The sequence below is a fragment of the Herbaspirillum sp. 1173 genome (assembly GCF_031455335.1).
Taxonomy (GTDB): domain Bacteria; phylum Pseudomonadota; class Gammaproteobacteria; order Burkholderiales; family Burkholderiaceae_D; genus Herbaspirillum; species Herbaspirillum huttiense.
The window spans coordinates 566797-624467 of record NZ_JAVDSP010000002.1 but is presented as its reverse complement, the minus strand read 5'-3'; the positions used below and the strand labels follow the sequence as shown (position 1 = coordinate 624467).

Here is a 57671-nt window from a genome sequence, read left to right as displayed (position 1 = left end):
CGATGGACAGGGCGATGTAGAGAATCGGCTTGAGCGAGCGGAAGCTCAGCCACATCAGCAGCAGGATGCCCAGCAGCGAGCCGGCACCGATGGTGGCGCTTTCGCTGCCGGCCTGGGCGCTGGCAGCGGCCGCATGCAGGATCACGCCGCCGGTGATGACCTCGCCGGCCTCGCCGTGTGCCGCCTGGCGCGCCTGCGCCAGCAGCGGCACGATCTGCTCCTGCGCCTGCATGGAAAACGCCGGGGCCTTCAGTTCCAGCAGCAGCAGGGCGTAGTTCACGCCATCGCGCTCGACGAAGAGCTGGCCGTCGCGCGGGCGCACGGGCGTCTCCCTGGCGCGTTCCTGCACCCAGTCGCTGAAGAGTCCGAAAGGATCATCCTGCCAGGCACCCAGGCGGGGTCCGCCGAACGCGCCGTACAGGCCGCTCAAGGCGCGCTGGCTCCATGCCTGCGGCGTGCCGCTTGCCAGCTGGGCGCGCTGGGCCTCACTGAGCAGCAGGCTGCGGCTGCCCGCCAGGCTTTCGAGCCATTGGTTTTGCCATTGCGCGTTGTCGCCGCTGATCGGGGCGATCAGGCCGGAGTGCGCGCGCAAGACCGTGAGGTAAGCCTGCGCGCCGGCCTGGGCCCGGCTCCAGTCGCGGTCGCCCACCAGCACCACCAGCTTCTGCTGGGCCGCATCGACCATGTGCGAGAAGGCTTGCTGGCGTACCGCATCGCGGCCACTGGTGCCCGGCAGCAAGGCCAGGATGTCGGTATCGGGACTGGCGCGCTGGCCCAGCCACAGCCAGGCATTGTGGCAGGCCACCAGCAGCACCGCCAGCAGCCAGGCCAGCGCCAGCAGGCGCGGCAGGCGGCGCGCGGGCTTAGTCAAACAGGGCTCCTTCGTCGGCCGTCATCGCACCCTCGCCGGTCTTGATGGCCGAAAAACGGATCTCGGTGCGGTCGCCGCTGGCTTCCTTCATGTCGACCTTTTCCACATAGCCGGCACCGGCCAGGCTGATGTCGCCGATGGCCTTGGCCAGTGCCGGCTGGCGCGCCTTGAGCGCGACCTGCCAGTGGCCCTCGCGCAGGCTGCCATCGAGTTCGAAGAGCGTATCGAGCTGGCTCAGGTCGCCTGCCAGCAGGGAGAACAGCACGCTGTTGATCATCTTGACCACCGGCTCCTGTTGCGCATTGAGCTTCATGGCCACGCGGCCATCCTGGATCTGCACGATGGCTTCGCGCGTGATGCGCAGGGTGCTGGGGAAGGGCTGCAGTGTCTGCCACAGGATGCCCCGGCCCTTGAGCACGCAGAAGCGGCCCTGGGCCTGCAGCGGCTTCTTGATGCCGGTCAGTTGCTTGGTCTGGTCGAAGCGTCCGCACATCACGGCCGGCTTGGCCAGGGTGGCCTGGATCTGTTGCACCGGGGCGGCGGCGTGAGCGGGCAGCGCCGCCAGCCAGGCCAGGGAGACGAGGAAGGTTCTTGCGTTCATGGGGCAGGAGGCGTCAGTCCGAGCTTGTGCCACAGTACCGGGGGCGATACGAAGCACATCTCGTGGTTGTTCATCTGCACCGCCACCTGGACGGTGGAGGCGCGGGTCAGGCGTGCGCCGCTGGCGGCATCGCTGATGAGGTAGTCGATGCGCAGGCGGTTTTCCCACTCGACGATGGCGGCACTGACGCGGATGCGCTGGCCGAAGCGGGCCGGTGCGGCATAGCGCAGGTGCAGATCGATCACCGGCCAGCCATAGCCGGATTCCTTCATGGCCGGATAGTTGTAGCCGAGGCCATCGAGCAGGGCGCAGCGCGCGGCTTCCATGTATTCGACATAGCGGCCATGCCAGACGATTTCCATCGGATCCAGGTCATAGAACTGGATCTGCAATTCGACTTCGCCGCGCCACGGGGAATTGGCCAGGGTGACTTTGCCCGCCGGCAGGACGGTCTCACTCATACAGGCTCCAGGCCTGGGCGCGGATACGCTGCAGCAGCAGGCGCAGGTCGGGCTCCAGCATGCGGTCTTCATCGACCACGGCAATGTCTTCGGCCAGCGCGGCCTGCATGGTGGCCAGGCGGCCGGCGGGCAGATCCTGCAAGGGCGTGTCGCCGGCCTGCTGGCGCTGGCTGCGCAGCCAGACACCCTGGCGTACCGTGATCAGCAGGGCGGCGGCGACCTGTTCGGTCAGCTCCAGCACGCGCAGGCAATCGCGTGCGGCAATCGTGCCCATGCTGACCTTGTCCTGGTTGTGGCATTCGGTGGAACGCGAGAAGACCGAGGCCGGCATGGTCAGCTTGAGGGCTTCGGCGGTCCAGGCCGAGGCGCTGATCTGCAGCGCCTTCAGGCCATGGTTGATGGGGGCGCGCGGGCCTCGGGCACCGGACAGATTGGCCGGCAGGCCGTTGTTGTAGCGCTGGTCTACCATCAACGCCATCTGGCGGTCGAGCAGGTCGGCGATGTTGGCCACGGCGGTCTTCATGCTGTCCATGGCGAAGGCGATGTGGCCGCCATAGAAATGGCCGCCATGCAGCACGCGTTCGCCGTCGGGGTCGATCAGCGGGTTGTCGTTGGCACTGTTGAGTTCGTTCTCGATGAACTGGCGCAGCGACGGCAGGGCGTCATTGAGCACGCCGATCACGTGCGGCGCGCAGCGCACCGAATAGCGATCCTGCAGGCGCTTTTCGTTACGGTGCGCCTGGCCGCACGGCAGGTCGCGCTGCAGCCAGCCGGCCACCTGCTGCTGGCCCGGATGCGGCTTGGCCGAGAACAGGGTGGCATCGAAATGGTGGGCATTGCCGTCCAGCGTGAAGCTGCTCATGGCCGTGATGCGGGTGGCCAGCTGGCACAGGTAGCGGGCGCGGTCGAAGGCCAGGCAGGCCAGCGCGGTCATGACGGCCGTGCCGTTCATGATGGCCAGGCCCTCCTTGGGACGCAACCGCAGCGGCGTCATCCCCGCTCCCGCCAGTGCCTCGGCGGCCGGCACCGTGGCACCGTCGCGCCAGACCTGGCGTTCACCGCACAGCACCGCCGCCAGGTAGGACAACGGCGTCAGGTCGCCGCTGGCACCCACCGAGCCCTCGCAGGGAATCTGCGGCAGCAGATCATGGTGCAGGAGGCCGGTGATCTGTTCCAGCAGGGCCACGCTTACGCCCGAGAAACCCTGGCACAGCGAATTGAGGCGGGCGGCCAGGATGGCGCGCGATTGCTCCGGCGTGAACAGCGCGCCCAGGCCGCAGCCGTGGTAGGTGTAGAGGTGGTGCGGCAGTTCCGGGACCAGTTCGGGCGGGACGGTCACCGTGCAGGAATCGCCATAGCCGGTAGTGACGCCATAGATGGTGCCATCCTCGCGCAGCAGGCGGTCCAGGAAATCGGCGCCGCGCGCGATGCGCGCACGGAAGCTGTCGGCATCGTGCAATTGCGCCGTGCGCTCGCGCCGCGCCAGTGCCACGACATCCTCGATGGAGAGAGGCTGGGCACCGAAGCGGATGGGGCTGCTGCTGGCGGAAAAGGAAACGTCAGTGTGAGGCATGGTGTTCGTCCAGGGCCGAGTCGGCCCAGAAATCATAGAAATTGAACCACTGGTAGGGCGCTTGCAGGCAATGCGCTTCCAGTCGTGCGGCGTAGGCGCTCGCCAGTTCGGCCAGTACTTCGTCGCGCTGCTTGCGCGGCAGGACGATGCGGTCGCGGAAGGCTTCGAAGCTCACCTCCGCGCCCTCGGCGCTGCGGCGCGAGAACATCAGGTAGACCGGACATTGCAGCAGTGCCGCCATCACGTAGGGCCCGATCGGGAAAGGCGCGATCCGGCCCAGGAAGGATGCGCGAGCTACCCGAGGCTGCGGCGAGACCGGGACGCGGTCACCGGCGATGACCACGAACTCGCCCTGCGCCACTTTCTCGGCCAGCACCATGGCGGTGGCCGGGGACATGTCGGTGACCTGCATCAGGTTGAGCTGGCTGCCGGGATCGAGCTGGGCCAGCATCTGGTTGAAGGCCTGGGCATGCCGCGTGTGCACCAGCACCGTGAGCTTCAGAGCCGGATGCTGGCGGCCGATCACGCGGCACAATTCGAGGTTGCCCAGGTGGGTGCAGATGATGAGTCCGCCGCGTCCGGCGGCGATGGCATCGGTGATATGGGCGCTACCGGTCAAATGAACTTTATTGATCGGGAACAGGCCGCCCCACAGCAACATCTTGTCCAGCAGGCTTTCGCCGAATGCGGCGAAGTGAAGGAAAACGCCAAAAAGTCCGGACCGCAGCGGCAGTTGCGGACGGTAGCTGCGGACTTGCGCCAGGAAGCTGCGCGAGGCCTGGCGGGCGCGGCCATTGGCGGCGATGTACCAGCACAGCACCGGATAGAGCATGAGCCGGAAGGGCAGCCGGCCCAGCAGGCGATGGACCGCGAACAGCAAGCGCATGCCGGCCACGAAGCTGACTTCGTTGATCTGCGCCCAATGGCGCGCGCGGTGGGGCTGGCTCATGCGCTGCGTCCGCCCAGCCGACGCCAGCTGCCGCGCGCCAGCAGCACGGGCGCACGCAGCAGCATGCCGAAGAACAGGCGGGCATGCATGCGCGAGATCAGGACATTGTCCAGCCAGACCTGGAAATGCGACACGCCGTCGGCCGGATAGCGCACCCGCGTGGCGAGGTTCTGCACGCGCAGACCGCGCCAGTAGAGGCGTACCAGGATCTCGGTGTCGAAATCCATGCGCCGGCCGATGTGAGCCTGGTCCATCAGCTGCAGCGTCGGAGCCAGTGGATAGAGCCGGAAGCCGCACATCGAATCGGCAATCTCCAGTGAAAGCGTGTTGATCCACACCCAGACGTGGGTCAGGTAGCGCGCATAGAGCCGGCCCTTGGGTACGCTCTCGTCGTAGATCGGCTTGCCGTTGATGACGGCGGCCGGCGCTGCCTGCGAGGCCGCCAGAAAGCGCGGGATGTCGGCGCTGTCATGTTGGCCGTCGGCATCGATCTGCAAGGCGTGGGTGTAGCCGGCTGCGGCAGCATGGCGCAGGCCGGTCATGACGGCGCCGCCCTTGCCCTGGTTGTGCGGATGGACCAGCAGCGTGATGTGCTGCGGATCGGCTGCGGCCAGCTGCTGCAGCACGGTGGCGCAGGCGGGACTGCTGCCATCGTCAACCAGGATGCAGGGCAAGCCGTGGCCGCGCACGGCGGCGACCACCGCGCCGATGGCGTGTTCGTGGTCATAGACCGGGATCACCACGACGGTGCTGTGTGAGATGCCGGTCTTCATGCCGCCCCCAGCAGGAAGCGGCCGCTGGCATGCTGCCCGGCCTCCGAATGCAGACGGAAGGCCAATTGTGACTTGGCCGCATCGTGCTGCAGTTCCAGCACGACGCGCATGCCGGGCGTGATGACGCGCTGGAATTTCAAGGCCTGCAGGCCCAGGAACCTTGGCGGCAGGCTGAAATAGCGCCGGCCCAGGATCAGCGACCACTCGGTCTGCACCACGCCGGGCAGGATGGGCGAGCCGGGGAAGTGGCCCTGGAAGTAGAGCAGCTCGGCGGGGATCTCCAGCGCCAGTTGGACCTGCTCGGCGGTGCGTTCAAGTTCGGTCACCCTGGGCAGGGTCGGCGGGCTGGTATTTGCCGCGCCCGTGTTTTCCAGGAGTGCCGTCAGTGCCGAGAGCGTGACCTTGCCCTGCGGGTTCAACGGCAGCGCGGGCAGGTAACGCCACAGGCGAGGCAGGGCGATGGCTTCGACGGCATCGGCCAGGCTGGCCTTGAGGGCGGCATTGAGGGCCAGTTTGCCCTGGCCATCCAGCACGGCCTGGCCTTGCGCCGTCGGCACCACGAAGGCGGCGATGAACTGGCGCGCCCTGCGGCCCTGGTGCACGATCACGCGCACGTCTGCCACCAGCGGGCTGGCGGCCAGTCCTTGTTCGATGCGGGTCAGAGAGATGCGCTTTTCTTCGAGCTTGACGATGCGGTCGCTGCGTCCGCGCAGTTCGAAAGCCGCCGGCAGGCCATCCACCAGCACCGCGCGGTCAGCCATGCTGAACCACTGTTCATCGGGCAGATGCGGAGAACGGACTTGCAGCGCGCCTTCGGCACCGATGCGTACCGACACGCCGGGCATGGCCTGCCAGTGTTCGAGGCGTTGCAGCAGATCACTCTCCGGCTGCCGCCAGGCGATGCCACCGGTCTCTGAGCTGCCATAGATTTCCAGCGGACGGTGACCCAGCAGGCGGGCGGCATCGCGCGCGGCCTGTGCCGGCAGTGGACCGCCGGACGAGAAAATGGCGCGCAACTGCCGCGCGTCCGGCTGCGTGACCTGCTCGGGCAGACGCGTCAGATGCGCCGGGCTGGACAGCAGCAGCCAGGGACGCGGACCCGTCATGCGCTGCAGATCCTCCGGGAAGAAGGCGCTGCCGGCATGGATGGGACGTCCCGCACAGAGTGCCCAGAGCACTTTGAACAGCAAGCCGTAGATGTGCTGGTGCGAGATCGTGGCCACCACGTCGGCCTGGCCCGCGATGCTGCCGAAGAGCGCCTCCAGCGTGGCCACTTCATTGGCCATCTGGCCGAGCTGCTTGGGGATGGCCTGCGCCTGGCCGGTACTGCCGGAAGTGTAGACCACCAGTCCGGTGAAATCGGCGCGCAGGGCAGGCCAAGGTGCGAGAGCATCGTCAGGGATGGTATCCGCAGCCGGCCACAGGGCCGGCCAGTGGGCACCGAAGTCTCCCGCGAATGCATCGACCTCGGTACGCAGCTGGCGGCAGGTCTCGGGCAGGGTATCGCTGGGCAGGTAGGCTGTCTTGCCGGCCAGCCAGATACCAAACAAGGCGGCGGCGAAATGCAGTGTATCCGGATGGAACAGCGCAATACGCTCGCCGGGCGTGGCCATGATCAGATGCCGCCAGCGCAGCACCTCGGCGCGCCAGGCGGTGTGCGTGAGTGCGGCCCCATCGCGCCACCCGATCACGCGCTCACCGTCGAAGGCCTGGAAGGGGAGCTGCAGCAGGTCCAGCTGCGCGGTCGTGTTCATGGCGGCCACCTCACGCATGATGCTGGCGGCGTACATACAGACGCACCAGATATTCGCCGGCGAACAGCACGCCCATGGCGACGTAGGAAATGACTCCGGTGTACATCGACCACACCGCAGGGGAGGCCCACAGGGCGGTGCCCAGGGCGATGCTGCCGTTGACCGCGAAGAACAGGCACCAGACCTGGGTGACCCGGCGCGTGTAGGCGACGACGAACAGGGGCAGGTCCGGAGAACTCAGGCGCGCCATGCGTTCGATCACCGTGGGCGGCTTGTAGAGGCTGTAGCCGAACAGCGCCAGCATGCCGGCGCTGATGGCCACCGGATAGAGCTTCAGCGGCAGCAGCGCGTTCCAGAGTAAGGCCGGTGCGGCCAGTGCCAGCGCGGCCACGCCCATCCAGCGCAGGGGGCGGCCAGTGCGGCTGGTGAACAGGCGCACGGCGGCGATGAGCACCAGCAAGAGGGCCAGCAGGCGCGGTTCAAGCTTGCCGTGGGCATACCAGATCAGCAGGGGATACAGCAGGATCAACAGCGGGCCGGCCAGGCTGGCCAGCCGCGACATCGCAGGAGGCTTCATGCCTTATGCGTGCGCTTGTTCGCGCATCAGGTTCGCCAGGATCTCGACCACATCCTGCACGGTACGCACGCTACGGAAGACGTCGGGCTGGATGCGCTTGCCGGTAGTCTGGTTGAGTTTGACGACGATGTCGACGGCATCAATGCTGTCGATGTCGAGGTCGGTGTAGAGGTTGGACTGGGGCGTGATGGCGGCTTTGTCAAGCTCGAACATCTCGTGCAGCATATCGACGATCCACACGGTGATTTCGTCCTTGGTCATGTCAGGTGTGAGAGTGGTCATGATCTGCTTCTCTTGCAAGTGGCTTGGCGGGGTCGTTATTGAAATGTGCAGCGTGGAGGGCTGCTCAGGCGGTGGCCTGGTGGCTGGCTACCAGCGCAGCCAGCGCCTGAACCGAGGCGAAGTGCTTTCGGGTTTCTTCGGAGTTGGCCGAGAGCTTGATGCCGTAGCGTTTCTGCAGGCTCATGCCCAGTTCCAGCGCGTCGATCGAATCCAGCCCCAGGCCATCCCCGAACAAGGGCGCGGCGCTGTCGATATCGCCGGGAGTGAGGTCCTCCAGGTCGAGGGCCTCGATGATGAGTTGCTTGATGTCTTGTTCCAGATCGTGCATCGCCTAGTTCTCTTTCGTGAAGTACTGTTGCAGGTAAGTCGTCAACTGGCGCGCCGCCAGAGTCGGTTGGTCGGCGCCGGCTGCTTGCTCGCTGGCGATGATGTGGTCGAGATGGAGGTCTTCGCCGATATGCAGCCGGAAATGTGCGCGCGTAGCAGGTACCTTCCACCATTTCTCGCCCTTGGCGAGGGTGCCGGGCGTGCAGCGGATGCGCACCGGGGTGATGGCCCATCCGCCGCGTACGGCCACATTGGCTGCGCCGCGCTTGAGGCTGATCCGGCCATCGCTGGGCGTGCGGGTGCCCTCCGGGAAAATGATCAGGTTGCCGCCGCTGCGCAGGGAGCGGATGCAGTCCTCGATCAGGTCAGGTCCCTGGGCATTGCTGATGTAACCCGCCGCACGGACCGGGCCGCGCGTAAAGGGATTGCGCCACAGTGCGCCCTTGACGATGCAGTCGGCATGGCGCACGAAGGCCATCAGCAGCACGGTATCGATGAGCGTGGGATGGTTGGCCAGGATCAGGAGACCATGGCGATCCAGACGTTCGAGTCCGGTAATTTCATAGCGGATCACGCCGCTCATGTGCATGACCTCGACGAAGGCGCGAAATGCCAGGCGGATGATGTGGCGTGCCCACTTGACGCGCTGCTGCGGATCGCGGACCAGGCACTGCAGGATGGGGAAAACCACCAGCCGCAACATCAGCCCGCCCAAGCCGAAGAGCGCAAAGCACATCCCCGTGGCCACGATGCGCCAGCCACGGTCGATCAATGCCAGGGCCCGTTCAAGCATGCCGCATCCAGTGCCAGCGGCGGCCATCGGCCTGGCGGTGCAGGGTGGACGTGGACGCGTCGAGGAAGAAGCGCAGCACCGCGGCCGCGCCAGCGGTGGCATTTTCAGAGGGGAGGGTGCCGTGGCCCGGCTGAATCTGTTGCCATTGCAGAGACACGGTCGGAAGCGCGCCGTGTTCGTCGGCGGCCTGCATCAGCCAGGACCAGCCGCAGGGCTCTTCGTGTTCATCGGCGAAATCGGAAAAGAGCGTGGGGAGCGGTGCATCGGCGACCACCAGCAGTACCTGCCGCGCGCCATCGGCCAGCAGGCCGCAGGCTTCGATGACGGCATGTTCGACCGTACTCTGGCCGGCTGCGATGGCCACCGTATTGGCCTGGCTGCCACGGGCGATGGAGAACAGGCCGGCGTTGGCGTTGTGTACCGAGAGACTGAAGGCGGTGGGTGACATGGGCGCAGCAGCGGCCAGGGCCATTTGCAATTCCACCGAACGGGCGCATTCGCCGTGGCGCGAGGCAAACACGACCGGCATGTCTTGCGCGTCCTTGCTTGCGTCGTCGGGGGGGCTGGATGCAATGGCAGGCGAGGCCGCACTCAGTGCGCCATAGGCCGCCTCGAGCGCCAGCTTGCCCACTGGGCTGGTCCGTCGACGCAGCATGGGCGGCATGGACTTGACTGCTGGTTCCCCCGAACCAGCGGCCTGGCGATCATCGCTGATCCAGCGTTGCCAATCGGCATGGGATTCGATACCCGGAACCCACTGCGCGTGCGACGCGATTGAAAAACTGACATCCCCTGAATACATATCTTGAAAAGCACTAGGCTTCTGCTTGGCGGTGTTATTTACCGGATCCCCCTACCAGTTCGGACCCCATTCATCGGTGCGGCCCGCGGTCAACACGCTGTTTTCTTGTTGATTTACAGCGTTTATCCGGTGTCTTGAAACGTTACAATTTGTAAGACCGGGTAATGGTACGACAAAACCTCATTGAAATAACACGAAATTTTCACGAAGAATCGCGGAAAGCCATGGCCCAAGGGCTTATGCACTGAGTGGACGTTGTCGTTTGGGTACGCGCTCTGTCGTCCTGCAGGGTAAAACTGTGCTGAATTTTGTGCCTGATTCTCTAACAATTTTTGACATACTCGATCCAAATTGGGCCGCTACAGTTCAAGAGATTGTTCATTCAGCAAGATCAGGAGGGGGTACCCGTCCGGGATTCGGCATCGTCAAGACGGCGAGTCCATGCAATCGCTGAGGACAGAAAGACAAAACCATCAGGAACCGGCGTGATGCCGATTGCTGATGGTCGTGATGTTGGTGGAGCCGGCGGGAATTGAACCCGCGTCCAGAAGCACTCTACAGACAGTTCTACATGCGTAGTGCAGTCAATTGGTTTTAACCCTGGCGACGCGGACGCACACGCTTCGACAGGACGAGTTACCTTGGATTTAATGACGTATGAAGTAACCCCATACGCCACGATTCCCTGTAAATGACTCTACCGCTGTTGCCAGCACACCCCAGGGAAGAAGTGCTGTAGAGCTAGAAGTTTCTTAGGTTTCTAGGTGCGATTTACGCTGCGAGAGCGTAAGATTCGTCGTTTGCATTTAAGCAGTTCCGGATGGATTAACGAGGTAACCAGTCCTCGGCATGCCCTGTTCCGCTTTGCAACCCCTGTCGAAACCAAGTCGGCCCCGTGGTGTTGAAGCTTCGCAAATCCCGCTGGGCGCGTGAACTTGCGTATTACGCTTGCCTCTCTCCGAGTCTCTTCAAGAGGCGCCCGCTTGTTCGGCGGGAGGTGAATTATAACCTACTCCCTACTCTATGGGCAGCGCATGGCTTTTCAAGAGCCGCGCCGCCCGCTGGCGCATCGCCTGCTCACTGGATGGTCAGCTCGACCCGCGCCTTCGGTTCCTTTTCAGGAATGCCCGCGCCATCCAGCTTGGGTGCGATCAGGAAGATGCGCGCCGGATCGATCACGCTCTGTTCCTGCAAATAATTTCGCACCTGGTCGGCCCGGCGCTGGGCCAGGTTGCGCAAGTCATCCTTGGTCACTTCGGTGTGCTCGAGGATCAGCTTTTCCATCTCGGCTTCGGGCAGGCTCTTGCTCAAGCCGATCATGTTGCGCGGCTTGTCGAACTTGGCATCCTTGTAGACGCGCTCCAGGTACTTGGCGCGCTCGGCCGCGCTCACGCGCACCGGGCCGTCCGGCTGGCCTTCCTTGGCGATCAGGTCGGCACGCTTGAGGCTGCGCATGGCACGTTCCAGCGCTTCGCGGCGCAGGCCCTGGTCATCGACCTGGGGATCGACGCGACCGGTGATGTCGAGCTTGATGCCCGGACGCTCATGCAGCGCGTAACCCAGCGCATCCAGTTTCTTGCGCACCTCGTCGGTGACTTCCGAGGAGCCCGGCGAGAACTCGATGTAGCGCAGCTCGCCAATATGCTCGTCCGCACGGAACATCGACCCGATCAGCGCGAAGGGCGAGGTGACGGCCTTGACGATCAGGTTCACGAACACCCGCACGATGATGCCGCCGACCGAAAACTCCGGATCCGACAGCGAGCCGGAGATCGGCAGGTTCAGGTTGATGTTGCCATCGCGGTCCTTCAGCAGCGACACCGCCAGCATCACCGGCAGATTGGTGGCATCCGGGCTGTCCACGCGTTCGCCGAAGCTCAGCTGTTCAATGCGCAAATCGTTTTGGGCCACCAGCTTGTCGTTCTCGATCTTGTATTGCACATCCATCGAGAGCTTGCCCTTGGTGATCGGATAACCGGCGTACTTGGCCGAGTAGGGCGTCAGGCGCGGCAGCTGCACACCGTTGGCGCTGGCCTTGAGATCCAGGTACATGGGCTTGAAGAGCGGATTGAGCGAGCCCGAGATCTGCAGGGGGGCATCATTGTCGATCTTGCCGCTGATGTTGACCGGGGCCGGTTGCGGTTTCTCCGAAGAGATCTGGCCGATGCTGCCGGACAGTCCCGTCATGTTGGCGGTGTAGTTGGGTTTGACGAAGTTGTCGGTGTAGTTGATGTTGCCGCCTGCCAGCACCACCTGGCCGACCTGCACGATGGGCGCATCGGCGGGCGCGGTCGCGGGCGTGACCGGGGTGGCGGACACGGTCTTGCGCGAGCTTCCCGTGTTGGCAGGCTTGTCGGTTTTCTTGCTGTCGTCCGTGATCGAGCCCTGTTCCTGCGCATCAGCCACCACGATGTCCTGCAAGTTCAGGCGGCCCTTGTCGGAGAGGATGGCGCGGGCGTAGAAGTTGGACAGCGTCACCTTCTCCAGCGCCACTTGCGGACGTCCGCCCAGCTTGGCCTGGATGCCGGCCAGTTCCAGCGTACGCCAGCGCAGGAAGTCGGTGGAGGTCTGCTTGTCCTGCATGCGCAGGTTGGTGATGGCGGCGCTGCCCTTGTAATCCAGCGCCAGCTTGCGATCGTCCAGCGGGGGCGTTAGCTCCAGCTTGCCCTTGGCGCTGGCCAGGCCGCTGCTGATGGTGACATTGAGCACATCGGTGAAATAGTGCTGGAAGGGCGTGATGGGCAGATCCTTCACCTCCAGATCCAGCGCCACGCTCCTGAAATGCGCTGCCGCCTGCCCGGCCAGATCGGCGCTGCCGTTCTTGTCGAAGCGCGCCTGCAGCTTGAAGGGGATGGCCTGGTCCAGCGTATCGGTGAGCGTGGGTGCCTGCAGCGAGAGCGATTCCAGCGCCAGCGGCTGTGCGCCCTTGCCCGGGGGCGTCAAGCGCAGGTCGGCCAGTTGTACCTTGCTGTCGTCGAGCTTGAGATGGCCGTCACGCAGCTGCAGTGTGGTCTGCCCGGAGAGTTTGCCGGCTACGCCGCTGATGGGGGCGCGTGACAGGTAATTCTGGTAGCCGGCGAGGTCGATGTTCTCCAGCGTGATCTTGCCTGCCACGCCGGGTTTGAGCGGCTGCAGCTGGCCGTCGAAGGCCAGCTTGCCATGGCCGTTTTCCACCGCCGACAGGGTCAGGTGCGCGGGCTTGGCATCAGCGGCGGTAGAGAGCTGGGTGGCGTTGATGTCGATCTTGCTCAGCTTGATCGCTTGGGCGGGCGTCGCATTGGCTTCGTCGCGCCAGTTCACTTCGCCGCCGCGCACGGTCAGTTGTTGCAGCACGATGGGGGCTGTCGGCTGGGGTGTGCTGGCCGCAGGAGCAGGTGCTTCTTTCTTTGCGGTACGGGCGTTGGTCTTGCCTCCCGCAGTACTGCCACCGGTCAGCGCGCGCTGCCAGTTGATCTCGCCGCGTGCATTCATGCTGGCCCAGACTTGCGGCTGCTCCAGCGTGAGCTGGGTCAGTTCGCCGCTGGCGGCCAATACGTCAAATTGCTTCACCTGCAGCGCTACCGACTTGGCTTTGAGCAGCGGTGCGCGGGTCTTGTCCTGCAGAGCGACGTCATCCAGGCGCACATCGCCTGCCAGGGTGACGGTCGGCTTGTCATCCTTGCGGGTAAAACCCAGATCCAGCTTGGTGCTCAGCTTGGCACTCTGGATGACGACCGGTAATTCGGCAGGGACGAAGGGCAGGTAGCCCACCAGGTCGAGCTGGTCGATGTCGATGGCGAAGGCCGATTCCTGCGTCGAAGCGAAGGGTTTGCTGCGGCCCTTCAGGTGCAGCGGCGTACCGTTGATGGTGGCCGACAGTTGTGGCTGCACGAAGCTGTCAATGTTGCCCGGCAGGTTGGAGATGAAGGGCAGGCCAACTTGCAGCGCGGCGATGTCGATGTTCTTGCCGCTGACCTTGTCCTCGAAGCGGATCTGTCCATCCTGCAGTTGCACGTTGGCCAGCGAGAAGCGCGCCTGGCCTTCGCTCTTGGGCTGCGCGGCCAGGCGATCAAGGATGTCGGAGAAGTTGTAATGGCCACTGCCCTCGGCATCTACCCGCACCACGTGCAATTGCGGCGTAGTCAGCCTGATCTCGTCCAGCACCGGTGCCAGGCGCAGCAGCGAGGCGGCCGAGAGGTCGGCCAGCAAGCCCTTGGCGCTGAAGAAGGGCTGCGTGCCATCGGCTTCATAGAGTGTGATGTCGGAGGCGCGCAGGGCCAGCTTGAAGGGGTTGAAGGCGATCTCGCCGATTTCCAGCTTGCGGCCGATCTGGGCCTGGGTCTGGTCGACGGCGATCTTGCGCACCAGCGCGGGCAGGGCGGCCCAGCTCAACGCAGCCAGGACCAGCAGGACGGCCAGCGTCCAGCTGGCCCAACGCAGCGGGCGTCTCATTCGTTGCCAGGCGAGGTGCTGGGTGAGTGAGGCGCGATCCGGCTTGCTCATGACGGTTTCCCTTGTCGGTGCCGGTCCGTCCTGGGGCGATGCCTGCGCAGGTGGCCGGTTCTGGTTGTGATGGTGTGTGGTGCTGCGGCGTGCGCCGGGTTGTCGCCATTCTAATGCGAGGCGACATGGCACTGCTAGGAGGGAAAAGGCGCGCTCAAGTTTCCTTGCGCGCGCCAGCAAAGGCGGGAAAGCGGATCAGTCCAGCAGGGTCAGGATGTCCAGCGGTGCATGCAGCAGCGCATCGGCCTGCCACGCAGCCGGTTCGGTATGGCCGCAATAGCCCCAGGCGGCGGCAATGGTCGGCATGTTGGCGGCGCGCCCGGCCTGGATGTCGCGCAGGTCGTCGCCGACGTACCAGCAATCCTCGGCTGGCAGCCCCAGGCGCTTGGCAGCTTCCAGCAGCGGCGCGGGATGCGGCTTGGGATGCGGGGTGGTGTCGCCGGAGACGATGCATCCGGCATGGCCCAGCCCGATCTGCGGGGCCAGCACGTCGGTGAAGCGTGCCGCCTTGTTGGTGACGATACCCCAGGCGATGCCGCGTGCTTCCAGTTGCGCCAGCAGTTCCGGGATGCCGTCGAAGAGGCCGCTGTGGGTCGTCATGTTGGCCTGGTAGCGGTCCAGGAAAAGTACGCGCAAGTCTTCATATTCCGCATCGCCCGGATGGATGCCCAGCGCTGCACCGATGAGCCCGCGGGCACCGGCCGAGGCGACCGGACGCAAACTTTCATAGGGGGCATTTTCCAGGCCCCTTTGCTGGCGCAGGTAGTTGGCGGCAGCCGCCAGGTCGGGGGCAGTGTCGGCGAGCGTGCCGTCGAGGTCGAACAGGATCGCGCGGGGAGGGCGGAGTGGCATGGGCTTCAGGATGGCAGGAAGAAAAGCGCCGCAGCGGACAGCTGCGGCGAGGGGAACGAACCGGCGAGGCGCGAGCGAGGCCGCTCAGCCCAGCTTGGTACAGGCCACCAGGTAGTTCACGCTGGTGTCGTCGTTGAGCGAATAGATCTTGGTCAGCGGGTTGTAGCCCATGCCCTTGAAACCATCGATCTGCAAACCGGCTTCGCGCGTGTAGTGCGCCAGCTCGGCCGGGGTGATGAACTTGGCATAGTCATGCGTGCCCTTGGGCAGCAGCCGCAGCACGTATTCGGCACCGATGATGGCCATGACGTAGGACTTCATGTTGCGGTTCAGCGTGGAGAAGAACAGCTTGCCGCCCGGCTTGGCCAGATTGGACGCAGCGCGCACGATGGCAGCCGGATCGGGGACGTGTTCCAGCATCTCCATGCAGGTCACGACGTCGTACAGGCCGGCTTCACGCGCGGCCATGTCTTCGGCGGCGATCTTTTCGTAGCGCACCTGCACGCCGGATTCCATGCTGTGCAGGTCGGCCACTTTCAGGGCCTTGTCGGAGAGGTCGATGCCGGTGACGTCGGCCCCTTTCTTGGCCATCGATTCCGCCAGGATGCCGCCACCGCAGCCGATGTCGATCACCTTCTTGCCGGCCAGCGGGGCGCGGGCGTTGATCCACTCCAGGCGCAGCGGGTTGATTTCGTGCAGGGGACGGAATTCAGAACCCGGGTCCCACCAGCGATGGGCCAGTTCACTGAATTTCTGGATCTCTTGGGGATCGGCGTTCATGGTCGCATTGGTCGTGTTCATGGGGCCTAATGATAGCCCAATCCGACGCAGCGGGTAGGCTGCGCCAGGTCAAGATGTGCCGCAATGAAGGGGCAAGTGCCGGCAAAAGCCTGCATGACCAGCAAATGAAACAGGAATAAAAAAACCCCGCCGAAGCGGGGTTTTCATAACAGCCTTGTAGCGGCAATCGATTACTTGCGGGTACCCACAACTTCGATTTCCACGCGACGGTTCTTGGCGCGGCCAGCAGCGGTCTTGTTGTCAGCGACCGGTTGCGACTTGCCCTTGCCTTCGGTGTAGACGCGGTTGGCTTCAACGCCCTTCGAGACCAGGTAGGCCTTGACGGACTCAGCACGGCGAACCGACAGCTTCTGGTTGTAGGCGACGGAGCCGATCGAGTCGGTGTGGCCGACGGCGATGATGACTTCCAGGTTGATCGCCTTCAGGTTGCCAACCAGTTCATCCAGCTTGGCCTTGCCAGCCGGCTTCAGGGTTGCCTTGTCGAAATCGAAGAAGGCGTCAGCAGCGTAGGTGACCTTTTCCGAGGTCGGGGCAGCGACAGGAGCAGGAGCCGGAGCAGGAGCAGCAGCGGCAACCGGAGCCGGTGCGGGCGGTTCTTCGCACGGACCGTTCACGTAAGCGGTTTGCCAGCACAGACCGTAACCGCTGCGGGTCACGACGTCACGGCCATCTTGCAGGTACAGGCTGCCGGGACGAACCTTGATGTCCTTGGTTTCCTGAGCGGTGGCAGACAGTGCGATGGCTGCGGACGCAGCAGCGAAGACGAGTTTTGCTAATTTGTTCATGTTTCTCCTCTCGGGTGAGATATCCGCAGATAAACTGCGCTACAAGATTACGACATCAAAAAAATGAATAATATCATGTGTTCAGGTCGTCACAGGCCCTTGTTCCATGGGGCTAGTAATGAACTTAGCCGCCATTCTGCCACACGGATTGACCTTCAGCGATGCTTGCCAATTGGTCCAGACAACGTTTTTGGGACTGTGTTGTTTCTTCGCAACGCGATATTTTCGGGCCGTTTTTGTTCCTTTAAGGCTGAAAAAAGCCGGATTTTTTAAAGAAAATCCTTATATTTCATACAGTTCGCGCATTTTCACTCGGGCAAGTAGTTGCCATTTTCTCCGCAGCATCGCTATTCCCGGGCCCTCCGAATTCTCCTGATGGCGTGCACCGGGAAAGTGAGTTTCGGAAAATTTTCCCAAATTGGTCATTTGACAGCAATCCACGGCGGAGAAACATTCGATGCCGGGCGGCAATGCCGGTCGCTGAGTTCGGGCGCTCTAATATATATAGGCGTTCGGACCTGGCATTTCGTCGCTCCCAGGCGCTGGGAGGAGCTTTGCGGCGCATGCGGTGATGGCCTGCACCGGGCCGGGTGTCCTCGCGAAGCATGCCGTTGCAGGGTCATTGAGGGCGTTTGACGGGCTTTTGACCCTCCTGGCGTGCTAGAATGCACTGTTCTGATCAGTCCAAGGGCCACGCCCGCCCGGCACGATTTTCTGGCCGGGAAACATCTTTCGACTCTCCAATGGATCAATTCGCTAAAGAAACCATCCCCATTTCCCTCGAAGAAGAGATGCGCAAGAGTTACCTCGATTACGCCATGAGCGTGATCGTGGGTCGGGCACTGCCGGATGTGCGCGATGGCTTGAAGCCGGTGCACCGCCGCGTGCTGTATGCGATGCACGAGATGAACAACGTCTGGAATCGCCCGTTCGTGAAGTGCGCGCGCGTGGTCGGTGAAGTCATGGGTAAATACCACCCGCACGGCGACGCCTCCATCTACGACACCCTGGTGCGTATGGCCCAGGACTTCTCGCTGCGCTACACCCTGGTCGACGGCCAGGGCAACTTCGGTTCCATCGACGGCGACGGCGCTGCGGCGATGCGTTACACCGAGTGCCGCCTGGACAAGATCTCCAACGAATTGCTGGCCGATATCGAGAAGGAAACCGTCGATTTCGTGCCCAACTACGACGGCAAGGAAAAGGAACCCTCGGTCCTGCCGACGCGAATCCCCAACCTGCTGGTCAACGGCTCCTCCGGCATCGCCGTGGGCATGGCCACCAACATCCCGCCGCACAACATCACCGAAGTGATCAACGGCGCGCTGCACCTGCTGGCCAATGAACACTGCACCATCGATGAACTGATCGAACTGGTCCCGGCACCGGACTTCCCGACCGGCGGCATCATCTATGGCGTCTCGGGCGTGCGCGATGGTTACCGCACCGGCCGTGGCCGCGTGGTCATGCGCGCCAAGACCCACTTCGAAGAGTATGGCCGCGAAGGCCGTATCGCCATCATCGTCGATGAGCTGCCCTACCAGGTCAACAAGAAGGCACTGCTGGAACGCATCGCCGAGCTGGTGCGCGACAAGAAGCTCGAAGGCATCTCCGACCTGCGCGACGAATCCGACAAGTCGGGCATGCGCGTGGTCATCGAACTCAAGCGCGGCGAAGTGCCTGAAGTGGTGCTCAACAACCTCTACAAGCAGACCCAGCTGCAAGACACCTTCGGCATGAACATGGTGGCGCTGGTCGATGGCCAGCCGCGCCTCTTGAACCTGAAGCAACTGCTGGAATGCTTCCTGTCGCACCGTCGCGAAGTGGTCACCCGCCGCACCGTGTTCGAACTGCGCAAGGCGCGCGAACGCGGCCACGTGCTTGAAGGCCTGGCCGTTGCACTGGCCAACATCGATGACTTCATCGCCATCATCCGCGCCGCACCGACCCCGCCGATCGCCAAGGCAGAACTGATGACGCGCGCCTGGGATTCGTCCATGGTGCGCGAGATGCTGGCCCGCACTGGCGAAGGCAATCCGGGCGGCATCGACGCCTTCCGTCCGGAAAGCCTGCCGGCCCATTACGGCATCCAGTCCGACGGCCTCTACAAGCTCTCCGACGAACAGGCGCAGGAAATCCTGCAGATGCGTCTGCAACGCCTGACCGGTCTGGAGCAGGACAAGATCGTCAATGAATACAAGGACGTGATGGCGCAGATCGCCGACCTGCTGGATATCCTCTCCAAGCCGGCCCGCGTCACCGCCATCATCACCGACGAACTCAACGCCGCCCGCAATGACTACGGCATCGGTGCCAAGGACGAGCGCCGCTCCACCATCGAGCACAACGCCACCGACCTGGCCACCGAAGACCTGATCACCCCGCAGGACATGGTGGTGACGCTGTCGCACACCGGCTACATGAAGTCGCAGCCGGTCTCCGAGTATCGCGCGCAGAAGCGCGGCGGCCGCGGCAAGCAGGCCATGGCGACCAAGGATGACGACTGGATCGACCAGCTCTTCATCGCCAATACGCACGACTACATCCTGTGCTTCTCCAACCGTGGCCGCCTGTACTGGCTGAAGGTCTGGGAAGTGCCGCAGGGATCGCGCAATTCGCGCGGCAAGCCCATCGTCAACATGTTCCCGCTGCAGGATGGCGAGAAGATCACGGTGATCCTGCCGGTGTCGGGTGCCAATCGCAGCTTCCCGGATGACCGCTATGTCTTCATGGCGACCAGCCTGGGCACGGTCAAGAAGACCCCGCTGTCGGACTTCTCCAACCCGCGCAAGGCCGGCATCATCGCCGTGGACCTGGACGAAGGCGACTTCCTGATTGGTGCCGCCCTGACCGATGGCGCGCATGACGTGATGCTGTTCTCCGACGGCGGCAAGGCCGTGCGTTTCGATGAAAACGATGTGCGCCCGATGGGCCGTACCGCCCGTGGCGTGCGCGGCATGAATCTGGAAGAAACCCAGCAAGTCATCGCCCTGCTGGTGGCCGAGAACGAACAGCAGTCCGTGCTCACCGCCACCGAAAACGGCTTCGGCAAGCGTACCCCGATCACCGAGTACACCCGTCACGGCCGTGGCACCAAGGGCATGATCGCCATCCAGACCAGCGAGCGCAACGGCAAAGTCGTGGCCGCCACGCTGGTCGATTCCAGCGATGAGATCATGCTCATCACCACCGGCGGCGTGCTGATCCGCACCCGTGTCTCGGAGATCCGCGAGATGGGCCGCGCGACCCAGGGTGTGACCCTGATCGCAGTGGAAGACGGCACCAAGCTGTCGGGCCTGCAGCGCGTGGTCGAGTCCGATGTGGAAGACGTGATCGAAGGCGAAGGCGCAGAGGCGGCCGGCGGCGAAGCACCAGCCGCAGGCGAGTAAAGCAAGTCCAGGGCGGCGGGCCGCATGCCTGCCGTCTTTTTTGATGGCGAACGCAGACATGGTTTATAACTTTTCCGCCGGTCCGGCGGTATTGCCCAAGGAAGTGCTGCAACAGGCAGCCGACGAGATGCTGGACTGGCATGGCAGTGGCATGTCGGTCATGGAGATGAGCCATCGCGGCAAGGAATACATGTCCATCATCGAAGCCGCGCTGGCTGATGTGCGCGCGCTGATGAACATCCCTTCCAACTACAAGGTGCTGTTCCTGCAGGGCGGGGCCATCGCCGAGAACGCCATCATCCCGATGAACCTGGCGGCGCTGCGTTCGCCGGCAGGCAAGCGTGAAGCCGGTGTGGCCGACTACATCAACACCGGCTCCTGGTCGACCAAGTCGATCAAGGAAGCGGGGCGCTACTGCAGCGTGAACGTGGCAGCCTCTTCGGCTGATCACAAGTTTTCCAGCATCCCGGCACGTGCCGACTGGAAGCTCTCGCGCAATGCCGCCTACGTGCACATCTGCAGCAACGAAACCATCGACGGCGTCGAATACCAATATACGCCCGAGGTCGCCGCCGATACCGATGGCGCACCGCTGGTGGCCGACATGTCCTCGCACATCCTCTCGCGCGAGGTGGATGTCTCGCAGTACGGCGTCATCTATGGTGGTGCCCAGAAGAACATCGGCCCGGCGGGCGTGACCATCGTCATCGTGCGCGAAGACTTGCTGGGTCACGCGCTGCCGTTCTGTCCCTCGGCCTTCGACTGGAAGATCGTGGCCGACAACGATTCCATGTACAACACCCCGCCGACCTACGCGATCTACATCGCCGGCCTGGTGTTCCAGTGGATCAAGCGCCAGGGTGGCGTGGCCGCGCTGGAAGCGCGCAACATCGCCAAGGCCGAGCTGCTCTACGGCTACCTGGACAGCACCGATTTCTACAGCAACCGGATCGCAGCGGACTGCCGTTCCCGCATGAACGTGCCGTTCTTCCTGCGCGACGATGCGCTCAATGATACTTTCCTGGCCGGCGCCAAAGAGCGCGGCCTGCTGCAGCTGAAAGGCCACAAGTCGGTCGGCGGCATGCGTGCATCGATTTACAACGCGATGCCGATCGAGGGCGTACAGGCTCTCGTCGATTATCTGAAAGACTTCGAACAGCAGCACGGCTGAGGCCGCATCTGGCCGGGCGTATCATCATCGCCCGCGCAGTGCTGGCCGTGGCCGTGCGCCAAGCCAACGCCATGCCCGGTGCGCCGCCGGCCGCTCGTAGCGCCCGTGCGCCGTGCAGAACCTGAAAGAGCAAGATGAGTGACGACAAGTTGCTGCCCCTGCGCCAGAAGATCGATGCCATCGATGCGCAGATCCTCGACCTGCTGAACCAGCGCGCCCGTGTCGCGCAGGAAGTGGGCCACGTCAAGGCCGAGACCAATGCTCCGGTGTTTCGTCCCGAGCGCGAAGCGCAGGTCCTGCGCCGCGCCGCCGACCGCAATCCCGGGCCCTTGCTGGGCACCGATATCCAGACCATTTTCCGTGAAGTGATGTCGGCCTGCCGCGCGCTGGAAAAGCGTGTGGTGGTGGCCTATCTCGGCCCCGAAGGCACCTTCAGCGAACAGGCCGTGTACCAGCAGTTCGGCCATGCCATCGAGGGCTTGCCCTGCGTGTCCATCGATGAAGTGTTCCGCGATGCCGAAGCCGGTACCGCCGATTTCGGTGTGGTGCCCATCGAGAATTCATCCGAAGGCGTGATCAACCGCACGCTCGATCTGCTGCTGCAGACCACGCTGACCATCAGCGGCGAAGTGGCGATCCCTGTGCATCACAGCCTGATGACCGCCAGCGGCAACATGGAAGGCATCACCCGCATCTGCGCGCATTCGCAGGCCCTCGCCCAGTGCAACGCGTGGCTCAATCAGAACTATCCTGCCATCGAACGCCAGGCGGTGGCCTCCAACGCCGAGGCCGCGCGCATGGCAGGTGAAGACAAGAGCGTGGCGGCCATTGCCGGTGAAATCGCGGGCCAGAAGTACAACCTGCAGACGGTCAACGCCCACATCCAGGACGATCCGCACAACCGCACTCGCTTTGCGGTGATCGGCCGCCTGCGCACGGCACCGTCGGGGCGCGACCAGACTTCCATCGTGCTGTCGGTGCCCAACAAGGCCGGTGCGGTCTACAACCTGCTGGCACCGCTGGCGCGGCACGGCGTGTCTATGACGCGCTTCGAGTCGCGCCCGGCCCGCATGGGGGCGTGGGAATATTATTTCTACGTCGACCTCGAAGGCCACGAGCAGGATGAGAAGGTCGCCAAGGCGCTCGAAGAGCTGCGCCAGAACGCCGCCTTCTTCAAGCTGCTGGGCTCCTATCCGCTGGGCCTGTGAGCGCCTGCCGTCCCGCCATTCTTCAAGGCTGAGTTCAACGTGTTCAAGAAAGTCGTCATCTTCGGTGTGGGCCTGATCGGCGGCTCGTTCGCCCTGGCGCTGCGCCGTGCCGGCCAGGCCGCGCACATCGTCGGCGTGGGCCGCTCGCTGGCCAGCCTGGAGCGTGCGCGCGAGCTGGGCATCATCGATGCCATTGCCACCGATGCGGCCGCCGCCGTTACCGGTGCCGATCTGATCCTGGTGGCCGCGCCAGTGGCGCAGACCGAAGCCATCCTCGCTTCCATCAAGCCGCATCTGGAGGCCCGGGCCATCGTCACCGATGCCGGCAGTACCAAGAGCGATGTGGTGGCCGCCGCCCGCAAGGCGATGGGGGAGCGCATTGCGCAGTTCGTCCCGGCGCATCCGATTGCGGGCCGTGAAAAACATGGTCCGGAAGCCGCGCTGGCCGAATTGTATGAAGGCAAGAAAGTGGTCATCACCGCCTTGCCCGAGAACAGCGAGTCCGATGTCGAAACCGTGGCCGCCGCCTGGCGCGCCTGTGGTGCGATCATCCATCGCCTATCCCCGCAGGAACATGATGCGGTGTTCGCTTCGGTGAGCCATTTGCCGCACGTGCTGGCCTTTGCGCTGGTGGATGACATCGCCGCCAAGCCGCATGCCGGGACCCTGTTTCAGTATGCCGCCAGCGGTTTCCGCGATTTCACCCGCATTGCTGCCTCCTCGCCCGAGATGTGGCGCGACATCACGCTGGCCAACCGTGATGCCTTGCTCACCGAGGTCGATGCCTATCTGGTGCAATTGCAGGGCATACGCGCGATGATTGCCGACAGCGACGGCGCGGGCCTCGAAAAGATCTATGCCAACGCCCAGCATGCCCGCCAGCAATGGGCGGCCGCCATCGAGGCGGCCGAGCGCAAGGCCAACTGAACATTCTTTCTTGGCCACATCGTCAAAGCCGCCTGGGCGGCCCGATTCCATCACCGCATCATCCACAGAAAAGCAAGCAAGATGAAACAGCCTTCCTACCCCCGCCATATCGACCTGAACCCGGTTCCGCACGTGCAAGGCACGGTCAAGCTGCCGGGCTCCAAGAGCATCTCCAACCGCATCCTGCTGCTGGCGGCGCTCTCGGGTGGCACCACCCGCATCTTCGACCTGCTGGCCTCCGACGATACGCTGGTCATGCTGATGGCCCTGCAGACCCTGGGCGTGAAGTGGGAGCAGATCGAAGGTACCCAGGATTACATCGTCCATGGCGTCAACGGCGTGCTGCCGGTGCACCAGGCTGATCTCTTCATGGGCAATGCCGGCACCGCCATCCGTCCGCTGACGGCGGCCCTGGCCGTGCTGGGGGGCGACTACACGCTGCATGGCGTGCCGCGCATGCACGAGCGGCCGATTGGCGACCTGGTGGATGCCTTGAATGCCGTGGGCATGCGCATCGAGTACACCGGCAATCCCGGCTACCCGCCGCTGCATATCCGCCGTGGCCAGCTGACATCGGCGCGCATGAAGGTGCGCGGCAACGTCTCCAGCCAGTTCCTGACGGCCTTGCTGATGGCCGCGCCCCTGATGGCGCGTGAGGAGGCCATGCAGATCGAGGTGGTCGGTGAACTCATCTCCAAGCCTTACATCGAGATCACCCTGAACCTGATGCGCCGCTTCGGCGTCGAGGTCGAGCGCGACGGCTGGCAACAGTTCACCGTCAAGCCGGGCCAGCATTACCGCAGCCCCGGCAGCATCCACGTCGAGGGCGATGCGTCGTCGGCCTCCTACTTCCTGGCCGCCGGTGCCATCACCGGCGGCCCGATCCGGGTCGAGGGCGTGGGCCGCGACAGCATCCAGGGCGACGTGCGCTTCGTCGAAGCGCTGGAGCAGATGGGCGCGACCATCACCATGGGCGAGAACTGGATCGAGGCCTCCTCCAATGGCCCGCTGAAGGCCATCGATGCCGACTTCAACCACATTCCGGATGCAGCGATGACCATCGCCGTGGCGGCGCTCTACGCCGACGGCCCCAGCACCCTGCGCAACATCGCCAGCTGGCGCGTCAAGGAAACCGACCGTCTTTCGGCCATGGCGACCGAGTTGCGCAAGCTGGGTGCGCAGGTGGAAGAGGGCGCTGATTACCTCACGGTGATCCCCCCGGCCGAGATCGGTACGGCCGCCATCGATACCTATGACGACCATCGCATGGCCATGTGCTTCTCGCTGGCGGCACTGGATGGTGCATTGCGGCGCGGCAACCGTATTCGTATCAACGACCCCAAGTGCGTGGCCAAGACCTTCCCCGATTATTTTGACGTTTTCAAAAAGATTGCCGAGCAAACCTTGATCTGATACACCCTGTCTCTGAAAGTAAAAGCACTAAATTATTCACAGATAAAGGGTTCAGGCCATGGAAAAAGCAAAGATACCGGTCATCACCATCGATGGCCCGACCGCCTCCGGCAAGGGCACCGTGGCGCAGAAGGTGGCGCGGCAACTGGGTTTCCATTACCTGGATTCGGGCGCGCTGTACCGCCTGACGGCGCTGTCCGTGCTGCGCCGCGGCGTAGCCCTGGATGACGAACACGCCCTGGCCAAGGCGGCCGAGCACCTGCACTGTCATTTCGATGGCGGCCACATCTTCCTGGCCAATGAAGACGTGACCCAGGCCATCCGCGCCGAAGAGGTCGGCAATACCGCCTCCAAGATCGCGGCACTGATCACAGTGCGCCAGGCCTTGTACGGCCTGCAGTTGTCATTCAGGAAACCTCCCGGCCTGGTGGCCGACGGCCGCGACATGGGCACCGTCATCTTCCCCGGTGCCCGTCTGAAGGTGTTTTTGACCGCCAGTGTGGAAGCACGCGCTACAAGACGCTATAAGCAATTGATTGACAAGGGTTTTTCTGCTAATATCGAAGACCTCTCCAGAGATTTGAAGGAGCGCGACGAACGCGACATGAATCGCTCGTCGGCCCCCTTGAAGGCTGCGGAGGGTGCATATCACCTGGATACATCCGACATGACCGCTGACGAAGCGGTGCAGCAGGTACTCAGCTGGTACGCTGCCCTGGGGCACTGAAATCCGTTGCAATCCGCTTGAAACGGCCCGTTCAGCACCCATCATGGGCAAGTCCTTGTTGTACCCGTAGTGCCATTGGTGCCCGGCAGATGCAAAGTCTGACGGGTGTTGATAAACCTAACCCAGTACCCATGTCGTCGGCGGCAACGAAGACGGCAGTGCAAGTCAGTCTGATTGCATCACACGGATACCGGCCAATCTTTCTTACTTTCTTTTATGTCTACCACTACCGTTATCGCTGCAGGTGTTGATACCTCCAGCGAATTTGCTGCTCTGTTCGAAGAATCGCTGTCGCGTCAGGACATGCGTTCGGGTGAAGTCATCTCGGCAGAAGTCGTGCGCCTGGATCACAACTTCGTGATCGTCAACGCCGGCCTGAAGTCCGAAGCATTCATCCCTGTTGAAGAATTCAAGAACGACAACGGCGAAGTCGAAGTCAACGTCGGCGACTTCATCTCCGTTGCGATCGAATCCCTGGAAAACGGTTTCGGCGACACCATCCTGTCGCGCGACAAGGCCAAGCGTCTGGCATCGTGGCTCTCGCTGGAAAAGGCGATGGAGTCCGGCGAGATCGTCACCGGTACCGTCAATGGCAAGGTCAAGGGCGGCCTGACCGTTCTGACCAACGGCATCCGTGCCTTCCTGCCGGGTTCGCTGGTCGACACCCGTCCGGTCAAGGACACCACCCCGTTCGAAGGCAAGACCCTGGAATTCAAGGTCATCAAGCTGGACCGCAAGCGCAACAACGTCGTTCTGTCGCGCCGTGCCGTGATCGAAGCCTCGATGGGCGAAGAGCGCGCCAAGCTGATGGAAACCCTGAAGGAAGGCACCGTCGTCACCGGTATCGTCAAGAACATCACCGACTACGGTGCGTTCGTTGACCTGGGTGGCATCGACGGCCTGCTGCACATCACCGACCTGGCATGGCGTCGCGTGCGTCACCCGTCGGAAGTGCTGTCGGTTGGCCAAGAGATCACCGCCAAGGTCCTCAAGTACGATCAAGAGAAGAACCGCGTCTCCCTGGGCGTCAAGCAGCTGGGCGACGATCCGTGGACCGGTCTGTCGCGTCGCTACCCGCAAGGCACCCGCCTGTTCGGCAAGGTCACCAACCTGACCGACTACGGTGCATTCGTGGAAGTCGAACAAGGCATCGAAGGCCTGGTGCACGTCTCCGAAATGGACTGGACCAACAAGAACGTGGCCCCGAACAAGGTTGTCCAGCTGGGCGACGAAGTCGAAGTCATGGTTCTGGAAATCGACGAAGAGCGTCGTCGTATCTCCCTGGGCATGAAGCAGTGCAAGCCGAACCCGTGGGACGACTTCGCCATGAGCCACAAGAAGGGCGACAAGGTCAAGGGTTCGATCAAGTCGATCACCGACTTCGGCGTGTTCATCGGCCTGCCGGGCAACATCGACGGCCTGGTGCACCTGTCCGACCTGTCCTGGACCGAAGCTGGCGAAGAAGCCGTGCGCAAGTTCAAGAAGGGCGACGAGCTGGAAGCCGTTGTGCTGGCCATCGACGTGGAACGCGAGCGCGTCTCCCTGGGCGTGAAGCAACTGGAAGGCGACCCGTTCAACAACTTCGCAGCCCTGAACGACAAGGGTGCGATCGTGACCGGTACCGTCAAGTCGGTTGAGCCCAAGGGCGCCGTGATCCAGCTGACCGACGAAGTCGAAGGCTACCTGCGCGCTTCCGAAATCTCCCGCGACCGCGTGGAAGATGCCGGTACCCACCTGAAGGTTGGCGACGCCGTCGAAGCCCTGGTCATCAACATCGACCGCAAGGCTCGCAGCATCCAGCTGTCGATCAAGGCCAAGGACAACGCCGAGACCCAGGAAGCCATGCAGAAGATGTCGGCTGACTCCAACGCTGCTTCGGGCACCACCAGCCTGGGCGCGCTGCTGAAGGCCAAGCTCGACAACAAGAACTGATCTTCCGGTCACGATGACAAAGTCGGAGCTGATCGCCCGTCTGGCTGAGCGTTATCCGCAACTTGTTGCCAAGGATGCGGATTACGCGGTCAAAACCATCCTCGATGCCATGGTCGACGCGCTCGCGACCGGCCAGCGCATCGAGATCCGTGGCTTTGGCAGCTTCGCGCTCAACCGCCGTCCGCCGCGTATCGGCCGCAATCCCAAGTCCGGCGACAAGGTGATGGTCCCTGAAAAACGGGTCCCCCACTTCAAGCCGGGCAAGGAATTGCGCGAACGCGTCGATGCGATGGTCGGCCAGCCAATCCGCGAGGATTGACCCGGCTGGGCCTGTGACCAGGCAGTTCTTGTGGTGCGCAGATGAAGTTTTCTGCGCCCGCGAGCAGTAACAATGGTTGAAAGCTGCACACTCGCGCACCGCTAGGTGAACGGGTGTAAAGGCTGATCAACAAAATGAACGGCATCTTTGGATGCCGTTTTTTTTCACGTACAATCCCGATTTACCCTGGATTGACCGGGAATGCGCGCGAAATCGGCGCGATTTTTCCGGCCAGCGCAATAATGCTGCGGACCGGCACCGTCCTCGCGCATCGCCTTTATCGTCATGGGGGTTGCGCATCGCTTGCCGGCGAGCTTGGCCTTCGGGCCTCCGGGCTAACCACGACCCGCCAGAAAGGATTACGCCATGAAAATACTGTCCCGATTGATCGCGGCCATCCTGTTCGTGTTCTTCTTTTTCTTCGCCCTGCGCAATACCCAGGAAGTGACCATGCACTTCTTCCTCGGTTATGAACGCACCGACCCGCTGGTACTGGTGCTGCTGGCCTTCTTCGTGATCGGCGCGATCCTGGGCGTGCTGGCCATGGTGCCGCTGGTGATGCGCCACCGCCGCGAAGCCTCGCGCTACCGGAAGGCCCTGTCGCAAGTCCAGAAGCAGCAGGAAGAGATCGCCCAGGTGCAGGCCCAGCCGCCGCAGCCTGACAGCGTGATCACCGCGCAGCACATCCTCTAATTGCCTCTCACTGTTTATGGAATTTGAATTTTGGTGGTTGCTCGGCATCCCGGTCTTCTTCGGCCTGGGGTGGATTGCCGCGCGGGTGGATATCAACCAGTTGCTGTCCGAGTCGCGCACACTGCCGCGCGGCTACTTCAAGGGGCTCAACTTCCTCCTGAACGAGCAACCCGACAAGGCCATCGACGCCTTCATCGAGATCGTCAAGCTGGATCCCGAGACGGTGGAATTGCACTTCGCCCTGGGCAACCTGTTCCGCCGCCGCGGCGAGACCGAGCGCGCCATCCGCGTGCACCAGAACCTGCTGGCGCGTCCCGACCTGCCGGCCGAGCACCAGGGCCATGCGCTCTATGAGCTGGGCCAGGATTACCTGAAGGCGGGCTTGCTGGACCGCGCTGAAGAAACCTTCAACAAGCTCATCGACACCCCTTACAGCGCCCAGGCCGGCCGCGCCCTGCTGGAGATTTACCAGCGCGAGAAGGAATGGGAGCGCGCCATCTCCGCCGCCGAAATCCTGCAAGCCACGGGTGCCGGCGGCCGCCAGCGCGAAATCGCCCAGTTCTACTGCGAGTTGGCCGCTGATGAACTGGTGCGCACCAACACCGATGCTGCCATGGCCCTGCTGGACAAGGCCCTGGCCGCCGACCGCAAGAGCGTGCGCGCCACCATGCTGATCGGCGATGCGCTGCGCGCGCGCGGCGACATCGAAGGCGCGCTGGAAACCTGGCGTCGGGTCGAGCACCAGAGCGTGCCGCACACCGCCCTGGTGGCGCAGCGCCTGATGGATGGCTACATCGCCGTCGGTCGCCCGCAGGAGGGCATCAACCTGCTGCGCGCCTACCTGGCGGAAGCCCCGTCGATCGATCTGCTGGAAGTGGTCTTCAAGGCCGTGCTGGACGCCGACGGCATCGATGCCGCCAACGTGCTGGTGAGCGACGAACTGCGCCGTACGCCGACGCTGCTGGGTCTGGACAAGTTCCTGGAAGCGCGCATGATGAGCGCGCCCCAGACCGTGCGCCCCGAGCTGGCCGTGGTCAAGACCCTGGTGCACGGCTATACGCAGAAGCTGGCGCGCTACCAGTGCAGCCATTGCGGCTTCAAGGCGCGCCAGTTCTACTGGCAATGCCCGGGCTGCAGCCAGTGGGAAACGTACCCGCCGCGCCGCACTGAAGAATTGAATGTCATGAATTGAGGCCCTCGCGGGCCGTACTTGAACTCTGGATCTACCATGAAAATCACCATCATCGGCACCGGCTACGTAGGCCTGGTGACCGGGGCCTGCCTGGCCGAACTGGGTAACGACGTCTTCTGCCTGGACGTTGACCAGCGCAAGGTCGACATCCTCAACAACGGCGGCATTCCCATCCACGAACCTGGCCTGGAAGAAGTGGTGGCCCGCAATCGCGCTGCCGGTCGTCTGCACTTCTCTACCGATGTGGCAGCCAGCGTGGCCCATGGTGACATTCAGTTCATCGCCGTCGGCACCCCGCCGGATGAAGATGGTTCGGCCGACCTGCAATACGTGCTGGCGGCGGCCCGCAACATCGGCCGCCATATGGAAGGTTTCAAGGTCGTGGTCGACAAGTCCACCGTGCCGGTCGGAACTGCCGACCGCGTCACGGCAGCAATCAGGGAGGAGCTGGCGGGGCGTGGCAAGACTGAACTGAGCTTCTCGGTCGTCTCCAATCCGGAATTCCTGAAGGAAGGGGCGGCCGTCGAAGACTTCATGCGTCCTGACCGCATCGTCATCGGCCATGACCAGACCGCCGAAGGCCTGCGTGCGCAGACCCTCATGAAGAAGCTCTACGCACCCTTCAACCGCAATCACGAACGCACCTACTGGATGGACGTCCGCTCGGCCGAGTTCACCAAGTATGCGGCCAATGCCATGCTGGCCACGCGCATTTCCTTCATGAATGAACTGGCCAACCTGGCCGATCGCGTCGGTGCCGATATCGAATCCGTGCGCCACGGCATCGGCTCCGATCCGCGCATCGGCCACAGTTTCCTGTACGCCGGCTGCGGCTATGGCGGCTCCTGCTTCCCCAAGGATGTGCAGGCGCTGGAACGCACTGCGCGGGACTATGACCAGTCGCTTCTGATCCTGCGGGCCGTGGAGCAGGTCAACGACCTGCAGAAACACGTGCTGGGCAAGAAGGTCGTGACGCGCTTCGGCGAAGACCTCGCCGGCAAGCATTTCGCCATCTGGGGGCTGGCCTTCAAGCCCAATACCGACGACATGCGCGAGGCCTCTTCGCGCGTGCTGATCGGCGAACTGGTGCGCCGTGGTGCCAGCGTGGCGGTCTATGATCCGGTCGCCATGAAGGAAGCTGCGCGCGTGCTGGAACTGGACTTCGCCGACGAGTCCGACCGTCTGCAGCAGATCCGCTTTGCGGCTTCCCCGATGGATACCCTGCAGGGTGCGGATGCACTGGCCATCGTCACCGAATGGAAGGCTTTCCGCAGCCCCGATCTTGAACGCGTCAAGGCAGCGCTGAAGCATCCGGTGATCTTTGACGGCCGCAACCTGTTCGATCCGCAGCTGATGGCCGACAGCGGCATCGAGTACTACGGCATCGGCCGTTCTCTCCAAGCCCGCGCGCAGTAAGCTGCCGCGCCCCTGAACCTGAAGACGGACAAGATCGTGGACAAGAACATCGCGGCAGCCTGGGATTCCGCCCGCATCCTCATCGTGGGCGACGTCATGCTGGACCGCTACTGGTTCGGCGAAGTCAATCGCATCTCGCCGGAAGCTCCGGTGCCGGTGGTGCGCGTGGAGCGCAAGGAAGAGCGCCTGGGCGGTGCCGCCAACGTGGCCCGCAATACCGCCAGCCTGGGTGCGCAGACGGCGCTGCTGGGCGTGACCGGCGACGATGAACCGGCGCGCGTGATGGAGAGCATGCTGGGCGAGATGGGCATTCGCAGCCATCTCAACCGCGATCCTGGCATTTCCACCATCGTCAAGCTGCGCGTGATCGGCCGCCAGCAGCAGCTGGTGCGCATCGATTTTGAAGAAGCGCCTACCGATACGGTGTTGCGCGACAAGCTCACGCAATTCAATTCACTGGTGGCCGATTACGATGTGATCATCTTTTCCGATTACGCCAAGGGCGGCCTGGTCAACGTTGCCGAGATGATCGCGACGGCCAGCAAGCTCGGCAAGCGTATCCTGGTCGATCCCAAGGGCGATGATTTCGCGCGCTATGCCGGGGCCTCCGTGCTCACGCCCAACAAGTCGGAACTGGTGCGCATCGTCGGCCAATGGAAGAACGAGGAAGACCTCACCGAGCGCGCCCAGAAGCTGCGCGCCGAGCTCAAACTGGAAGCCCTGCTGCTGACCCGCTCGGAAGAGGGCATGAGCCTGTATCGCGAGGGCGAGGTTACGCACTTCCCGACCATGGCGCGTGAAGTCTTTGACGTCTCCGGTGCCGGCGATACCGTCATCGGCACGCTGGCCGTGATGCTGGGTGCAGGGGCCTCGCTGGTCGATGCGGTGACCATGGCCAACCGGGCCGGCGGCATCGTGGTCGGCAAGCTGGGCACCGCCACCGTCACGCGCGAGGAGTTGCTGGCGGGCTGATTTGAGGACTGTTTCTAGCGGAATTTCGGTCAACAGGCGGGTTCGGTTTTCGTTGAGCAAGGGCAGTCCATCTTCCGGTGGACTGCCCTTTGTTTTTTCCTCCAACCGAACGTTGAAAGTCGAAAGGACACATCATGTTGAAGAAAACCCTGCTGTTCATCCTCAGCTTCTTCGCCGCCACCGCCCTGGCCTGGGCTGAGGTGGACGTCAACAAGGCCGACCAGGCCGCCCTGGATGGGGTGCGCGGCATCGGCCCCTCGATGTCCAAACGCATCCTGGAAGAGCGCCAGAAGGGCGGTGCCTTCAAGGACTGGGCCGATCTGGAGAAGCGCGTCAAGGGCATCAAGGACAAGGCGGCCGTGAAGTTGTCCGCCAATGGCCTGACCGTCAACGGCCAGGCCAAGGCGGGAGCCGCCGCACCGGCCGCCAAGGAAGGCAAAGCCTCACGCGCTGAGAACAAGGGCAAGGAGGGCGCGGCCAAGTCCGGCAAGAGCGACGACAAGACGGCAGAGAAGGGCGCTGACAAGAGCGCTGACAAGGCCCCGGACAAGGCCGGCGGCAAGTGATGCCAAGGCAGGCCAGGGAGCTGGGGAGCCTGCCGTTTCCGGCGGTGCAAGCGGCAACGAAAGTCGGTCCTCACGGTTCATATTGATATATGCAATTGTGAACAACTATTTCTTGTTTCTGCAAAAATTTGGGGTTAAAGTCATCCGAAGCCTGTCGTTAACGTCGGCAACCACGTCCATTCTGATTCTGCGCTGATGACCATGAGAATCGCCGAGCTACCCGCCAATGAAGCCGCCCGTATCGACGCCCTGCATTCGCTGCGCATCCTCGATACGCCCCGCGAAGAGCGATTCGACCGGCTGACGCGCCTGGCGCGGCGACTGTTCGACGTGCCGATGGCGGTGGTGACCCTGATCGATGTCAACCGGCAGTGGTTCAAATCCTGCGTGGGCATGGGCGACGCCTCGGAAACTTCGCGCGACATTTCTTTCTGCGCTCATGCCATCCTGCATGAAGGCATGACGGTCGTACCCGATGCCCGGCTGGATGAGCGTTTTGCCGAAAATCCACAGGTCACCGGCGAACCCTTCATCCGTTTCTACGCGGGCTGCCCCATCAAGAGTGAAAGCGGCTTCACTCTGGGTACCTTGTGCCTGGTCGATCTCAAGCCGCGCGACTTCGATGCGGATGAACAGGCCCTGCTCAAGGATCTGGCCGCCATGGTGGAACAGGAGCTGGCCGCGGTGAAACTGGCCACCATCGACGACCTGACCGGTGTGTCCAACCGGCGCGGCTTCGAGGCGCTGGCGCGGCACGCCATGGCCACCAGCAAGCGCACCGGGCGCCCGGCCTGCATGCTGGGATTCGACCTCAATCAGTTCAAGCAGATCAACGATCGCTTCGGCCATGCCGCCGGCGACCTGGCGCTGGCCGATTTTGCCGGCCTGCTGCTGACGACCTTGCGCGAGTCCGATGTCGTCGGCCGCCTGGGCGGGGATGAATTCGCGGTGTTCCTGACCAATACCGACGAGACCGATGTGCCGGTGGTCCTGTCACATCTGCAGAAGGCCGTACAGGCCTTCAACCAGAACGGTGGGCGCGAGTACCAGCTGGATTACTGCGTCGGCGTGGCCCAGTACGATGCGGCCAGCCATGCCGATCTGTCGGACCTGATGGGCAGCGCTGACCACGCCATGTATCAGCGCAAGAAAGCGCGCAGCGCCCCGGCTTGAAGGGACGGCAGCGCAGTGGATGCAGGCAAAGGCGTTGGCGGCGGCGAAATAGCTTAAAATGCCCCCCTGAGCCAAAAAGCCCACAGCAGCCACTCCATGTCCTATCAAGTTCTCGCCCGTAAATACCGTCCCCGCAGCTTCGACACCCTGGTCGGCCAGGAACACGTCGTGCGCGCGCTGACGCACGCGCTCGAACAGCAGCGGCTGCACCACGCCTATCTCTTCACCGGGACCCGCGGCGTGGGCAAGACCACGCTCTCGCGCATCCTGGCCAAGTCGCTCAACTGCGTCGGCCCTGATGGCACCGGCGGCATCACCGCTGCACCCTGCGGCGTATGCGAAGCCTGTGTGGCCATCGATGCCGGCCGCTTCGTCGACTACATCGAAATGGATGCCGCCTCCAACCGTGGCGTGGACGAGATGGCGCAGCTGCTGGAGCAGGCCATCTATGCACCGTCGAATGCACGCTTCAAGGTCTACATGATCGACGAAGTGCACATGCTCACCAACCACGCCTTCAACGCCATGTTGAAGACGCTGGAAGAGCCGCCGGAGCACATCAAGTTCATCCTGGCCACCACCGATCCGCAAAAGATTCCCGTGACCGTGCTGTCGCGCTGCCTGCAGTTCAACCTCAAGCAGATGCCGCCCGGCCACATCATCGGCCACCTCGACAACATCCTGAACCAGGAGGGCATCGAATTCGATCCGCCCGCGCTGCGCCTGCTGGCGCAAGGGGCTTCGGGTTCCATGCGCGATGCGCTGTCGCTGACCGACCAGGCCATCGCCTATGCCGCCGGCAAGGTCACCCTGGAAGCGGTGCAGGGCATGCTGGGTGCGCTGGACCAGTCGTACCTGATCCGCGTCCTCGATGCGCTGGCGGTGCAGGATGGTGCCGCCTTGCTGGGTGTGGCCGATGACATGGCCACCCGCAGCCTGTCGTACAACGCCGCCCTGCAGGACCTGGGCACGCTGCTGCACCAGATTGCACTGGCGCAGGCAGTGCCGGCGGCGCTGGCCGATGACCTGCCCAATCGCGAAGATATCCTGCGCCTGTCCGCTCAGTTCAGTCCGGAACATGTGCAGTTGTTCTACCAGATCGCCGTCCACGGCCGCAATGAACTGGGCCTGGCCCCCGATGAATATGCAGGTTTCAGCATGACGCTCGTGCGCATGCTGGCCTTCCGCCCGGTCAGTGCCAGCGCGAGCGGTCCGGTACCGGCAGCGCCCGCGCCGGGTGCTGCTCGTCCGGCCACGCCGCGCCAGGCTGCCCCGCTGCTGGCGCCGCAGGCGGCCGTGACCAGTGCGCCGGTCAGCCGCGCGCAACCGGCCGCTGTACCCGCTGCTGCGCCGGCCGCACCGGCCTCAGCGCCTGCCGCAAGCCCGACGGCCGCAGCGGCGCCCGCACCAGCAGCACCGATGCCTGCGGCACCTGCAGCACCCGCAGCCCCGACATCCGCCCGTGAAGCTGCACTGATGGCCTTGCGTGGTGGCAAGGGCGGCAAGGGCGCTGCCCGACCCGCCGCGGCTACGCCAGCCCCGGCACCCTCAGCGGTCCCGGCAGCAGCTGCGCCGATGGCCAGCGCGCCGGCCGCCGCTCCAGCTGCCGCAGCGGCACCGGCTCCCAAGGCTGTCCGTGCCGCCTCCGCCATGCCGCCGGACATGCCGGAACCGCCGCCCTTCGATTCCATCCCGCCCTGGGAAGATGACTCCGGTGCGTCCGCCATGCCGCCGTCCGCCCCCATGCCGGAGTTCGCGGAGCAACGCATGCAGGCTGCTCCCGCCGCTGCCCCAGCGCCAGCCGCACCGGCCTCCGCAGAACCCCCCGCGCCCCAGCGCCCGGCCGCCACGCCCGCACAGCAGCAGGAAACCGCGCGCATCGCCGCCGAACTGGGCTGGGATGGCCACTGGCCGACGCTGGCTGCCAGCCTCACCACGCTGCGCGGCGTGGCGCACCAGATGGCATTTCAGAGTGAACTGGTACGCTGTGAAGCGCTCAATGGAGGCAATGTGTGCTTCCATCTGCGTATCCCGCTGGAAACCTTGCGCTCCTCGGGCAGTATCGAAAAACTGATCGCCGCCCTGTCCGAGCGTTTCGGCAAGGAAATCCGCGTCGAGACCGAGATCGGTGCCGTCTCCGATACCGCCAACGCGGTGGCCGAGGCCGAACGGGCCGAGCGCCAGCGCAAGGCCGAACAGAAGATGAAGAGCGATCCCTTCGTGATGAGCATGATGCGCGAGTTCGGCGCCACCATCGTGCCGGGGTCGATCCAGGCGTTGTGAGACGTGCACGGCGCTGCTGGCGAGATTGCCGGCCGCCGAGCCAAACGCGATAGAATTCCGTGAATTGAAACAAGGAGCAATGAGCATGATGAAAGGTCAACTGGCAGGTCTGATGAAGCAAGCACAGGCCATGCAGGACAACATGAAGAAGGCCCAGGAACAGCTGGCCAGCATCGAAGTCGAGGGCCAGTCCGGTGCCGGCCTGGTGAAGGTGGTGATGACCTGTAAAAACGACGTCAAGCGCGTCTCCATCGACCCGTCGCTGCTGGCGGACGACAAGGACATGCTGGAAGACCTGGTCGCTGCAGCCTTCAACGACGCCGTCCGCAAGGCCGAAGCCACCGCCCAGGAAAAGATGTCCGGCGTGACCGCCGGCATGCCGCTGCCCCCGGGCTTCAAGATGCCGTTCTGATGCTGTGCCGGCCCGGTGGCTGCGACCGCCGGGCGCAGGCAGCATCGCGCAGGACAGTCTGATTCTGATGGAATGCAGGATTGCTTAGTGGAGGCACCATGTTCATCGTCTCGATCACGTACACCAAGCCGGCAAGCGAAATCGATTCCTTGCTGACCGCGCACAAGAAATTCCTCAACCAGCAATATGCCGAAGGCGTATTCCTGATGTCCGGCCGCAAGGTGCCGCGTACCGGCGGCATCATCATTGCCGACTGTGCCGACCGTGCCGAGATCGAAGCCATCATGGAATCCGATCCCTTCTTCATCGGCGGCGTGGCCGAATACGAGATCATCGAATTCGTCCCCTCCATGACGGCCGAGGCACTCGAAGCCTTCCGCTATTCCGTAGACCGCAATTGAAAACGCCCTCCAGTCTCACCCTTCTGACCGAATCGCTGCGCCGGCTGCCCGGCATCGGCCCCAAGACCGCGCAGCGCATGGCTTTCCACCTGCTGCAGCACGACCGCGACGCCGCCGCCGGCCTGAGCCAGTCGCTCACCAAGGCGCTGGAAACCATTCGTCACTGCGCCCTGTGCAATACCTTCACCGAGCAGGTGGTCTGCGAGACCTGCCAGGACAGCCAGCGCGACCACACCCAGCTGTGCGTAGTGGAGTCGCCCTCGGACCAGGTCATGATCGAGCAGACCCTGACCTTCAAAGGCCTCTATTTCGTGCTCATGGGCCGGCTCTCGCCGCTGGACGGCATCGGCCCGCGCGACATCCATCTTGAAAAACTCATCACCCGCGCTACCGATGGCGTAGTCAGCGAAGTGGTGCTGGCCACCAACTTCACCAACGAAGGCGAAGCCACCGCCCACTACATCAGCGAAACGCTCAAGGCCCGCGGCCTGAAGGTGAGCCGCCTGGCGCGCGGCGTACCGGTCGGGGGCGAACTGGAATACGTGGACGCCGGCACCATCGCCCGCGCCATGCTGGATCGCCGTTCGACCTGAACCCGAGGCGACCGCAAGATCCGCACGAATCGCGGACGAGATCGTTTTCAGATGAAAAACTTGCAGGCATGACGTCGCCCATGCAGGTCAAAATGCGCGACATCGCGCGCATGCTGCAATAGAATGTGGACTTGCCGGCGTGCACGTACGACGTCAGGCCAGGAGCCGCAAGGGGGTGACCCACCCACATACTGCGCACTGCTCTTCGCCCGCCGCGCAGCATCACCCGAATCCATCGCATTCCAGGACACTGGCCAATACCCCACAAGAGCCCGGTCCGCAGCATCGACCAAGAGGAGAACACCGGAGCGCCCGCGCAGGCCGCGCCTGCCAGGCATCCGGTGCAAGCACGATGAGCACAGCCACATCCAAGCCCGGCCCGCTGGCCGGCATCAAGGTTCTTGAACTGGGCACGCTGATTGCGGGTCCTTTCTGTTCGCGCATGCTGGCCGAGTTCGGGGCCGAGGTCATCAAGATCGAAGCGCCCGGTGATGGCGACCCCCTGCGTCACTGGCGCGTGCTCAAGGACGGCACCTCGCTGTGGTGGTCGGTCCAGGCGCGCAACAAGAAGAGCATCACCCTGAACATGAAGGATGAGCGCGCCCAGGAGATCGCCCGCCAGCTCGCGCTGGACGCCGATGTCATCATCGAGAACTACCGCCCCGGCGTGCTCGAGAAGTGGAAGCTTGGCTATGAGGACCTGAAGCAACTCAATCCCGCCACCATCATGGTGCGCCTGTCCGGCTACGGCCAGACCGGTCCGCTGCGCGACCTGCCGGGCTTCGGTGCCATCGGTGAATCGATGGGCGGCATCCGCTACGTTTCCGGCCATCCGGACCGCCCGCCGGTACGCATTGGCATTTCCATCGGTGACTCCATCGCCGCATTGCACGGTGTGATCGGCGCCATGATGGCGCTGCGCCATCGCGATGTCAGCGGTGGCCGCTGGAACGGCAAGTCCGGTGCGGACTGCGTGGCAGGGCAGGGCCAGATGGTCGATGTGGCCTTGTACGAAGCGGTCTTCAACATGATGGAATCGATGGTGCCCGAGTTCGATTTCGCCGGCGTGGTGCGGGAGCGCACCGGCGGTGCGTTGCCCGGCATCGTCCCTTCCAACACCTACACCACCGGCGAAGGCATGAACATCGTCATCGCTGGCAATGGCGATGCCATCTTCAAACGTCTCATGAGTGCCATCGGCCGCGACGACATGGCCAATGATCCGGGCCTGGCACGCAACGATGGCCGCGTGCCGCGCACCCAAGAAATCGATGCCGCCATCCAGCAGTGGTGCAGCACGCAGACCATCGATTCGGCCCTGGCCACGCTGCAGGCAGCTGACGTCCCGGTCGGCAAGATCTACTCCGTCAAGGACATGATGAACGATGCCCAATTCCTGGCGCGCGACATGTTCGAGCAGCACCAGTTCGCCGATGGCACGCCGGTCAAGCTGCCGGGCATCACGCCCAAGATGTCGGAAACGCCCGGCCAGACCCGATGGCTGGGCCCGGAGCTGGGTGCCCACAGCGATGAAATCCTGCAATCGCTGGGGTATGATGAGGCCCACATCAAGAAGCTGCGGGACGCAGGCGTGGTCTGAAGCAGCATGACAAAGGCAGGCACCGGCACGGGGTCGCCTGCAACAAGCTGGACAACAAGCAGCACCCCCCATCCACACACGGAGGAGACACAATGAAATTGAGCTGGAAGCAATTGCTGATCGCCGCTGGCCTGTTCCTGGCCGGCTATTTTTCATTCAACGGCAGCGCCGGCGCGCAGGCGCTGGAAAAACCCAAGGTCTCCATCGCCGTGGGTGGCAAGAACCTGTTCTACTACCTGCCGCTGACCATTGCCGAGCAGCTCGGCTATTTCAAGGATGAAGGCCTGCAGGTCGAGATCTCCGACTTCGCCGGCGGTGCCAAGGCGCTGCAGGCCATGGTGGGCGGTAGCGCCGACGTGGTCTCGGGCGCTTTTGAACACACCATCAACATGCAGGCCAAGAACCAGCCCATCGTCGCCTTCGTGCTGCAGGGCCGGGCGCCGCAGATCGTGCTGGCGGTCAACAACAAGACCATGCCCAACTACAAGACCGTGGCCGACCTGAAGGGCAAGAAGATCGGCGTCACCGCACCGGGTTCTTCCACCAGCATCATGGCCAGCTACGTGCTGGCCAAGGCGGGCCTGAAGCCCACCGATGTTTCCTTCATCGGCGTGGGGGCGGCAGCCGGTGCCATCTCTGCGATCCGCTCGGGCCAGATCGACGCGATCGCCAACCTCGATCCGGTCATCTCCATGCTGGAGCAGAACAACGAGATCAAGGTCATCGCCGACACCCGTACCCTGAAGGACACCAATGATGTCTTCGGTGGTCCCATGCCGGCGGCAACCCTGTATGCACCGGCGGCCTTCGTGCAGAAGTATCCCAATACCACGCAAGCCCTGACCAATGCCATGGTGCGCGCGCTGAAGTGGATCCAGAAGGCCGGTCCCTCCGACATCATCAAGGCCGTCCCGGAAAGCTATCTGCTGGGCGACCGTTCGCTCTACATCGATGCCTTCATGAAGGTGCGCCAGGCCATTTCGCCGGACGGCTACTTCCCGCCGGGCGGTCCGGATACGGCGCTGCGCACGCTGAAGGCCTTCGAGCCCTCGCTGGCGGACAAGCAGATCGATCTGTCCAAGACCTTCACCAATTCCTTCGTACAGAAGGCCAACGCCAAGTACAAGTAAGCACAGGCAAGGCGCTCCCGTCCCGTGCGAACGCACCGCAAATGCCCGGCAACGGGCATTTGCGCATCTTGGGCAGGGAGTGCTCAGCTTCTTTTCAGCTTCTTTCGTCTCCTCCAACCGGGCCGCAGCCGCCCGCACCACCATGACGCCAGCACTCCAGTTCGACAACATCACCTGCACCTTCGTCTCCAAGGACGACCGTTCCCAGCGCTACACCGCCGTGGCCAATACCGACCTCTCGATTGCGCCGGGCGAATTCGTTTCCGTGGTCGGCCCCACCGGCTGCGGCAAGTCCACCTTGCTCAATGTCGGGGCCGGATTGCTGCAACCGTCCTCGGGCAGCGTCAAGGTATTCGGTGAGGAACTCAAGGGCATCAACCGCCGCGCCGGCTACATGTTCCAGGCCGAGGCGCTGATGCCCTGGCGCAGCGCGCTGCAGAACGTGATCGCCGGCCTGCAGTATCGCGGCCATGAGGAAAAGGCGGCACAAGAACTGGGCGAACAATGGCTGGCGCGCGTGGGCCTGCAAGGCTTCGGCGACCGCTATCCGCACCAGCTCTCCGGCGGCATGCGCAAGCGCGTGGCGCTGGCGCAGACGCTGATCCTGGACCCGGACATCATCCTCATGGACGAACCTTTCTCCGCGCTCGATATCCAGACCCGCCAGCTGATGGAAAACGAAGTGCTGGACCTGTGGAACGCCAAGAAGAAAGCCGTGCTCTTCATCACCCACGATCTGGATGAAGCCATCGCCATGTCCGACCGCGTGATCGTATTGGCGGCCGGCCCCGGCACGCATCCCATCGGTGAATTCAGGATCGACCTGCCGCGCCCGCGCGACGTCGCCGAGATCCGCATGCATCCGCGTTTCGTCGAATTGCACCAGCAGATCTGGGATGTGCTGCGCGATGAAGTGCTCAAGGGCTATCAACAACAAAAGCGCGCAGCGTAAGCCGTACCGAACAGATCAGGGAAGAGAATCAGCATCATGTGGAAATTATTTAAACCGAATCACAAGAACATCCGTTTCTGGCAGCTGATGGTATTGGCCGTGGTGCTGCTGGTCTGGCACGTGGCCACGCGCAATCCGCAGACCGCCTTCTTCTTCGGCGAACCGCTGAAGGTGGCGCAGCGCATCTGGGAATGGTTCACCGTCGGCAGCGGCTCGCTGGAAGTGGGCATCGGCGACACCACCTTCTTCACGCTCAGCTTCCCGGCAGAAATCTATTCACATCTGTTGATCACGCTGACCGAAACCGTGCTGGCCTTCCTCATCGGCACCGTCTTCGGCCTGGCCATCGGCCTGTGGCTGGCGCTCTCGCCGACTGCCTCGGCCATCCTCGATCCCTATGTGAAGGCCGCCAACTCCATGCCGCGCGTGATCCTGGCGCCGATCTTCGCGATGTGGTTCGGCCTGGGCATCTGGTCCAAGGTGGCGCTGGCGGTGACGCTGGTGTTCTTCATCGTCTTCTTCAACGTCTACCAGGGCGTCAAGGAAGTCAGCCCGGTGGTGCTGGCCAATGCCCGCATGCTGGGCGCCAATGCACGTCAGCTGCTGCGTACGGTCTACCTGCCCTCGGCCACTTCATGGGTGTTTTCCAGTCTGCACACGTCCATCGGCCTGGCCTTCGTCGGGGCGGTGGTCGGTGAATACCTGGGCTCGGCGCGTGGCGTGGGCTACCTGATCCTGCAGGCCGAGGGCAGCTTCGACATCAACACCGTCTTTGCCGGCATCGTCGTGCTGACCATCTTTGCGCTGGTGCTGGACCTGGCCGTGGGGGGGATCGAGAAACGGCTCATGAAATGGCAGCCCAAGAGCGGGGAGACCGAAAAGCTCTGAGCTGGTTGCCATGAGGCACGGGTTTGAGGCGATATGAAGCTTCAGACGCGAGACCTGGCGCAAAAGGGCAGCGGGCGCGTACCCGCTGCCCTTTTTTCGTTGGTGTAGTGACGTTTTATGACAAAAAGCGGTAGAAAACCCGGCGATTGTCAGCATAGGGGAGTAGCATCACCGCCTATTGAAGGTTTCACGCACATAAAGGTCAGCGAAGTGGACGAACAACAGTCGGAATTCAGCTGGCTCTCCGGTGGTGGCGAGATGGGGAAACTGATTCGCGCGATGGACTGGTCGTCCACCCCGCTGGGTCCCCTCGACAGCTGGCCACAAAGCCTGCGCACGGCGGTCAGCCTGTGCCTGTCTTCCACCTTCCCCATCCTGATCGCCTGGGGGCCGCACGACATCCAGATCTACAACGACGCTTATCGCCCCATCTGCGGCGCCAAGCATCCCGAGTCGATGGGCCAGGATTTCCGCATCTGCTGGGCCACCGCCTTGCCGGTGGTGGGCGATGCCTTCGACCGCGCGCATCAGGGCGAGGGCACCTACATCCGCGACCAGCGCATGTTCCTGGATCGTTACGGCTATCTGGAAGAAGCCTTCATGACCTTCTCCTTCTCCCCGATCCGGGTCGAGTCGGGCGAGGTCGGCGGCGTGTTCCACCCGATCTCCGAATCCACCGACAAGGTGCTGGGCGCGCGCCGCACCGCCGCCTTGCGCGAACTGGCGACCGCACTCGGCAAATGCCTCTCCATCGACGATCTGTGCCAGGGACTGGAACAGCGCCACGCCGCCATGGAACTGGACTTGCCCTTCACGCTCTTCTACCAGCTCGAAGGCGATGTCCTGCAGCGCCGCGGCTTGGCCGGCATCGCGGCCGACAGTGCGCTGGCCCCGGCCAGCGTGCGTCTGGACGATGCGCAAGCCTGGCCTTTCGCTCAGGCTCTGGCCGAACAGCGCATGGTGCAGGTCGACGATCTGGCCGCGCGCTTCGGCCCCTTTGTGGCCGGGCCGTATGAAGAAGCCCCGGTGCAGGCCGTGATCCTGCCGGTCACCGTGGCCGGGATGGAGCAGCCCTTCGGTTTCGTGGTGGCAGGCGTGAGTGCGCGCCGTGCGCTGGACGCCGAGTACCAGGATTTCTATGCCCTGCTGGGTGGAGCACTCAGCACGGCTGTCTCCAACGTGCTGGTCTACCTGCATGAACAGCGCAAGGCCGAGGAGCTGGCCCAGATCGACCGCGCCAAGACCGCCTTCTTCTCCAACATCTCGCACGAATTCCGCACCCCGCTTACGCTGATGGTCGGCCCGCTTGATGATGCCCTGGCCGATCAGGCCGAGCCGCTGGGACCGGCGCAGCGCAAGCGGCTGGAGGTCACGCACCGCAATTCGCTGCGCCTGCTCAAGCTGGTCAATGCGCTGCTGGATTTCTCGCGCATCGAGGCCGGACGCGCCAAGGCCAGCTTCGTCGCCACCGATCTGGCCAGCCTCACGGAAGATCTGGCCAGCGTATTCCGCTCGACCCTGGAAAAGGCCGGACTGCACTACGAGGTCAAGACCACGCCGCTGCCCGAGCCGGTCTTCGTTGATCGCGACATGTGGGAAAAGATCGTCTTCAACCTGCTCTCCAATGCCTTCAAATTTACCTTCGAGGGCAGCATCACGGTGCTGCTGGAGCCGCTGGCGCACAGCGTGCGCCTGTCGGTTACCGACACCGGCTCCGGCATTGCGCTGGACCAGCAGGCGCGCGTCTTCGAGCGTTTCCATCGCATCGACAACGCGCACGGCCGCACCTATGAAGGCACCGGCATCGGCCTGGCCCTGATCCAGGAACTGGTCAAGCTGCATCACGGCCAGATCGGCGTGCACAGCGTGCCGGGCGCGGGCTCGACCTTCTTCGTCGAGATCCCGTTCGGCACCGCACACTTGCAGGCCGATGACGTGATCCGGGCCGACGCCGTGGCGATCAGCCAGGACCGCCAGCCCGGCCAGGCCTTTGTCGAGGAGGCGCAAGCCTGGCTGCCTGCAGCCACCTCAGCGCTGCTCTCCACGACGGCCGCCGAACCCGTCACCGCGGCGGCCCCGGCCTTGCCTCCGGCAGGCGGCGCGGCGCATCCGGTACGCATCGTCATTGCCGACGACAACCGCGACATGCGCGACTACCTGCAGCGCCTGCTCGGTGACTACGCCGACGTGCAAACCTGTCCCGACGGCGAGGCCGCCTGGGAAGCCGTATGCGCCGCGCCACCGGACCTGGTCCTGAGCGACGTGATGATGCCGGTGCTGGATGGCTTCGGCCTGCTGGCCCGCATCAAGCGTGATGCGCGTACGCGCGAGGTGCCAGTGATCTTGCTCTCGGCACGTGCCGGTGAAGAAGCGCGCATCGAGGGCATCGCCGCCGGTGCCGATGATTACCTGGTCAAGCCCTTCGCGGCCACCGAGCTGATGATACGCGTCAAGAGCCAGGTGGAAGCGGCACGCCGCCGGCAAGCTGCGCGCGAGGCGCTGCAGGCCAGCGAGCGCTATTTCCGCTCGCTGGTCGATGCCTCCACGGCCATCATCTGGACCACCAGCCCGGAGGGCCGCACCAACTATTTCAGCCGTCGCTGGCACGCCTTCACCGGTCTGCCGGCCAGCGCCATCGCCGATGGCGGCCATATCGCCTGCATCCATCCGGAGGACCGCGAGGCCGCCCTCGCCGAGTTCGTCCGCTGCCAGCAGACACGCAGCGCCTTCCACGCCGTCTATCGCTTGCGCCATGCTGATGGCGGCTATCGCTGGGTGATCGATTCAGGTACGCCCTTGCAGACAGAGGACGACCAGCCCGGTGGTTTCGTCGGTGCCATCGTGGACGTGCATGAGGAACGCCAAGCCAAGCGCAACCTGGAACTGCTGGCGCAGGACCTGACCACCATCAACCGCCGCCAGCGCGAATTCCTGGTGACGCTGGCGCACGAGTTGCGCAATCCGCTGGCCCCGATCCGCAACGGGCTGGAAGTGATGAAGCTGATGGGGGCCGGCAACGAGCGCCAGCACAACATCCACCAGATGATGGATCGCCAGATCCGCCATCTGGCGCACCTGATCGAAGACCTGCTCGATATCTCCCGCATCACCGAGGGCAAGATCAAGTTGAGGAAGCAGCACATGTCGGTCAAGTCCGCGCTGGCCAGCGCGGTCGAGATCAGCATGCCGCTGATCGAGAAGAATCGCCACAAGCTGGAACTGGAAGCCCCGGAAAGCGACCTCTTCCTGCAAGCCGATACCCATCGCGTGGTGCAGGTGGTCAGCAACATCCTCAACAATGCGGCGAAATACACGCCCCCGGGCGGCCTCATCCGCGTGATGGCGCGCATGGATGGCGACGATGTCCTCATCAGCATCAGTGACAATGGCGTGGGACTGGCCGCCGAGGATATCGGCACGGTATTCGACATGTTCACCCAGATCCAGTCCGAGGTGGATCGCGCTCAGGGCGGCCTGGGCATTGGCCTGCACCTGGTCAAGCGGCTGGTGGACCTGCATGAGGGCAGCGTCTCGGTCACCAGCCCCGGCCCCGGCCTGGGAGCCACCTTCGCGGTGCGCCTGCCGCAGACCACGGCGCAGGACCGCAGCGAGGCGGCCGGCGAGCTGCCCCAGGCGGAGAGCGGCAAGGGACTGGACATCCTGATCGTGGACGACAACTTCGACAATGCCGACATGCTGGCCATGCTGCTCAACTATCGCGGCCATGCCACCCATGTGGCCGGCAACGGGGCCGAGGCCTTGCGGCTGGCGCAGGAGGTCAGCCCTGATGTCGGCTTCATCGACATCGGACTGCCCGACATGTCGGGCTATGCACTGGCCACGCAGCTGCGCGCGACCGAGGCGGGCGCGCGCATGCAGCTCATCGCGCTCACCGGCCGTGGTGCCGATTCGGATCGCCAGGAAGCGGCCGCCGCCGGCTTCGATCACCACCTGACCAAACCGGCACCGCTGGAGCGGCTGGTAGCGCTGCTGGCAGAGGCGGGGCAGGGCAGCTGACCCAGGTCCGGAACGCGCTTCATCGAACCAAGCCGTGCAAGAAAAAATGCTCCTCATCGAGGAGCATTTTTTCTTGCACGGGCGCTGCAACTTTCAGGTTAACGCCGGCGCAGCGCGGTGACGAACTGATGCGCGGATGCATCGCCTGATCAAACGCCGATGCATCCTTGCATCATCACATCAACGCTTCAATGCAGGCTGCGAGCCCTTGCCCAGGATCAGGTTGGCGATGACGGCCACCACCACGTTCAGGGCCAGCGCAATGAGGCCGGTATAGAGCGTGTAGGTCTCGCCGCCGATCAGGAAGCTGTGGACCGGCTTGATGCCGTCACTGAAGGCCAGCCAGCTGCCGCCGACGATGCCCACGGCCCAGCCGCACAGCAGTGCGCGGGCACCGAACCAGCCGACAAACAGGCCGAACACCAGCGCCGGGAAGGTCTGCAGGATCCACACGCCGCCCAGCAATTGCAGGTCCAGCGCGAACTTGGTCGGCAGGAACAGGATGAACACCAGCGCCCCGAACTTGACCACCAGCGACACCACCTTGGCCACCTTGGCTTCGCCTTCATGGCTGATGCCAGGATTGACGTAAGGCTTCCAGAAGTTGCGGGTGAACAGGTTGGAGGCCCCGATGGACATCACCGCCGCCGGCACCAGCGCACCGATGGCAATGGCCGCAAACGCGAAGCCCGCGAACCAGCCCGGGAACAGTCCGTTGAACAGCGCCGGCACCACGTCGTTGTTGGCCTGCACCTTGATGCCCGCCGCATACGCCATGTAGCCCAGCAGCGCAATCAGACCCAGCAGCACCGTATAGGCCGGCAGGAACACGGCGTTCTTGCGGATGGTATTGGCATCCTTGGCCGCGAAGATGCCGGTCAGCGTGTGCGGATACATGAAGGCCGCCAGTGCCGAACCCAGTGCCAGTGAAGCGAAGGGCAGGAACTGCGTGGGTTTCAGGGTCAGGCCGGTAGCGCCGCCCTTGATTGCGAACGCCTCGCGCGCCGAGTTGAACACGGCACCATAGCCGCCCAGCTTGGCCGGCACCACCACCACCGCCACCAGCACCACGATGTAGATCATGATGTCCTTGACGAAGGCGATCAGCGCCGGTGCCCGCAGGCCGGCCGAGTAGGTGTACAGGGCCAGGATCACGAAGGCCGCCAGCAGCGGCAGTTCACCGGTCAGGCCCAGGGCCTTGATGACCACTTCCATGCCGATCAGCTGCAGGGCGATGTAGGGCATGGTGGCGACCACGCCGGTCAGCGCAATGGCGAACTCCAGCGGACGCGACTGATAGCGTCCCCACACCACATCGGCGGCGGTCACGTGGCCGGCCTTGTGCGCCGCATGCCACAACTTTGGCATGATCACGAACACGATCGGGTAGACCAGGATGGTATAGGGCAGGGCAAAGAAGCCATAGGCCCCGACCGCATACACCAGCGCCGGTACCGCGATGACGGTATAGGCGGTATAGAAATCGCCACCGACCAGGAACCAGGTGATCCAGGTGCCGAAGTTGCGGCCACCCAGGCCCCACTCATCGAGATGGGCGCCCTTGTTGCTGGGACCGGCCATCCATTTGGAGGCCAGGAAGCCCATCACGGTGACCAGGACAAAGAAGAACAGGAAGACCCAGAGCGCGGTCCAGTGGATGTTGGACGTCTCCATCATTCGACTCCCTTCTTCAGGCCATCACGATAGACCAGCCAGATGATGAGCGAGGTCAGCGGTACCCAGGCGAACTGGTACCAGTAGAAGAAGGGGAAGCCGAACAGGCTGGGCAATTCGGCGTTGTAGAAGGGGACCCAGAGCAGGCCGATGAAAGGCAGCAGAAGTAATAGCCGCATGATTGATGCTCCTCGAACTTTTGGCGGAAGAATTTTTATGTCGGCGCTGTCCCGGCCTTGCGAGCCGGGTGCGCCTTGAAAGTTGCACGGGAATTATAGGGAGAATCGGCAAATCGCGTCCGCCGCCCCCTGGCAGGAGCGGTCCTCGCGGCTGCAGGCTCGGCCGAATTCGCGTAGTCTGCCGTGTGTGATCCTCCCGCCAATCTTTGCCATGAGCCCGAGTCTGTCCGTTCCGCGTGATGCCGCTTTCCCTGGTGCAACTGACGTGAGCAGCAATGCCGATGCCGACCTGCTGCCCGCATTGGCGCAGCTGTTGCAGCGTCATCGCCAGGTGCTGGTCCTGACCGGGGCCGGCATCAGTACCGCGTCCGGCATTCCCGACTACCGCGACGACAGCGGTGTGCGGCGCGGCCGGCTGCCCATCCAGGGCACCGAGTTCCGGCAGTCGGAAGCGGCCCGCAAACGCTACTGGGCGCGCAGCATGCTGGGCTGGCCACGCCTGGCGCAGGCCGCGCCCAATGCGGCGCACCGCGCGCTGGCGCAATTGCAGCAGGCCGGCCATCTCGGCGGCATCCTGACCCAGAACGTCGATGGCCTGCACCAGCAGGCGGGCAGCCGCGACGTGATCGAACTGCATGGCAGCATCCATGCGGTGCGCTGCCTGGCCTGCGACACCGTCTATCCGCGCGCCGAGATCCAGCAGGAGCTGGCACGCTGCAATCCCTCCTTGGTCAACCTGCAGGCCGAGGCCTTGCCCGATGGCGATGCCCGCCTGGAACCGGAGGCCGATGCCGCCTTCCATGTGCCGTCCTGCGTAGCCTGTGGCGGCATGCTGCAACCGGACGTGGTGTTCTTCGGCGATGGCGTACCGCCCGCGCGCACGGCCCAGGCCGAAGCGGCGGCCCAGGCCTGTGATGCCATGCTGGTGATCGGCTCTTCGCTGATGGTGTTGTCGGGCTTCCGCTTCCCGCGCACGGTGGCTGCGGCCGGCAAGCCGGTGGTGGCGATCAACCGCGGCGTGACCCGTGCCGATGACTTGCTGGCCTTCAAGCTGCGCGAGGATGCCGAGTCGGTGCTGCCGCGCCTGGCCACACTGCTGGGTGCGGACCGGCCCTGAGCGACTCCTGTGCTTGCCCAGGCGAGCAACGATCAACTATCGACATGCGGATTGCTTCGTTCAGTTCCGCGCCGCGCATCCCTACACTGGCGGGCGACCCTTCTTCTCCCGGAAAGCGAACCTGCCATGTTGAAGTCCCTGCGGCCCCTGCTGCGCTTGTCGCACATCGTCCTCCTTGCCACCGTCCTGATCGGCAGCGCACAAGCGGCACCGCCCGTGCGCGAACTCAAGCTCGGCTTCGTGCCCGGCCCTTACATCGATGAATTCAAGCTGGGCGTGCAGCCCCAGCTGGAGCAGAAGGGCTACAAGATCCGCTACTACGAATTCTCCACCGGAATGGAAGCCAACAGCGCCGTCTTCAAGGGCGACATCGATGCCAACGTGATGCAGCACTCGGTGTTCCTGGCCTCCTACAACGAACGCAACAAGACCGACCTGGTCGGCATCGTGCAGGTGCCCACGCCGCCGATGGGGCTCTATTCGCGCAAGCACAAGAGCCTGGACAATCTCAAGAAGGGTTTTACGGTGGCCGTGCCCAATGACCCGGTCAACCTGCAGCGCGCACTTTGGATCCTGCAGCGCCTGGGATGGATCCGCATCCGCGAGAACAAGCCGGTGGACGTGACCGAACTGGATGTCGTGGAAAACAAGGTCGGCCTGAAACTGGTTCTGCTGGAAAACGCCCAAGGACCGCGCGCGCTGGATGATGCGGATTTCGCGGCGATCCAGGGCAACTTCGCGATCTTCGCCAAGTTGAAGCTCTCCGAAGCCTTCATCCTGGAAGACATGAAGCCGCCCTACATCAACGTGGTGGCCGTCAAGAAGACCAAACAGGACGACACCTATGCACAGGACATCGTGCAGGCTTATCGTTCCGAATTCTTCCAAAAGGCCATCCGTTCGGAACCCTTCTATGACGGCTTCACCTTGCCCGATTATTTCAGCGCCACCAGCACGCTCAAACTCGGCAAGAACTGACCCCTGCACCTGAGCCGGACCGCGCTGGAGTCAGCAGCGCGGTCCGGCTTTTTTGTCCATGTCTTCACAGTGGCGGGCTCATGCTGCCCGTACTGTTTGCTCCCCCCCTGCAGACGCCAGTGGACGCGGCAGTCCGAGGTGCTCGCGCAAGGTGCTGCCTTCATAGTCATATCGGAATAAACCCCGGCGCTGCAGCAGCGGTACCACGCCATCGACGAAGTCTTGCAAGCCGCCTGGCAGGGCATCGGGCATCAGGTTGAACCCATCGGCGGCACCCGCCTTGAACCAGCGTTCGATCTCATCGGCAATCTGCTCGGGCGTCCCGACCAGCACGCGATGTCCGCCGCCACCGCACAGCGCACGGATCACGTCGCGCACGGTATGCGTGCGTCCGCGCACCAGCGACAGCGTGGCCTGGAAGAAGGTGTGGTTGCCATTGCCGCCATTGGGCAGGGCGAGCTTGTCCGGCAGGGGACGGTCCAGGTCCAGGCTGGCGACCGGTACCCCCAGGATGCCGGCCAGGCGCTTGAGGCTGTAGCTCCAGGGAATCATGTCGATCAGTTCGTCACGCCGTTGCAGCGCCTGCGCCTCGGTGGCACCGATGATGGTGGCCAGTCCCGGCAGGATCTTCACCGCCTGCGGCCGACGTCCCAACGCGGCGGCGCGGGCGTGGATGGCCAGGCGGTAGGCGCGCGCTTCCTCGATGGTGTGGGCGGCCGAGAACACGGCCTCGGCATGGCGTGCGGCCAGTTCCCGGCCATCGCCGGAGCCGCCGGCCTGCACCAGCACCGGCTGGCCTTGCGGCGTGCGCGGCAGGTTCAACGGCCCCTGCACCTGGAAGTGGGTGCCGCGATGGGCAATCGGATGCACGCGCGTATCGTCGATGAAGCGGCCGCTGGCAGCATCGCCGACGACGGCATCGTCTTCCCAGCTGTTCCACAAGGCCTTGACCACCTGCGTGAATTCGTCGGCGCGGGCATAGCGGGCCGCATGGTCGGGGACTTGCTCCAGCCCGAAATTGCGCGCCGAGGGCAGGTCAGCCGTGGTGACGATGTTCCAGCCGGCGCGGCCGCCGCTGACGTGATCCAGCGAGGCGAAGCGGCGCGCGATGTTGTAGGGCTCGTTGTAGCTGGTGGAGGCCGTGCCGATCACGCCGATGCGGGTGGTGGCGGCAGCGATGGCGGCCAGCAGCACGGTCGGCTCCAGCGCCGTGATCGGGCGGAAATCGATCTGCTCGATGATGGCCGCATTGTCGGCCAGAAAGACCGCATCGAACTTGGCCGCCTCGGCGATGCGCGCCACCTCGACGTAATGCGAGGCCTTCACGAAAGCATGCGGATCGGCCCCCGGCAGACGCCAGGCGGAGGGGATGAAACCGGAATGCAGGATGTTGACGTTCAGGTGCAGTTGCTGCGGCGGCTTGGGCGGCTGTGACATGCGGATTCCTCGGAGAAGACAAAGCGGGTCGTCGATTGTGGAACGCGCCCGCCGTGACGGCCACGAATGCTTTCGCATGAACTTATGCGGACAAGGCCGCTACAATTCGGCTGGACCGAACCGAGACAAGTTGAGGATGTTGCCGATGGCTGTTGTGCATGCTGCGATGATGATGGTGCTGGGCCTGCTGGCACTGGGCCTGGCCGTATGGGGCGGGTTTGCGCTGTGGTTCCAGCTGCCGGGCGCCGCCTGGCTGCGCATCGCCGCCATCGTGCTGTGGAGCTTGCCGCCTGCAGCGACGCTGGCGCTGGTGGCCGGGGTGCCGGGCCTGCCCGGCCTGCCTCACTCCTGGCGCTGGGGCCCGGTGGCCCTGGTGCTGGCCGGTATTGCCATGGCCGGCTGGTGGAGCAGCATCCGCCCCAGCCACGCGCGCGACTGGGCCGATGATGTGGCGCGCATGCTGGTGTCGCAGGTGCAAGGCGATACCGTCACGCTGGACAACGTGCGCAACTTCAACTGGCGCACCGAGACTGATGTGGACATCCGTTGGGAATCGCGCCAATATGATCTCGCGCAACTGGTCTCGGCCGACTTGCTGCTGTCTTACTGGATGGGGCCGGCGATTGCGCACACGCTGGTGTCCTTCGGTTTTGCCGATGGACGGCGTCTGGTGTTCTCGCTGGAGATCCGGCGAGAACGCGATGAAGCCTTCTCGGCCCTGGGCGGCTTCTTCCGCAAGTTCGAGACCGTCATCGTTGCCGCCGACGAAGCCGACATCATCCGTACCCGTACCAATGCACGCGGGGAGGATGTGTATCTGTATCGTCTGCAATTGCGCCCGGACCAATTGCGCCGCGTCTTCCTCGGCTACCTCGAACGCGCGGCGCAATTGCGGGAGCGTCCGCGTTTCTACAACACCCTCACCAGCAACTGCACCACCATCGTCTTTGAACTGGCGCGCCGTCTCTCGCCCTCTCTGCCGCTGGACTATCGCCTGCTGCTCTCCGGCTACTTCGCCGATTACGTGTTTGACCATGGCGTGCTGACACCGGGATACAGCTTCGCGCAATTGCGCGAGGCCGGGCGCATCACCGAACGCGCCCTGCAAAGCGGGCCGGAACCGGACTACAGCAAGCGCATCCGGCAGGGTGTACCGGGCGTGTCCACGGCCGAGCTGCGCTGAGTCACAGGGCCTGTTCATACTCAATCTCGCAGATGAAGCGTGAACAGGCCCTAATCCGTTTACCGGATATCAAAACACAAAATCATTCGTATTCCCTCGCCGCGAAGCTGATTACGATTTCCTTCTTTGCACGACCCGGCGGCCTGCCGGGTGCGTCCTCGCTACCACCGAGAAGGAAACGCCATGCCCGAAGCGGTCAATCATTTTCCCCTGCCGGCGGCGGGGGCTGACTCCGCCTCTGCTGCGCCGGACAACACGTCGCACAGCGCGCGCGTGCTCACTGCACGCAGTCTCTTCTTCATTTCATGGGCCGCACCGCTGGTGCTGCTGCTGGCCTGGGAAGCGCTGGCCCGTGCCGGCGTGCTCTCGCCGCAGGTGCTGCCCGCGCCCAGCAAGGTCTTGCAGACGGCACTGAACCTGATCGCCCAGGGCCGCCTGCTGTCGGACCTTGGTGCCAGCCTCTTGCGCGCCGCTGCCGGGTTTGCCATCGGCGGCAGCATCGGCTTCGTGCTCGGTACGCTGGTGGGCTTCTCGCGCCTGGCCGAGGCGCTGGTGGACCGCAGCGTGCAGATGGTGCGCGCCGTCCCTTTCCTGGCGGCGCTGCCGCTGGTGATCGTGTGGTTCGGCGTGGGCGAGGGCGGCAAGGTGTTCCTGGTCTCGCTGGGCGTGCTGTTCCCCATTTACATCAATACCGTGCTGGGCATCCGCCAGGTCGATCCCAAGCTGCTGGAACTGGGCCGCGTGACAGGGCTGTCCAACTGGACCCTGATCCGCCGCATCGTCCTGCCCGGTGCACTGCCATCGATCCTGGCCGGGGTGCGCTATGCACTGGCCGTCGCGTGGCTGGCGCTGGTGATCGCCGAGACCATCGCCGCCAATACCGGCATCGGCTCGCTGGCCATGGATGCGCGTGAATTCCTGCAGACCGACGTGATCGTGCTGACCATCGTCATCTATGCCGGCATCGGCGTGGTGTCCGATGGCATCGCCCGCCTGCTGGAGCGCCGCCTGCTGGCCTGGCATCCCAACTACGCCGCCAAGGGGAAATGATGAGCGAGACCTTGTTTGAGCGCCATACCCTGCACCCCGCCACGGCCGATGAACTGGCCGTGAGCGTGGCCGGCCTGAAGCGCCGCTACGGACAACGCACCGTGATCCAGGGCCTGAACCTGCGCATTGCGCGCGGTGAATTCGTGGCCCTGCTGGGCGAGAGCGGTTGCGGCAAGACCACCTTGCTGCGCGCGCTGGCCGGACTGGATCCCATCGATGGCGGCCGCATCGACGGACCGGCGCATCCCGCCGTGGTCTTCCAGGAACCGCGCCTGATCCCGTGGGATCCGTTGTGGCGCAATGTCTCACTGGGCCTCGATGACCGCCGGGGCAAGCCGCTGGCGCACGCCGCCCTGGAAGAGGTGGGCCTCGGTGACCGGCTCGACGACTGGCCGCGCAATCTCTCGGGTGGCCAGGCCCAGCGCGTGGCGCTGGCACGCGCCCTGGTGCGCGAGCCGCGCCTGTTGCTGCTGGATGAACCCTTCGCCGCGCTGGATGCGCTCACCCGCATCCGCATGCATGCCCTGGTGCGCCAACTGCTGGCACGGCATCGCCCCGGGGTGCTGCTGGTGACGCACGATGTGGATGAAGCCATCGTCCTGGCCGATCGCATCCTCGTCATGCGCGAAGGGGCCATTGCCAATGATGTCCGCGTCGCCCCCGAAGCGGCCCATGACCGCAGCCATCCTGCTGCCCAGGCCCTGCGTGCGCAATTGCTGGCAGAACTGGGCGTGGTGGCCGCCCAGGCTGCGTAGCGGCGGCATTAAGTTTTCCTGAATGCTGTTTTTTTCCTCATTAAATCCTGCTTAATGCTCATGTCCCACGATTCCAAGCCTGCCAATCTCCATCGTCGTCAACTGTTGCAAGCCGCGCTGGGTGGCGCGGCCCTCGGCGCCAGCGGCCTGCCGCTGCTGGCGCGCGCCGCCGGCAAGTCGCGCACTACCGATACGGTGCGCCTGGCCTGGGGCAAGGGTGGTTTGCCCGGTATCGCCCGCACGCGCGGCGAGTTCGAAAAGACGCTGGCCCGCGATGGCATCAAGGTACAGTGGATCGGTCCTTTCCCCAACCATGCGCCGTCGTTGCAGGCCGTCACCGGTGGCAGTGCCGACTTCGGTTTCGGTGGCAGCACCACCCCCGCACTGGCCGCGATGATCGCCGGCTCGCCGCTGGTATTCACGCAGTTCGCCGTGGTGGAGCCGCGCAGCACGGCCATCATCGCCAAGGATGGGTCGGGCATCAACAAGGTCAGTGACCTGGTGGGCAAGACGGTGGCAGTCAATCGCTCCGGGCTCGGAGAATTCCTGCTGGTGGCCGCGCTGGAAAAGCACGGCATCGCGCGCGACAAGGTCAATTTCGTCTATCTCAATCCGCCGGATGCGGGCCCCGCTTTTTCGCAGGGCAAGGTCGATGCGTGGTCCATGTGGAGCCCGGGCGTGGACATCGCGCGGGTGGAGTACAAGGCGCATGACGTGTTCTTTGAAGGACGCGACCTCGATTTCCTGATCGACTTCAACTCCTACGTCACGCACCGCAAGTTTGCCGAAGAAAACGCCGACATCGTGCGCGCCGTCAACGCCGCCTATCGTGCCGAGGGCGAGTGGATCAGCAAGAATCCGCGCGAGGCCGAAGCGCTGGTGCAGAAGGATGCCGGCTATTCCGACGCGGTGCGCGATTCGCTCATCAAGCTGGCGCGCCGCTGGGAATTCCACGGCACCGACGACGCCAAGTTCATCGCCACCTTCCAGGGCGCGGCCGACTGGCTGGCCGCACGCAAGATCCTGCCGCAGAAGGTGCAGGTGAGCGACTACATCGTGAAGGTGTGAGCGTGCCAGTCGCATTCATCTCACGAGGACTCACTGCATGAAGCGTCGCCACTTTCTCACTGGTCTTTCCGCCCTGGGCATGGCCGCGCTGGGCAGCCGGGCCGCAATGGCCGCCCCTTCCGGCACGCGCCTGATCGTGGCCGACCAGAACGAATTCCTGCGCCAGCTGCTGGAGGCCAGCGGCGAGCGCAAGTCGCTTGATGTCGCACTGGAATTGCCCAATTTTGCGGGCGGCCCGGCCATCTTCGAGGCCATCCGTGCTGGTGCGCTCGATGTCGCGTATGTCGGTGATACGCCGCCCATCCAGGCGCGCGCAGCGGGCGTGAAGCTGCCCATCATCGCCACCTTCACCCGCGAGCTCTCGCAATACCGGCTGGTGCAGCGCGCCGGTGCGGGCGTGGAGAAACTGTCCGACCTGCGTGGCAAGCGGCTCAGCTATGTGGAAGGCTCGGGACGCCAGGTGTTCCTGATCGATGCCTTGAAGCGTGGTGGCCTCACGCTGGCCGATGTGCAACTGGTCAACCTGCGCGTGGCCGATCTCAACGATGCGCTGCGTGCCAAGGCGGTCGATGTGGCCGTCCTGCTGGAGCCGCATGTGACGCGTCTGGCCAAGCAGATCGGTGCCACCACCGTCCCCGATCCGGAAGAACGCAAGCTGCTGCCCTCGACGTCCTATCTCTACGCCCGTCCCGAGGTGCTGGCCGATGCGCAGAAGTCGCAGGCCATCGCCGCCTTCATTGCCGCCTTCGTGCGTGCCGGCACGTGGAGCAATGCCCATGAGGAAGAGTGGGGCCGCTTTTACTTCACGCAGTTCCAGCGCATCGATGCGGCCGGCACCGCGGCCATCCTTGCGGGACAGTCGCCGTTGAAATTCCAGACCGCCGCCGAGGCCATCCCGCATCACCAGAAACTCATCGACATCCTCTACGAAGCCAAGGCCGTGCCGCAGCGTTTCGACGCCGCCGGCGCCTTCGTCTCCACCTACGACAAGCTGATCGTCGCCAACCGCTGAGGCCCTCATGAGTGCACACGCCCGCCTGGATCCGCCCGCTGATGACTTGCCGCTGGCTGCACCGGCGGCGGCGTCCTCCATCGCGCCTTCGCCATCGCTGATGCCGGCGCGCCTGCCGCCGCGTGCGCTGCTGTTGGGGCCGGCACTGCTGCTGGCGATCTGGGAAGCAGCCTCGCGCCTGGGCTGGCTGTCGCCGGAAACCCTGACCGCGCCCTCGCAGGCGCTGCTGACCGGCCTGCAGATGCTGCGTGATGGCAGCCTGCTGCCGCATTTGCTGGCCTCGGCCGCGCGGGCCTACAGTGGTCTCTTCATCGGGCTGGCCACCGGCGTGGTGCTGGCGCTGTTGTCCGGCCTCACGCGCAGCGGCGAGGCGCTGATCGACGGGCTGGTGCAGGTCAAGCGCGCCATTCCCACGCTGGCCCTGATCCCGCTGGCGATCCTGTGGCTGGGCATCGGCGAGGCCATGAAAATTTTCCTGATCGCCACCGCCGTCTTCGTCCCCATCTACATCAACACCCACGCCGCCCTGCGCGGCATCGACATCGGTCACGTGGAGCTGGCGCGCACGTTGCATCTCTCACGCGCTACCTTCCTGCGCAAGGTAGCGCTGCCGGGGGCCTTGCCGGGCTTCTTCACCGGGCTGCGGCTGGCAGTCTCGCTGTGCTGGACGGCACTGGTGGTGCTTGAACTCATCAACACCCAGACCGGCATCGGCTACCTGATGAACCGGGCACGCGACTGGGGCCAGACCGATGTGATCGTGGTTGGCATCCTGATCTATGCCGTGCTGGGCCTGTTGTCGGACCTGGTGGTGCGCGCCATTGAGGCGCGCGTACTGCGCTACCGGAGGACCGCATGAGTCCGCAGGTATTGAGCACGCCGGGCGCCATCCACGCGCGTCACCTGAGCCGCCGCTTCGGCAGCAAGACCGTGCTGGACCAGCTCGACCTGGACGTTGCGCCGGGCCAGTTCGTGGCCCTGCTGGGCGAATCCGGTTCCGGCAAGACCACCTTGCTGCGTGCGCTGGCCGGACTGGATCAGGACGCCGCCGCCACCGGAAAACTGGCGCTCACCGGCAACGTGAGCGTGCTGTTCCAGGATGCGCGGCTCCTGCCCTGGCTCAGCGTGCTGGAGAACCTGACGCTTGGCCTGGAGGCCGCT

Annotated in this window: 51 protein-coding genes and 1 other RNA gene (2 of these 52 only partly in view); 32 read left to right on the top strand and 20 right to left on the bottom strand. The window is 64.0% G+C overall.

The genetic code is table 11. From position 1 onward, the window contains the following. The 17 genes from J2X56_RS10865 to ompA form a co-directional block, all read right to left on the bottom strand. Positions 1-871, bottom strand: partial view of an MMPL family transporter gene (locus J2X56_RS10865; RefSeq protein ID WP_310160185.1) — the 5' portion only. The gene continues 1553 nt to the left of window position 1, outside the view; the window shows 871 of its 2424 coding nt (coding positions 1-871); its start codon is at positions 869-871; its stop codon lies off the left edge, out of view. Then, positions 864-1472 (bottom strand): outer membrane lipoprotein carrier protein LolA, encoded by a 609-nt coding sequence (locus tag J2X56_RS10860; RefSeq protein ID WP_310160183.1) that lies wholly within the window; start codon positions 1470-1472, stop codon positions 864-866. Before J2X56_RS10860 ends, J2X56_RS10865 begins: the two co-directional genes overlap by 8 nt. Then, the gene (locus tag J2X56_RS10855; protein WP_039787290.1) at positions 1469-1933 is read right to left on the bottom strand and encodes a thioesterase family protein; all 465 of its coding nucleotides are present in this window, start codon (positions 1931-1933) and stop codon (positions 1469-1471) included. The genes J2X56_RS10860 and J2X56_RS10855 overlap by 4 nt, the downstream gene beginning before the upstream one ends. Next, the gene (locus J2X56_RS10850; RefSeq protein WP_310160179.1) at positions 1926-3506 is read right to left on the bottom strand and encodes an aromatic amino acid ammonia-lyase; all 1581 of its coding nucleotides are present in this window, start codon (positions 3504-3506) and stop codon (positions 1926-1928) included. The genes J2X56_RS10855 and J2X56_RS10850 overlap by 8 nt, the downstream gene beginning before the upstream one ends. Then, positions 3493-4455 (bottom strand): acyltransferase, encoded by a 963-nt coding sequence (locus tag J2X56_RS10845; RefSeq protein ID WP_121043559.1) that lies wholly within the window; start codon positions 4453-4455, stop codon positions 3493-3495. Before J2X56_RS10845 ends, J2X56_RS10850 begins: the two co-directional genes overlap by 14 nt. Then, positions 4452-5228 carry a glycosyltransferase family 2 protein gene (locus J2X56_RS10840; protein WP_134136657.1) on the bottom strand — a complete coding sequence of 259 codons (777 nt, stop codon included), beginning with the start codon at positions 5226-5228 and terminating at the stop codon, positions 4452-4454. Before J2X56_RS10840 ends, J2X56_RS10845 begins: the two co-directional genes overlap by 4 nt. Then, positions 5225-7018 carry an AMP-binding protein gene (locus J2X56_RS10835; protein WP_227022743.1) on the bottom strand — a complete coding sequence of 598 codons (1794 nt, stop codon included), beginning with the start codon at positions 7016-7018 and terminating at the stop codon, positions 5225-5227. Before J2X56_RS10835 ends, J2X56_RS10840 begins: the two co-directional genes overlap by 4 nt. Next, on the bottom strand, positions 6993-7559 hold the full coding sequence (locus J2X56_RS10830; RefSeq protein WP_121043555.1) for a hypothetical protein: 567 nt from the start codon (positions 7557-7559) through the stop codon (positions 6993-6995). The genes J2X56_RS10835 and J2X56_RS10830 overlap by 26 nt, the downstream gene beginning before the upstream one ends. A 3-nt stretch (positions 7560-7562) precedes the next feature. After that, on the bottom strand, positions 7563-7841 hold the full coding sequence (locus tag J2X56_RS10825; RefSeq protein ID WP_083859617.1) for an acyl carrier protein: 279 nt from the start codon (positions 7839-7841) through the stop codon (positions 7563-7565). A 64-nt stretch (positions 7842-7905) separates the two neighbouring features. Next, positions 7906-8169 carry a phosphopantetheine-binding protein gene (locus tag J2X56_RS10820; RefSeq protein ID WP_034333069.1) on the bottom strand — a complete coding sequence of 88 codons (264 nt, stop codon included), beginning with the start codon at positions 8167-8169 and terminating at the stop codon, positions 7906-7908. Between the two features lie 3 nt (positions 8170-8172). Beyond that, positions 8173-8961: a 1-acyl-sn-glycerol-3-phosphate acyltransferase gene (locus J2X56_RS10815; protein WP_121043551.1), complete on the bottom strand. Its 789-nt coding sequence runs from the start codon at positions 8959-8961 to the stop codon at positions 8173-8175. Next, the gene (locus tag J2X56_RS10810; RefSeq protein WP_121043549.1) at positions 8954-9763 is read right to left on the bottom strand and encodes a beta-ketoacyl synthase chain length factor; all 810 of its coding nucleotides are present in this window, start codon (positions 9761-9763) and stop codon (positions 8954-8956) included. The genes J2X56_RS10815 and J2X56_RS10810 overlap by 8 nt, the downstream gene beginning before the upstream one ends. Before the next feature lie 514 nt (positions 9764-10277). After that, positions 10278-10658: a transfer-messenger RNA gene (ssrA, locus tag J2X56_RS10805) on the bottom strand. 182 nt (positions 10659-10840) lie between these two features. Beyond that, positions 10841-14245 carry a DUF748 domain-containing protein gene (locus J2X56_RS10800; RefSeq protein ID WP_310160168.1) on the bottom strand — a complete coding sequence of 1135 codons (3405 nt, stop codon included), beginning with the start codon at positions 14243-14245 and terminating at the stop codon, positions 10841-10843. A 195-nt stretch (positions 14246-14440) separates the two neighbouring features. Further along, the gene (locus J2X56_RS10795) at positions 14441-15097 is read right to left on the bottom strand and encodes an HAD family hydrolase (protein WP_034332742.1); all 657 of its coding nucleotides are present in this window, start codon (positions 15095-15097) and stop codon (positions 14441-14443) included. A gap of 84 nt (positions 15098-15181) precedes the next feature. Further along, positions 15182-15898 (bottom strand): bifunctional 2-polyprenyl-6-hydroxyphenol methylase/3-demethylubiquinol 3-O-methyltransferase UbiG, encoded by a 717-nt coding sequence (gene ubiG / locus J2X56_RS10790; RefSeq protein WP_134136661.1) that lies wholly within the window; start codon positions 15896-15898, stop codon positions 15182-15184. A 170-nt stretch (positions 15899-16068) separates the two neighbouring features. Continuing rightward, complete coding sequence (gene ompA / locus J2X56_RS10785; protein WP_006462111.1) at positions 16069-16683, bottom strand: outer membrane protein OmpA; 615 nt, start codon at positions 16681-16683, stop codon at positions 16069-16071. A 743-nt stretch (positions 16684-17426) separates the two neighbouring features. Here ompA and gyrA point away from each other — a divergent pair. From gyrA to J2X56_RS10670, 23 genes are all read left to right on the top strand, one after another. Next, positions 17427-20072: a DNA gyrase subunit A gene (gyrA, locus tag J2X56_RS10780; protein WP_121043542.1), complete on the top strand. Its 2646-nt coding sequence runs from the start codon at positions 17427-17429 to the stop codon at positions 20070-20072. A gap of 58 nt (positions 20073-20130) precedes the next feature. Then, a complete protein-coding gene (gene serC, locus J2X56_RS10775; protein WP_121043539.1) occupies positions 20131-21243 on the top strand; it encodes a 3-phosphoserine/phosphohydroxythreonine transaminase in 1113 nt (370 codons plus the stop codon). A gap of 134 nt (positions 21244-21377) precedes the next feature. After that, positions 21378-22451, top strand: a complete 1074-nt coding sequence (pheA, locus tag J2X56_RS10770; protein WP_121043536.1) for a prephenate dehydratase — start codon at positions 21378-21380, stop codon at positions 22449-22451. Positions 22452-22490: 39 nt separating this feature from the next. Continuing rightward, on the top strand, positions 22491-23378 hold the full coding sequence (locus J2X56_RS10765) for a prephenate dehydrogenase (RefSeq protein ID WP_134136662.1): 888 nt from the start codon (positions 22491-22493) through the stop codon (positions 23376-23378). Between the two features lie 81 nt (positions 23379-23459). Continuing rightward, positions 23460-24791, top strand: coding sequence for a 3-phosphoshikimate 1-carboxyvinyltransferase (gene aroA / locus J2X56_RS10760; protein ID WP_034332768.1), 1332 nt, complete (start codon positions 23460-23462; stop codon positions 24789-24791). A 58-nt stretch (positions 24792-24849) separates the two neighbouring features. Then, entirely contained in the window at positions 24850-25518 is a 669-nt protein-coding gene (cmk, locus tag J2X56_RS10755; RefSeq protein WP_034332767.1) for a (d)CMP kinase, read from the top strand. 216 nt (positions 25519-25734) lie between these two features. Then, the gene (gene rpsA / locus J2X56_RS10750) at positions 25735-27450 is read left to right on the top strand and encodes a 30S ribosomal protein S1 (RefSeq protein WP_008331552.1); all 1716 of its coding nucleotides are present in this window, start codon (positions 25735-25737) and stop codon (positions 27448-27450) included. 13 nt (positions 27451-27463) lie between these two features. Then, a complete protein-coding gene (locus tag J2X56_RS10745) occupies positions 27464-27769 on the top strand; it encodes an integration host factor subunit beta (protein WP_006462119.1) in 306 nt (101 codons plus the stop codon). A 366-nt stretch (positions 27770-28135) separates the two neighbouring features. Next, positions 28136-28462 (top strand): lipopolysaccharide assembly LapA domain-containing protein, encoded by a 327-nt coding sequence (locus J2X56_RS10740; RefSeq protein ID WP_034332766.1) that lies wholly within the window; start codon positions 28136-28138, stop codon positions 28460-28462. A gap of 16 nt (positions 28463-28478) precedes the next feature. Beyond that, positions 28479-29654, top strand: a complete 1176-nt coding sequence (lapB, locus tag J2X56_RS10735) for a lipopolysaccharide assembly protein LapB (protein WP_034332765.1) — start codon at positions 28479-28481, stop codon at positions 29652-29654. 36 nt (positions 29655-29690) lie between these two features. Then, complete coding sequence (locus J2X56_RS10730; RefSeq protein ID WP_121043533.1) at positions 29691-31070, top strand: UDP-glucose/GDP-mannose dehydrogenase family protein; 1380 nt, start codon at positions 29691-29693, stop codon at positions 31068-31070. A 36-nt stretch (positions 31071-31106) separates the two neighbouring features. Beyond that, on the top strand, positions 31107-32042 hold the full coding sequence (gene rfaE1 / locus J2X56_RS10725; protein WP_121043530.1) for a D-glycero-beta-D-manno-heptose-7-phosphate kinase: 936 nt from the start codon (positions 31107-31109) through the stop codon (positions 32040-32042). Positions 32043-32176: 134 nt separating this feature from the next. Then, positions 32177-32608: a helix-hairpin-helix domain-containing protein gene (locus J2X56_RS10720; RefSeq protein WP_134136668.1), complete on the top strand. Its 432-nt coding sequence runs from the start codon at positions 32177-32179 to the stop codon at positions 32606-32608. Positions 32609-32809: 201 nt separating this feature from the next. Further along, positions 32810-33781, top strand: a complete 972-nt coding sequence (locus tag J2X56_RS10715) for a diguanylate cyclase (RefSeq protein ID WP_134136853.1) — start codon at positions 32810-32812, stop codon at positions 33779-33781. Between the two features lie 96 nt (positions 33782-33877). Next, positions 33878-36064 carry a DNA polymerase III subunit gamma/tau gene (locus J2X56_RS10710; RefSeq protein ID WP_310160155.1) on the top strand — a complete coding sequence of 729 codons (2187 nt, stop codon included), beginning with the start codon at positions 33878-33880 and terminating at the stop codon, positions 36062-36064. Positions 36065-36149: 85 nt separating this feature from the next. After that, positions 36150-36476 (top strand): YbaB/EbfC family nucleoid-associated protein, encoded by a 327-nt coding sequence (locus tag J2X56_RS10705; protein ID WP_008331542.1) that lies wholly within the window; start codon positions 36150-36152, stop codon positions 36474-36476. Positions 36477-36574: 98 nt separating this feature from the next. Beyond that, positions 36575-36877 (top strand): YciI family protein, encoded by a 303-nt coding sequence (locus tag J2X56_RS10700; protein ID WP_034332759.1) that lies wholly within the window; start codon positions 36575-36577, stop codon positions 36875-36877. Beyond that, the gene (recR, locus tag J2X56_RS10695; RefSeq protein WP_034332758.1) at positions 36874-37470 is read left to right on the top strand and encodes a recombination mediator RecR; all 597 of its coding nucleotides are present in this window, start codon (positions 36874-36876) and stop codon (positions 37468-37470) included. Before J2X56_RS10700 ends, recR begins: the two co-directional genes overlap by 4 nt. Positions 37471-37822: 352 nt before the next feature. Then, the gene (locus J2X56_RS10690; protein WP_121043522.1) at positions 37823-39070 is read left to right on the top strand and encodes a CaiB/BaiF CoA-transferase family protein; all 1248 of its coding nucleotides are present in this window, start codon (positions 37823-37825) and stop codon (positions 39068-39070) included. 92 nt (positions 39071-39162) lie between these two features. Beyond that, positions 39163-40200, top strand: coding sequence for an ABC transporter substrate-binding protein (locus J2X56_RS10685; RefSeq protein WP_121043519.1), 1038 nt, complete (start codon positions 39163-39165; stop codon positions 40198-40200). Positions 40201-40342: 142 nt separating this feature from the next. Continuing rightward, positions 40343-41152, top strand: coding sequence for an ABC transporter ATP-binding protein (locus J2X56_RS10680; RefSeq protein ID WP_034332754.1), 810 nt, complete (start codon positions 40343-40345; stop codon positions 41150-41152). Positions 41153-41188: 36 nt separating this feature from the next. After that, positions 41189-42040 carry an ABC transporter permease gene (locus tag J2X56_RS10675; protein ID WP_121043516.1) on the top strand — a complete coding sequence of 284 codons (852 nt, stop codon included), beginning with the start codon at positions 41189-41191 and terminating at the stop codon, positions 42038-42040. 210 nt (positions 42041-42250) lie between these two features. Further along, positions 42251-46057: an ATP-binding protein gene (locus tag J2X56_RS10670; RefSeq protein ID WP_310160144.1), complete on the top strand. Its 3807-nt coding sequence runs from the start codon at positions 42251-42253 to the stop codon at positions 46055-46057. A 180-nt stretch (positions 46058-46237) separates the two neighbouring features. On the opposite strand, the gene mctP is transcribed toward J2X56_RS10670, so the two are convergent. After that, on the bottom strand, positions 46238-47731 hold the full coding sequence (gene mctP / locus J2X56_RS10665) for a monocarboxylate uptake permease MctP (protein WP_034332752.1): 1494 nt from the start codon (positions 47729-47731) through the stop codon (positions 46238-46240). Further along, positions 47731-47910: a DUF3311 domain-containing protein gene (locus J2X56_RS10660; RefSeq protein WP_034332747.1), complete on the bottom strand. Its 180-nt coding sequence runs from the start codon at positions 47908-47910 to the stop codon at positions 47731-47733. Before J2X56_RS10660 ends, mctP begins: the two co-directional genes overlap by 1 nt. A gap of 211 nt (positions 47911-48121) precedes the next feature. On the opposite strand from J2X56_RS10660, the gene J2X56_RS10655 reads away from it, so the two are divergent. Both J2X56_RS10655 and J2X56_RS10650 read left to right on the top strand, forming a co-directional pair. After that, the gene (locus tag J2X56_RS10655; RefSeq protein ID WP_310160139.1) at positions 48122-49027 is read left to right on the top strand and encodes an NAD-dependent protein deacetylase; all 906 of its coding nucleotides are present in this window, start codon (positions 48122-48124) and stop codon (positions 49025-49027) included. 126 nt (positions 49028-49153) lie between these two features. Then, on the top strand, positions 49154-50005 hold the full coding sequence (locus tag J2X56_RS10650) for a MetQ/NlpA family ABC transporter substrate-binding protein (protein WP_310160136.1): 852 nt from the start codon (positions 49154-49156) through the stop codon (positions 50003-50005). 78 nt (positions 50006-50083) lie between these two features. Here J2X56_RS10650 and J2X56_RS10645 read toward each other — a convergent pair whose 3' ends face one another. Continuing rightward, complete coding sequence (locus J2X56_RS10645) at positions 50084-51442, bottom strand: LLM class flavin-dependent oxidoreductase (protein WP_310160133.1); 1359 nt, start codon at positions 51440-51442, stop codon at positions 50084-50086. Positions 51443-51587: 145 nt separating this feature from the next. Between J2X56_RS10645 and J2X56_RS10640 the strand changes: the two genes are divergently transcribed. The 7 genes from J2X56_RS10640 to J2X56_RS10610 all read left to right on the top strand — a co-directional run. Beyond that, positions 51588-52625, top strand: coding sequence for a DUF4105 domain-containing protein (locus J2X56_RS10640; protein ID WP_199725101.1), 1038 nt, complete (start codon positions 51588-51590; stop codon positions 52623-52625). Between the two features lie 183 nt (positions 52626-52808). Further along, positions 52809-53675, top strand: coding sequence for an ABC transporter permease subunit (locus J2X56_RS10635; RefSeq protein WP_310160130.1), 867 nt, complete (start codon positions 52809-52811; stop codon positions 53673-53675). After that, positions 53675-54430 carry an ABC transporter ATP-binding protein gene (locus J2X56_RS10630; protein ID WP_310160128.1) on the top strand — a complete coding sequence of 252 codons (756 nt, stop codon included), beginning with the start codon at positions 53675-53677 and terminating at the stop codon, positions 54428-54430. Before J2X56_RS10635 ends, J2X56_RS10630 begins: the two co-directional genes overlap by 1 nt. A gap of 60 nt (positions 54431-54490) precedes the next feature. Next, complete coding sequence (locus J2X56_RS10625; protein ID WP_121043960.1) at positions 54491-55498, top strand: NrtA/SsuA/CpmA family ABC transporter substrate-binding protein; 1008 nt, start codon at positions 54491-54493, stop codon at positions 55496-55498. Positions 55499-55535: 37 nt separating this feature from the next. Then, positions 55536-56510 carry an ABC transporter substrate-binding protein gene (locus J2X56_RS10620; RefSeq protein WP_134136677.1) on the top strand — a complete coding sequence of 325 codons (975 nt, stop codon included), beginning with the start codon at positions 55536-55538 and terminating at the stop codon, positions 56508-56510. 7 nt (positions 56511-56517) lie between these two features. Further along, complete coding sequence (locus J2X56_RS10615) at positions 56518-57369, top strand: ABC transporter permease (RefSeq protein ID WP_310160124.1); 852 nt, start codon at positions 56518-56520, stop codon at positions 57367-57369. Then, positions 57366-57671 carry the 5' end (the start) of an ABC transporter ATP-binding protein gene (locus tag J2X56_RS10610; protein ID WP_121043492.1) on the top strand. 423 nt of this gene lie beyond the right edge of the window, so only the first 306 of its 729 coding nucleotides appear in the window; its start codon is at positions 57366-57368; its stop codon lies off the right edge, out of view. The genes J2X56_RS10615 and J2X56_RS10610 overlap by 4 nt, the downstream gene beginning before the upstream one ends.

Excerpts from the sequence above, each read along its gene's own strand:
- J2X56_RS10860 (WP_310160183.1), bottom strand. The coding sequence starts at position 1,472 with ATGAACGCAAGAACCTTCCTCGTCTCCCTGGCCTGGCTGGCGGCGCTG.
- J2X56_RS10855 (WP_039787290.1), bottom strand. The coding sequence starts at position 1,933 with ATGAGTGAGACCGTCCTGCCGGCGGGCAAAGTCACCCTGGCCAATTCC.
- J2X56_RS10850 (WP_310160179.1), bottom strand. The coding sequence starts at position 3,506 with ATGCCTCACACTGACGTTTCCTTTTCCGCCAGCAGCAGCCCCATCCGC.
- J2X56_RS10845 (WP_121043559.1), bottom strand. The coding sequence starts at position 4,455 with ATGAGCCAGCCCCACCGCGCGCGCCATTGGGCGCAGATCAACGAAGTC.
- J2X56_RS10840 (WP_134136657.1), bottom strand. The coding sequence starts at position 5,228 with ATGAAGACCGGCATCTCACACAGCACCGTCGTGGTGATCCCGGTCTAT.
- J2X56_RS10835 (WP_227022743.1), bottom strand. The coding sequence starts at position 7,018 with ATGTACGCCGCCAGCATCATGCGTGAGGTGGCCGCCATGAACACGACC.
- J2X56_RS10830 (WP_121043555.1), bottom strand. The coding sequence starts at position 7,559 with ATGAAGCCTCCTGCGATGTCGCGGCTGGCCAGCCTGGCCGGCCCGCTG.
- J2X56_RS10825 (WP_083859617.1), bottom strand. The coding sequence starts at position 7,841 with ATGACCACTCTCACACCTGACATGACCAAGGACGAAATCACCGTGTGG.
- J2X56_RS10820 (WP_034333069.1), bottom strand. The coding sequence starts at position 8,169 with ATGCACGATCTGGAACAAGACATCAAGCAACTCATCATCGAGGCCCTC.
- J2X56_RS10815 (WP_121043551.1), bottom strand. The coding sequence starts at position 8,961 with ATGCTTGAACGGGCCCTGGCATTGATCGACCGTGGCTGGCGCATCGTG.
- J2X56_RS10810 (WP_121043549.1), bottom strand. The coding sequence starts at position 9,763 with ATGTATTCAGGGGATGTCAGTTTTTCAATCGCGTCGCACGCGCAGTGG.
- J2X56_RS10800 (WP_310160168.1), bottom strand. The coding sequence starts at position 14,245 with ATGAGCAAGCCGGATCGCGCCTCACTCACCCAGCACCTCGCCTGGCAA.
- J2X56_RS10795 (WP_034332742.1), bottom strand. The coding sequence starts at position 15,097 with ATGCCACTCCGCCCTCCCCGCGCGATCCTGTTCGACCTCGACGGCACG.
- ubiG (WP_134136661.1), bottom strand. The coding sequence starts at position 15,898 with ATGAACACGACCAATGCGACCATGAACGCCGATCCCCAAGAGATCCAG.
- ompA (WP_006462111.1), bottom strand. The coding sequence starts at position 16,683 with ATGAACAAATTAGCAAAACTCGTCTTCGCTGCTGCGTCCGCAGCCATC.
- gyrA (WP_121043542.1), top strand. The coding sequence starts at position 17,427 with ATGGATCAATTCGCTAAAGAAACCATCCCCATTTCCCTCGAAGAAGAG.
- serC (WP_121043539.1), top strand. The coding sequence starts at position 20,131 with ATGGTTTATAACTTTTCCGCCGGTCCGGCGGTATTGCCCAAGGAAGTG.
- pheA (WP_121043536.1), top strand. The coding sequence starts at position 21,378 with ATGAGTGACGACAAGTTGCTGCCCCTGCGCCAGAAGATCGATGCCATC.
- aroA (WP_034332768.1), top strand. The coding sequence starts at position 23,460 with ATGAAACAGCCTTCCTACCCCCGCCATATCGACCTGAACCCGGTTCCG.
- cmk (WP_034332767.1), top strand. The coding sequence starts at position 24,850 with ATGGAAAAAGCAAAGATACCGGTCATCACCATCGATGGCCCGACCGCC.
- rpsA (WP_008331552.1), top strand. The coding sequence starts at position 25,735 with ATGTCTACCACTACCGTTATCGCTGCAGGTGTTGATACCTCCAGCGAA.
- J2X56_RS10745 (WP_006462119.1), top strand. The coding sequence starts at position 27,464 with ATGACAAAGTCGGAGCTGATCGCCCGTCTGGCTGAGCGTTATCCGCAA.
- J2X56_RS10740 (WP_034332766.1), top strand. The coding sequence starts at position 28,136 with ATGAAAATACTGTCCCGATTGATCGCGGCCATCCTGTTCGTGTTCTTC.
- lapB (WP_034332765.1), top strand. The coding sequence starts at position 28,479 with ATGGAATTTGAATTTTGGTGGTTGCTCGGCATCCCGGTCTTCTTCGGC.
- J2X56_RS10730 (WP_121043533.1), top strand. The coding sequence starts at position 29,691 with ATGAAAATCACCATCATCGGCACCGGCTACGTAGGCCTGGTGACCGGG.
- J2X56_RS10720 (WP_134136668.1), top strand. The coding sequence starts at position 32,177 with ATGTTGAAGAAAACCCTGCTGTTCATCCTCAGCTTCTTCGCCGCCACC.
- J2X56_RS10715 (WP_134136853.1), top strand. The coding sequence starts at position 32,810 with ATGAGAATCGCCGAGCTACCCGCCAATGAAGCCGCCCGTATCGACGCC.
- J2X56_RS10710 (WP_310160155.1), top strand. The coding sequence starts at position 33,878 with ATGTCCTATCAAGTTCTCGCCCGTAAATACCGTCCCCGCAGCTTCGAC.
- J2X56_RS10705 (WP_008331542.1), top strand. The coding sequence starts at position 36,150 with ATGATGAAAGGTCAACTGGCAGGTCTGATGAAGCAAGCACAGGCCATG.
- J2X56_RS10700 (WP_034332759.1), top strand. The coding sequence starts at position 36,575 with ATGTTCATCGTCTCGATCACGTACACCAAGCCGGCAAGCGAAATCGAT.
- J2X56_RS10690 (WP_121043522.1), top strand. The coding sequence starts at position 37,823 with ATGAGCACAGCCACATCCAAGCCCGGCCCGCTGGCCGGCATCAAGGTT.
- J2X56_RS10685 (WP_121043519.1), top strand. The coding sequence starts at position 39,163 with ATGAAATTGAGCTGGAAGCAATTGCTGATCGCCGCTGGCCTGTTCCTG.
- J2X56_RS10680 (WP_034332754.1), top strand. The coding sequence starts at position 40,343 with ATGACGCCAGCACTCCAGTTCGACAACATCACCTGCACCTTCGTCTCC.
- J2X56_RS10675 (WP_121043516.1), top strand. The coding sequence starts at position 41,189 with ATGTGGAAATTATTTAAACCGAATCACAAGAACATCCGTTTCTGGCAG.
- mctP (WP_034332752.1), bottom strand. The coding sequence starts at position 47,731 with ATGGAGACGTCCAACATCCACTGGACCGCGCTCTGGGTCTTCCTGTTC.
- J2X56_RS10660 (WP_034332747.1), bottom strand. The coding sequence starts at position 47,910 with ATGCGGCTATTACTTCTGCTGCCTTTCATCGGCCTGCTCTGGGTCCCC.
- J2X56_RS10655 (WP_310160139.1), top strand. The coding sequence starts at position 48,122 with ATGAGCCCGAGTCTGTCCGTTCCGCGTGATGCCGCTTTCCCTGGTGCA.
- J2X56_RS10650 (WP_310160136.1), top strand. The coding sequence starts at position 49,154 with ATGTTGAAGTCCCTGCGGCCCCTGCTGCGCTTGTCGCACATCGTCCTC.
- J2X56_RS10645 (WP_310160133.1), bottom strand. The coding sequence starts at position 51,442 with ATGTCACAGCCGCCCAAGCCGCCGCAGCAACTGCACCTGAACGTCAAC.
- J2X56_RS10640 (WP_199725101.1), top strand. The coding sequence starts at position 51,588 with ATGGCTGTTGTGCATGCTGCGATGATGATGGTGCTGGGCCTGCTGGCA.
- J2X56_RS10635 (WP_310160130.1), top strand. The coding sequence starts at position 52,809 with ATGCCCGAAGCGGTCAATCATTTTCCCCTGCCGGCGGCGGGGGCTGAC.
- J2X56_RS10630 (WP_310160128.1), top strand. The coding sequence starts at position 53,675 with ATGAGCGAGACCTTGTTTGAGCGCCATACCCTGCACCCCGCCACGGCC.
- J2X56_RS10625 (WP_121043960.1), top strand. The coding sequence starts at position 54,491 with ATGTCCCACGATTCCAAGCCTGCCAATCTCCATCGTCGTCAACTGTTG.
- J2X56_RS10620 (WP_134136677.1), top strand. The coding sequence starts at position 55,536 with ATGAAGCGTCGCCACTTTCTCACTGGTCTTTCCGCCCTGGGCATGGCC.
- J2X56_RS10615 (WP_310160124.1), top strand. The coding sequence starts at position 56,518 with ATGAGTGCACACGCCCGCCTGGATCCGCCCGCTGATGACTTGCCGCTG.